The sequence below is a fragment of the Actinomadura verrucosospora genome, from assembly GCF_039540335.1.
GTDB lineage: Bacteria > Actinomycetota > Actinomycetes > Streptosporangiales > Streptosporangiaceae > Spirillospora > Spirillospora verrucosospora.
In genome coordinates this window covers 1-46445 of record NZ_BAABEV010000057.1, presented here as the reverse complement: position 1 = coordinate 46445, position 46445 = coordinate 1, and the positions used below count along the sequence as shown (strand labels likewise).

The window sequence follows — 46445 nt, the reverse complement described above, 5'->3', positions numbered from 1 at the left end:
GTGCCCCCCGAGCCGCCGCCCGGCCCCGCCCCGGGCCCCGCGCCGCGGCCGCCCGAGCCGATCCCGCCCGGCCCCGCGCCCGATCCCGTGCCGCCCGGCCCGCCGCCGGAGCCGTCCCCGCCCCCGCCGGGGCCCGAGCCGATCCCGCCCGGCCCCGCGCCCGATCCCGTCCCGCCGACGCCGGAGCCCAGCCCTCCCCCGCCCCCGGGCTGACGGCGGGCACGCCGGAGGCCCGGGGCCGGTGTCCAGGCCCCGGGCCTCCGGGCCCGAGTCACAGGCGGCGCGGCTCCAGTTCGGGGCGCGGCCCCAGGGGACGCTCCAGCGTGAGCGTCGCCGCCCGCACCGCGACCCCCGACGGACCCACCATGACGGGGCTCAGCTCCAGCCGCGCCACCTCCGGAAGGTCGTAGCCGAGGCGGGACGCGCGCAGCAGCAGCTCCTCCAGCGCCCCGAGGTTCACCGGATCGGCGCCGCGGTGCCCCAGCAGCAGCGGGGCCGTGCGGATCGCGCGGATCATCTCCGCCGCCTCCGCGTCCGCCAGCGGCGACAGGCGGTAGGCGCGGTCGTCCAGCAGCTCGGCGGTCTCGTCGGCGATCCCGAACGAGATCAGCGCGCCGAACGAGGGGTCCTCCCTGACGACGATGCGGGTCGCCACGCCGTCCGTCCCGCCCGCGAGCCGGATGCCGTAGCAGGCCAGCAGCTCCGCCGCCTGCTCCGGCGCGACCTCCACGGGGCCGCCGTCGCCCAGCCACCCGGCGACCAGCTCCCGCGCCTTGGCACGGTCCACGTCCTCGAACACCGGCATGCGGCCGGGCGGGCGCCGCCGCCACCGCGCGTACCGGATCACGTACGCCAGCGCCCGGACGGCGTCCTCGGGCGCCGTGTAGGACGGCACGGAGCCCTCCGCGGGCATCCCGTCCGGGCCGGTGACGCGCAGGTCGGCGGGCATTCCCTCGGTGCCGAGATAGGTCGCCACGATCGGTTTGCGGCCCTCGGCGGCCAGCCGCAGGATCCTCTCGGGGACGCGCACGTCGTAGCCGCCGATCGTCGGGGGCGTGAACAGCGCCACTACCGCGTCGACCGTGTCGTCGTCCAGCGCGCCGGCGAGGGCGGCCTCGTAGTCGTCGGCGTCGGCGCGGGGACCGAGGTCGATGCGGGGCCGGACCTCCAGCCCGAGCGCGACGGCCTCGTCCTGCGCCAGCAGGCCCAGCGAGTTGGAGTTGTCGATGATCGCGATGCGGTCGCCGGCCGGGAGCGGCTGGTAGGCCAGCACCTGCGCCACGTCGAACAGCTCCGCCAGGTCGTCCACCCGGATCACGCCGGCCTGCTCGAACAGCGCGCTGACCGCGTGGTCGGGCAGTGTGAGCGCCCGCGCCGCGTGCCCGATCGGGACGCCCTGCGTGCTGCGCCCGCTCTTCACCGCCACGATCGGCTTGCGGCGGCCGAGCCTGCGCGCCAGCCGCGCGAACTTGCGGGGGTTGCCCAGCGACTCCAGGTACAGCAGGACGGCCCTGGTCGCCGGGTCCTCCTCCCAGTACTGCATCAGGTCGTTGCCGGAGACGTCCGCCCGGTTCCCCGCCGAGACGAACGTGGACAGCCCGAGACCGCGCGCGGCCGTCCGCTGCAGGATGGCGATGCCCAGCGCGCCGGACTGGGAGAAGAACCCCACCGGGCCCCGTCCCGGCATGGTCGGCGCCAGGGTCGCGTTCAGCCGCACGTCGGTGTCGGTGTTGGCGATGCCGAGGCAGTTGGGGCCGACGACCCGCATCCCGTAGGCGCGCGCGAGCCGCACCAGTTGCTCCTGGGCGGCCCGTCCCTCCTCCCCGACCTCGCCGAAGCCGGACGACACGACGACCAGCCCCCGCACGCCCTTGCCCGCGCACTCCTCCACGACCTCGTGGACGGCGTCGGCCCGCACCGCCACGACCGCGAGGTCCACGTCGTCCGGGATCTCCAGGACGGACGCGTACGCGCGGACCCCGGCCACCGCGACCGCCGTCGGGTGCACCGGGTACACGGGCCCGCTGAAGTCCCCGGCGAGCAGGTTCCGCAGGACGGTCCGGCCGACGCTGTGCTCGGCCCGGCTCGCCCCGACCACCGCCACAGACCGCGGGAACAGCAGCCGCTGTATCGAGCGCGCCTCTGCCCGGTGCTCGCGCGCCGTCATGACCTCCAGCGAGGTGTCGGTCGGCTCCAGGTCGAGGACGAGCTCGATCACGCCCTCCTCGAAGCGCTGCTCCGCCCGGTACCCGGCCTCCCGGAACACCCGGGTCATCCGGCGGTTGTCGGGCAGGACGCTCGCCACGAACCGGCGCACCCCGCGCTCGCGGGCCGCCGCCGCGATGTGCTCCAGCAGCACCGCGCCGAGCCCGCGGCCCTGGTGCGCGTCCTCCACCAGGAACGCCACCTCCGCCGTCTCCGGCCGGTCGGCGAGCCGGTCGTAGCGGACGACCGCCACCATCTCCCCCGCGATCGTGGCGATCAGCGCGGCGCGCCGGTCGTGGTCGACGGTGGTGAAGTGCTCGATCTCGCGGTCCGACAGCCGGGGGCGCGGCGAGAAGAACCGGTAGTAGATCGACTCCGGGGACAGCCGCGCGTGGAACGCGCGCAGGAGATCGGCGTCCTCGGGGCAGATGGGGCGCAGATGGGCCGTCCCGCCGTCGCTGAGGACGACGTCGGCCTCCCACTGATCCGGATAACGCTCGGTCACGTACCCGAGGGTAAGGCACGGATGCGTCACGGTCCCGCGACGAAAAAACCGGCTTCCTCGGTTTCGCTGCGCGTTCGAGACCTAATCCGGGCTCCGAAGCTGTTACGGTCGAGCACACGTCCAAGAATTGCCGCTCGCGCGGGCCGTGTTGATCGAGGTGATGACTCCATGACGCGCGTGGTCGTGGTCGGCGATCTTATGACAGACACCGTGGCGCGTGCCGCGTATCCCCTGGCCAAGGGGAGCGACACGCCCGCCGCCGTGACGACGCACGGGGGTGGCTCCGGCGCCAACGTGGCCGCATGGCTCGCCGTGGAGGGGACCGACGCCGCCTTCGTCGGCCGCCGCGGCTCCGACATCGCCGGCCGGAACCGGGACATGGAGCTGATGGGCTACGGCGTCGACGCCCGCCTCGTCATGGACCAGGAACGTCCCACCGGCACCTGTGTGGTCATGGTCACCCACAAGGGCGACCGGACGATGCTGTCGGACCCCGGCGCCAACGCCGCCCTCCTCCCGGAGGACATCGAGCGCTGCAAGGACCTGTTCTCCGGCGGCACCCACCTGCACCTGTCGGGTTACGCCCTGATCAACGAGGGGTCCCGCAAGGCGGCCATCCACACCCTGGAGATCGCCCGCAAGACGCAGATGTCGGTCTCCGTGGACGGCGGCTCGTCCTCCCCGCTCAAGCGGATGGGCGCCGAGCCCTTCCTGGAGTGGACGCAGGGCGCCCGCCTCCTGGTCGTCAACGCCAAGGAGGCCGAGATCCTCACCGGCCGCGACACGCCCGAGCAGGCCGCCAAGGTGCTGACCGCCTGGTACCCGCAGGTCGTGATCACGAACGGCGCCGACGGGGCCCTGTGGTACACCAACGGCCGTCCCGAGCCGGTCACCGTCGCGGCGGAGCCCGTCGAGAAGATCATCGACGGCACGGGCGCCGGCGACGCGTTCATCGCCGGGTTCCTCCCGCCGTGGCTCGACGGCAAGCAGCCGGCCGACGCCCTCACCGCGGGCTGCCGCCTGGCCGCCCGCGCCATGCAGCACCTGGGCGCCCGCCCCACCCTCGACGTGGTCGACAACCAGATCAAGTAGGGCGGGGCCGCTCAGGCGAGCGGAGTGTAGGTGCGGACGTCCTCCCTGACCGCGTCCCAGAGGCGGTTCAGGGGGTGGCCCGCGTCGTAGCGTTCGAGGTCGGCGCGGCGGACGAACGCGCCCGTCATGAACTCGGCCCTGGGCTCCAGGTCGTCGTCCAGCCCGATCGCACGGAGCGGGACGGCGTCGGGGTCCTCCTGCGCGGCCATGCCCCGCCCGATCGAACCGGTGACGATCATGCAGCCGCGCACGAACCCGGATCGCAGCAGCGACAGCCCGTAGTGCACGTCGTCGATGTCGGCGACGACGTTGAGCCGCTCGCGGAAGTTCGTCCCGTACCAGGTGGCGAGCAGGTCGGCGACGAGCCCGGCGGGCGGCACCACCAGCGGGATGCGCCCGAGGCGGCTGGTCTGCACCGGCGTGCCGGGCAGCTCGCCCTCCGGCAGATTGGTGAGCAGCAGCGCCTGGCCCCGGGCGTACTCGACGACCTCGTACTCCTGGAGGCGCAGGTCGCCCTCCGGGGTGCTGACGATGCTGCCGCAGATGAGGTCGACCTGGCGGGTCTCCAGCCGCGACCACAGGTCCTTGGTGCGGACGTGGGCGACCTTGAACTCGACCTCGCGCTGCCGGAACTCCTCCGAGACCCGGTCCCAGGCCCGGGAGACGATCGGCAGCGTGAACTCGGTGGTGCCGACCGTCAGCATGCGGCCGAGGCGGCGCCGGCTCCAGTGAATGGACTCCAGCCATTTCTCGAACGTCGTGCGCGCCAGTTCGACCGTCGTCTCCCCGGTCGGCGTGAACAGGTAGTCCTTCCCGCGCCCCTGCCGGACGGTCAGGACCTCCCCGCACAGCACCTGGCTGTTGCGGTTCAGCGTGTCGAGCTGCTTCTGGACGCTCGACTGCTCGCGCCCCAGCACCCGGGCCGCCCGCAGCGCCGAACCGGTCTCGTGCACCACCAGCAGGGTCCGCAGCTGGTCGAACGTCATGTCGAGCAGGCCGGGCGGACAGTCCAGCAGCGAGTCGAGGGTCGGGGGCACGGGGAGGGACATTACTACCTCTTCCGGGGACCCACGGAAATGGCCGCGGGGCCAACTAAGCGGGAAATGATGACATTTCCGCCTGAACTTATCTCAAGATGTTCTCCTAAACAACTGGACAGAGTTTTCTAACCTCTAGAACACTTTCCCTCGAGCCGCTCCACCGCCGCCGTCACCCGTCCCACTCCCAGGACGGCGGCGCTCCCGGGCGTGCCCCGGCGGTGCCGGCCGCCGGGGCCGCCGCCCGGCGCCCTGGTCTCCCGTTCGCCGCGGCTCTTCTCCGCCGCGGCGCCGGGAACGGACGCCGGCCCGTGCGCGGGGCCGCGCGCACGGGCCGGCCCGAGAACGTCCCGCCCGCGCCCACGGGGGCGCGCGGGCGGCACACCCCCGCCGGGCCGGCATCGGGGCCCCGAGGGCCCCGATGCAGCCACCGCAAGACCCGCCTACGCGACCGGGCGGGCGTGGGGGTTCGGGTGCGGGTCAGGTGGGGGTGGCCAGGGTCAGGGGGAGGGTCGAGCGGGCGCCGGACTCCTTCAGCAGGCGGGTCGCCACGGTCATCGTCCAGCCGGTTTCCATGCGGTCGTCCACCAGGAGGATGTGGCCGGGGTTGTCGGCCAGGGCCTCCGCCAGGTCGGTGGGGATGGTCAGGCTGTGCCAGACGGAGCGGAGCCGCTGGGCGCTGTTGTGCCGGCGCGGCACGGGCTCGCCGACGGGGACCAGTTCGCCCAGGTAGGGCAGGCGGCCGATCTGGGCGATGCGCTGCCCGAACGTCGTGACCAGGCGGGGGCGGGAGCGGGAGCCGATGGTGACGACGCCGGTGGGGCGGGCCGCCCAGTCCCAGGCGGCGAGGACCTGGACGACGGCGTCCACCAGGTCGGCGGGGACCTCGGTGTCGCCGGCGGCGAACAGGTCGCGCAGGCGGTTGCCCCAGCCGATGTCGGTGAGGCGGCCGAGCGCCCGCCCCGTCTCGGCCTGGAGCTCGGGCTTGATGCGGCCGGAGACGCCCAGGTCGTCCTTGACGCCGGTCGGCCACATGCGGCGGGGGGCGATGTCGACGCCGGGACGGTGCAGGCGGTCGCGGGCCCGGTCCGCGCTCTCCCGGGTGACGTCGGTGGGCCGGTGGCGGCCGGTGCAGTTGTCGCAGCGGCCGCAGGGGCCCGCGTCGGGGTCGTCCAGCTGGCGGCGCAGGAACTCCTCGCGGCAGCCGGTGGCCGCGATGTAGTCGAGCATCGCCTGCTGCTCGCGGCGGCGTTCGGCGGTGACGCGCTCGTAGCGCTCGCGGTCGTAGGACCAGGGCTCGCCGGTGGACGTCCAGCCGCCCTTGACGCGGCGGGCGGCGCCGTCCACGTCGAGCACCTTGAGCATCATCTCCAGGCGGGCCCGGTTGAGGTCGACCAGCGGTTCCAGGGCCGTGGTGGAGAGCGGGCGGCCGGCGGAGTCCAGGACGTCCAGCGTGCTGCGGACGATGTGCTCCGGCGGGAAGGCGAGGCTCGCGAAGTAGGCCCAGATGTCGCGGTCCTCCCGGCCGGGCAGCAGGATCACCTCGGCGCGGTCGACGCCGCGGCCGGCGCGTCCGATCTGCTGGTAGTAGGCCACCGGGGACTGCGGGGCGCCCACGTGGACGATGAAGCCGAGGTCGGGCTTGTCGAAGCCCATGCCGAGGGCGCTGGTGGCGACGAGGGCCTTGAGCTTGTTGTCGTGGAGGTCGCGCTCGGCCTGGAGGCGCTCGGCCTGCTCGGTCTGGCCCGAGTAGGCGGCCACCTCGTAGCCGCGGTCGCGGAGCCACGCGGTGATCTCGTGGGCCGCGGCGACCGTGAGGGTGTAGATGATGCCGCTGCCCGGGAGGTCGCCGAGGTGCTCGCCCAGCCAGGCGATGCGCTGCTCCGCGGTGGGGAGGCTCACCACGGCGAGGTGCAGCGAGTCGCGTTCGAGGGGGCCGCGCAGGACCAGCGCGTCGTCGCCCGCGAGCTGCTCGGCGACGTCCTTGGTGACGCGGGCGTTGGCCGTCGCGGTGGTGGCGAGGACCGGGATGCCGGGCGGCAGCTCGGCCAGCAGGGTGCGCAGCCGCCGGTAGTCGGGGCGGAAGTCGTGGCCCCAGTCGGAGATGCAGTGCGCCTCGTCGACCACGACCAGCCCGGCGCCCGCGGCGAGCTTGGGGAGGACGAGGTCGCGGAAATCGGGATTGTTAAGCCGCTCGGGGCTCACCAGCAGGACGTCGACCGCGCCCTCCTCCACCTCGGCGAAGACTTGGTCCCAGTCGCCGGTGTTGGAGGAGTTGATCGTGCGGGCGCGGATGCCCGCCCGCTCGGCGGCGTCGATCTGGTTGCGCATCAGCGCCAGCAGCGGCGAGACGATCACGGTCGGGCCGGCGCCGCGCTCGCGCAGCAGCCGGGTCGCCACGAAGTAGACGGCGGACTTGCCCCAGCCCGTCCGCTGGACGACGAGGGCGCGCCGCCGCTCGACGACGAGCGCGCTGATCGCCGTCCACTGGTCGTCGCGCAGGCGCGCGTGGTCACCGGCGAGGGCGCGCAGGCACCGCTCGGCCTCGTCGCGCAGACCGTCCGAAGAACTCATGCGTCCTTGCTACCAGTGCTTCGGAGCACACCACACCAGAATCGAGTTCTGTGGAAAACAGCGGAGGCCCTCTTGGGGGGTCGGCGCCCGGCGCCCGCGCGGTGACGCCGACGAGTGCGGAACCGTGCGGGTCGTGCTCACCGATCGGGGAACCAACACCCTGGAGCGCCGGCCCACGTCCACGGACGGGCGCCGGACGGCGAACCAGCCGGTCACTCTTCTGGTTCAGCAGGTGGACGCGGCGGCACCCGGCGTCCCGGCCGCCGCCCGCGCGGGCGGTCGACCTCTGCGGAAGGGGTGGGACGCAGGCCACGGATTGGGGACACCGGGCTGGTGGGTAGCCTGCCAGTCAAGATCGGTTCATGGGCGGGAAGGGACACCGGCGGGGGTATGGGCGCGGCTGATCGCTTGCGGCGGACATGGCAGGTCCTCATGGACGGGTCGCCCCCGGAACCGCCCGAAGACGAGCCCGGCGAGGTCGTCGACCCGCGGGCCATCGACCTCGTCCTGCGGGTGGGCGAGCTCCTCCTGGCCAGCGGCGAGACCACCGAGCGCGTGAACGAGGCCATGCTCGGCCTGGGCGTGGCCTTCGAACTCCCCCGGTGCGAGGTGCAGGTCACCCTGACGAGCATCCTCGTCTCGGCGCATCCGGGAGGGGGCGCGGCGCCGATGACCAGCGCGCGTTCCATCCGGCGGCGGACCCCGGCCTACTGGCGGCTCACGGCGCTGCACCAGCTCGTCCAGGACGCCTCCATCGGCATGCTCGAACTGGAGGAGGCCCACAAGCGGCTCGCGGAGATCAAGAGGGGCGGCCCTCCGTACCCGACCTGGCTGCTGGTGGTGTCCCTCGGCCTCATCGCCGCCTCGGGCAGCGTGCTGTCCGGCGGCGGACCGCTGGTGGCGACCACCGCGTTCGTCGCCACGATGCTGGGCGACCGCACGGCCGCCGCGCTGGCGCGCCGCGGCATCGCGGAGTTCTTCCAGTTCGCGGTGGCCGCGGCGATCGGCGCGGCGGCGGCCGCGGGGGTGGTGGCGCTGGGCAACCCCGGCCAGGCCGCCACGATCGTCACCGGCTCGATCCTGGCGCTGCTTCCGGGGCGCCCGCTGGTGGCGAGCATCCAGGACGGCATCACCGGCGACCTGGTGAGCGCCGGCGCGCGGATGCTGGAGGTCTTCTTCATGATCGCGGCGATCGTCGCCGGGCTGGGCGCCGTGGTGTACGCCGCGGTCAGCATGGGCGTGCCGATCGACGTCCGGCACCTGCCCACCCCGTCGGCGAGCCTGGAGCCCGTCGCCGTCATCGCCGCCGCCGCCATCTCGCTGTCGTTCGCGGTGTCCCTGGCCGCCCCGCGGGACGTGCTGACCACCGTCGCCCTCGGCGGCGCGCTGATCTGGGTGCTCTTCGTGCTGGCCCGCGGATGGCACGTTCCACCGGTCCTGGCCGCCGCCGTGGCCGCCACCATCGTCGGCGTGATGGCGAGCTGGCTCGCCCGCAGGCACGGGGAGCCCGTCATGCCGTTCGTCGTCCCCGCCATCGGCCCGCTGCTGCCGGGGACCGCGCTCTACCGGGGCATGGTCGAGCTCAACACCGGTTCGCCGCAGGCGGGCGTGCTGAGCCTCATCGGAGCGGTGTCCGTGGCGCTCGCCCTCGGCGCCGGCGTGAACCTCGGCGGCGAACTCGTCCGCGCGTTCCAGCACGTCGGGCTGAGCGCGTCCGGCCGCTGGGCCCGCCCCGCCGCCCGCCGGACCCGCGGCTTCTGACCCCCGCCGCCCTCGTCGGGGGGCGGGTTCTGTCGGTGGCGGGCGTTACGTTCGCCGCATGTACCGACAGGGAGACGTCCTGATCCTGCCCGTGCCCGAGGAGACGGTTCCGCAGTCCGTCCGCGAGCTGCCGCCGTCCCCGCGCGACGGCCGGGGCCGCATGGTGCTCGCCCTCGGCGAGGCCACCGGGCACGCGCACGCGCTGGCCGCGCCCGGCACGCTGCTGCGCACCCCCGACCCGCTCGTGCCGGACCACCTGCACCTGCCGTCCGGCGGGCGCCTGGTGCACGAGGAGCACGCGGCGATCACCCTGCCCAAGGGCTGGTACCGGGTGATCCGCCAGCGCGAGTACGTGCCCGGTTCCGTCCGCGTCGTGGCCGACTGAGGAGGCGGGATGCTCACCGGAACGGTACGCGAGACCCACTTCGTCGTCGGCGACTGGCAGGCGGCCGGGTTCGCCACCGGCCCCGCCGACCGGGCCCGTGCCGAGGCGGGCGTGGCCGCGGCCTACGCCTCCGCCGGGCTGAAGCCCCCCGAGCGGTACCTGTGGGTGCCCTCCCCCGCGCGCGGCGCCGTCGCGGCGGCCGTGATCGCCGGGCACGGCGAGGCGCTGGAGGCGGCGGGGCTCGACGACCTCCTCGAACATGCCCGCGCCGACCTCGGTGACCTCGCGGCCGGGCCGAGCGTCCTGACGGACGTGCGCACCCGCCCCTGGGAGGCCGAACGTGCGGCGGCGTGTTCCGAGCAGGGGCCGGAGCAGTGGCCGCGCACGTGGGCCGACACCGGCGGGCTCCTGTGGGACCAGGTGCAGGCACTCGTCGCGCGCGTGCGCGGGGCGTGCGGCGAGCAGGCGACCGGCCGGTCCCTCGGTGCGCGGAGAAGGCGGTCGACCCAGGAGAAGCGCGAGGCAGAATCGCTGCTGCGCGCGGCCACGCTCGACGCCGTCCTGGGCCAGCACGACGCACCGTGGCTGGCGTTGTTCGAGTCGCTCGGACGGCTCGACGGCCGGCTGGCCGGCCTGGCGGAGGTGGCCCGGTCCGCCGGCTGGTGGTGGCCCTACGAGCGGCTGGTGATCCTGTCGGAGCGGCCGAGCGAGCTGTACCGCGACGAGCCCGGGCGGCTGCACCGCGGGGACGGCCCCGCCCTCGCCTACCCGGACGGGTTCGCGCTGCACGCCTGGCGCGGCATGCCGATCCCGGCGGGCTTCGTCGCGTCGCTGAAGAACCTGACGCCCGACCGCATCTCCTCCGAGCAGAACGCCGAGCTGCGCCGCGTGATGCTGGAGATCTTCGGCTACGACCGGTATCTGGCCGAGACCGGCGCGCGTCCCCTGCACCGGGACGAGACGGGCGTCCTGTGGTCGATCGAACTGCCGGGCGACGAGCCGGTGGTCATGGTGGAGGTGGTCAATTCGACCCCCGAACCGGACGGGACCCACCGCACCTACTACCTGCGCGTCCCGCCGGACACCCGCACGGCGCGCGCGGGCGTCGCGTGGACGTTCGGCGTCGACGAGGCCGACTACCACCCCGAGAAGCAGACCTGAATCCGGCAAGCGGTTCCGGCCGGACACCGGTCGAAACCGCCACGGTTCCGGCGATCGGTTTCAGCGGTCCTGCAACTCGGAGAGCGCCCTGTTCAGGCGGGTGGCGCGCCCGGCCGGGGTCCGGGCCTTGAGCAGCGGCAGGATCATCAGGTAGCGGGACGTCTTGTCGAGCGCCTCGAAGCGGGCGGCGGCCTGCGGGCAGGTCGCGAGCGCTGCCGCGAGGTCGGGCGGGACGGTGGCGTCGTGCTGGGCGGTGTAGGCGGCCGCCCACCGTCCGTCCGCCTGGGCGGCGGCGACTTCGGCCAGGCCGGGCGGGCGCATCCGCCCGGCGGCGGTCAGCGCCTCCACCCGCTCGACGTTCTTGCGCGACCAGGAGCCCCCCTTGCGGCGGCGCGAGTACCGCTGCAGGTAGAAGCGCTCGTCGTGGGTCCGGCGATGGCTGTCGATCCAGCCGTAGCACAGCGCGATCTCCAGCGCCTGCGTGATCGTGACGGAGGCGGCGTCCGACCCCTTCTTGGCGATCTTCAGCCAGGCGCCGTCCCCGCTCTCGTGGTGCTCGGCCAGCCACGCCTCCCACTCGGCGGCGTCCGCGAAATGCATCATCGGTGGTTCCCCTCTCGGTGGGCGACGCCTTCCATGCTTCCGGGTAAAGTGCTCATCCTCTGAGCACTTTCTGCGGAAATCCGGGTTCATGCGCGCTGACCGCCTCGTCGCCGTCCTGCTGCTGTTGCAGGTCCGCGGCCGTGTGACCGCCGCCGACCTGGCGGCCGAGCTCCAGGTGTCGGTGGCCACCGCCCGCCGCGACCTGGAGGCGCTCGCGTCGGCCGGCGTCCCGGTCTACCCGCAGCCGGGCCGCGGCGGCGGCTGGCAGCTGGTCGGCGGCGCCCGCACCGACCTCAGCGGTCTGACGGCGGCCGAGGCGCGGGCCCTGTTCCTGCTGGTCGGCCCCGCCGCCGCCGTCTCGCCCGAGGCCAGGGCCGCGCTGCGCAAGCTCATGGGAGCTCTGCCGCGGACCTTCCGCACCGATGCCGAGGCCGCCATGGACGCGACGTTCGTCGACCCCGTCCGGTGGGGTGAGCGGGACCGTCCCCGGCCCGCGATGGTCGACCTGCTGCAGACCGCCGTGATCCGCCGCCTCAGGGTCCGCCTGACCTACGCCGGCCGCACCGGGGAACCGTCGGAACGCCTGGTCGACCCGTGGGGCCTGATCGACAAGGACGACGTCTGGTACCTGCTGGCGGGCACCGAGCGGGGCCGGCGGACCTTCCGCGTCGACCGGATCACCCGGGCCGAGCCGACCGGCCTTCCCGCCGAACGCCCCGGCGACTTCACCCTCGCCACCGCCTGGCAGGAGGTCACCGACGAGATCGAGAGCCGACGCTCGCGGACGTGGGCGACCGTGCTCGTCGAGGAGCGGTTCGTGCCTGTCCTGCGCGACCAGTTCGGGCGGCATTGCCACACCGACGGCGAGGCGGGCGACGGGCGTGTCCGGGTGCGTCTCGCCGCCCCGACGCCACTGGACATCGCCCGCCACCTCGCCGGCTGGGGCACGCTGCTCGACGTCGTTGAGCCGTGCACCGTCCAGCGCGAACTCGCCCGGATCGGCGCCGAACTCGCCGGCCGCTACGCCGCCGATCCGGACGGGCGGAGCGGGCAAGACCAAGCTCCGGGTCAGGGCCGGGGGCGCTGAACGGCGGTCAGGGCTGGTCGAGCAGGGCGGGGATGCGTTCGAGGATGCCGCCGGCGAAGGTGTCGTAGAGGCCGAGGGGTTCGAGGTGCACGTAGCCGATGTGGCAGTCGCACGTGTCGAGGGGGCACGGGCGGGGCGCCAGGGCGGCACGGAACGAGCCGTCGTAGAGGTTGCCCAGGACGGACGGGACGAAGTGGCAGCGGCGCACCGTGCCGTCGCCGTCCACCGAGACGACCGTGTCGCCCGTCCGGCAGGAAAGGCCGCGGCTGGCGTGCGGGTGGCGGCTCACGGGGAACAGCGGGTCGATCTCGGTCCAGGAGGCGGCCTCGGCGTCGTCGTAGGTGCGCCCCTCGGCCGCGTTGACCCAGAGATAGGTGCCGGCGGGAAGGTCGGCCCGGAGGCGGCGGGCGGCGTCGAGGTGCTCCGGCTGGCCGACGATGCCGACGCTGAAGCGGACCCCGCGCTCCGCCAAGTCATGGCATTTGCCCAGGAACCGCTCGTAGGGGACCTGGCCGGGGTGGTAGGTCGCCCACAGCGCCAGCCGTGTGAGGTCGGCGTCGGCCGTCCAGGAGACGCGGTGGCTGAGGTTCGTCTGGATCGCGACCCGGTCCACCTGCGGAAGGCGGCTGAGGCCGGTCAGGGCGCGCCGGTACCAGGAGCGGACGAGCCCCTCGCCCCACGGCGTGAAGAGGACCGAGACGCGATGGTCGCAGCCCGACACCCACTCCGTGAACCGTTCGAGCGCGGCGCGGTCGGCGCGAAGCTGTTCCGGGGTGTCGCGACGCTTGGCGAACGGGCAGTACGGGCAGTCGTAGTCGCAGCTGGCGAGCGGCCCCCGGTAGAGGATCGTCAGATGGTCCATCACCGCGCCTCGTAGGACGCCATCAGCGCCTGCACGCTCGAGGAGAAGAGCGCCGGGCCGACGGCGTCGGAGTAGGCGAGCCCTTCGGGGGTCAACCGGAGGACGTCTTCGGAGGTCTCCAGCCATCCCCGCTCGGCGAACGGCTTCAGGTCGGCGGGGAAGTCGTCCATCGGGTCGCTCCCGAAGCGCGCACGGTAGGCGCGCAGGTCGACGCCGGCCGCTTGCAGAAGGGACTGGACGAGATGCCGCCTGCGGCGTTCGTCGTCGTCCAGGGTGAATCCGACGCGGGCGGTGGTGAAGTCGGTCTCGCGCACGTAGTCGTCGATGATCGAACGGACCTGCCCGGCTCCGACCGCGTACTCGAACGAGTAGTGGAGGCGGGAGGTGTAGGAGCGTGCACCGCAGCCGAGGCCGACCATGCCGTCGGTCTGGCAGCAGTACTCCGTGCCGCCCGCGCCCGATGACGGCAGCCGGAACATCCGCATCGACACCTGCTCGTAGCCTTCGCCGAGAAGGTGGTCGCGGCCGAGCCTGTAGAGGGTGAGGCGCTGGTCGTCCCAGTCCTGGGCGCGGCGTCCGAGGCCGGTCAGCGGGCGGACGTAGAGCGGGTACAGGTAGATCTCCTCCGGACGCCATGTGAGAGCGGCGTTCAGGGAGTGCAGCCACGTCGCGGGTGTCTGGCCGTCGATGCCGTAGATGAGGTCGATGTTGAGGATCGGGAACCCCACGGCGCGGATGCGGTCCAGCGCGGCCTCCACTTCGGCGCGCTTCTGCGGCCGGACGGCCGCGCGCGCCTCCTCGTCCAGGAAGCTCTGCACACCGATGGAGACGCGGGTGGTGCCGTGTTCGGCGAGGACGGTCAGCCGGTCGGTGGTGGCGGTCGCCGGGGACGTCTCCACGCCCAGCGGGATCGACCCGAATCCGGGGAAGCGTCCGGCGATGCCGCAGAGCCGTTCCAGCTCGGACGCGGTGAAGTAGGTCGGCGTCCCTCCGCCGAAGGCCGCGGTGGCGAAGGCGGCGCCGTCCAGGGCGTCCAGGACGGCGGTCGCCTGGCGGTCGAGCGCGTCGAGGTAGGCGCCGGTCAGCTCCTCGGGCGCGCCGGTGCGGGTGAAGAGGTTGCAGAAGCCGCACCGCATCTCGCAGAAGGGGACGTGCAGGTACAGGAAGAGTGCGTCGAGCGACTCCCCCGCCCATACGTCGCGCAGCCCGGGCGCCGGTCGCAGCGGACGGTAGGCGGTCTTGTGCGGGTAGGCGTACACGTACGCCTGGTATGGATTCACGACAGAACGAACTCCCCGTACGGAACGGTCCAGACGACTTCATGGCCGATGCGGTGGCCCGTGTGGCCGTCCTCGCCGTACGCCGTTCCGTGGTCGGAGCAGACGATGACGAAGCACGGCCGGCGCATCAGTGCGAACAACCTGCCCATGTGCGCGTCCACATGCCGGAGGGCGGCGGCGTGACTCGCACGGGTGTCTCCGTTCGAGCTTGTGGCGCCGTCCAGGTAGAACCAGTTGGGCTGGTGCAGGGACGCGACGTTGAGCAGCAGGAACAGGCGCCGTTCGGCAGGCAGCCGCGCCACGACCTCGGCGATCCGGTCGATCTGGTTGGGCAGCGACTCCGGGTCGGTCACGCCGAACCCGCGCTCCCAGTGGCTTTCGGCGAACAGGGACGGCAACGCCGACCCGAGCGGTGTCAGCTTGTTGAAGAACCCGACGCCGCCTACGCAGACCGTGTGGTAGCCAGCCGACGCAAGGCCCGTCGGCAGGTCGGCGGCGTCGAACGTCCACGTGCCGGGGGCGGTGGTCTCGCTGCCCGGGAAGGCTCCGGCGAACAGGCGCGGATGCGGGCCGGGCGACGCGGGCGTCGGCAGGAAGCCGGCCAGCATCGCCGCGTGCGCGGCGTAGGTGAAACTGCCGGGTGTGTGGCGGCGCTCCCAGCGGCCTTCTGGAAGCAGCCCGGCGAGCGTGGGGGTCTCCCCCGCCGCGGCCAGTTCGGCGGCCACGTCGTAGCGCAGAGTGTCGAGGGTCACCAGCAGCACGTCGTGGCTGCCGATGATGTCGTTCATGTCGTGCATGCCTGCACCAGCGACCTGACCTGGGCGCCATAGGTGTCCAAGCCCTCGGCGGAGCTTCCCGGCAGGCCGGTCAGCCCGGGCAGCAAATCGCCGAAGGCGTTCACCTCGCACACCGCGAACCGCTTCAACCCGAAGCCCACGAGCAGGTCGACGCCGACCATCGGGCTGCCCGGGAAACAGGCGGCGGCCCGCGCGCACACGTCCAGGACCCGTCTCCAGCCGTCCTCCCCGAGCGCGTGCCTCACCGCTTCCAGGTCCCCCCTGGAGCCGCCCAGGTGCAGGTTCGTCATCGGGGTCCGGCTGGTGCGGACGACCGCGTGCGTGGGCTCGCCGCCGATGACGACGACGCGCAGGTCGAACACGCGCCCGCCGAGCGCCGCCTTGGGCAGCCACCGCTCGACGTGCAGGCCGTCCGGCGCGAGCAGGTCGATCAGCGTCGCGACCTCGTCCTCGGTCTCGTACGAGCGGACGCGCAGCGAGTTGACCAGCCGGCCGCCGGTCAGCGACGCCGACGTCACGGCCCGCACGCGGCCCGGCGCGGTCTGGAGCGCGACCACCCCGGAGGCGGAGGACCCGTGCGCCGGCTTCACGAACACCCGCCGCTCGCCCGCCTCGTCCATCCGGGAGCGGAGTGCCGCGTACCCGTCGACCTCGGGCAGGGCGACCGGGACGGGGACACCCGCGGAGAGCAGCCGGGCATGGGTCAGCCGCTTGTCGAACATGACCGCGATCTCGTCGACGTCGCCGAGGACGCGGGCGCAGGCGGCGGAGGCCGCCGACGACAGCCGCCGCAGCGCCGCCGTGAACGTCCGGTGCCAGCGCGCCCCGCCGCCGACCCGCTCGGGCGCGCCGGGGCCGCGCAGCAGCGCGTCGGCCCCGGCGTCCTCACCGGGCGAGTCGACGCGGACCAGTTCGCCCGCCTCGAAGGAGAGCGGGAGGCCGCGCAGCACGTCCGTCCAGGGGACGAGCCGGGGTTCGGGCAGCCCGGCGGACCGGCACGCCGCGGCGAACAGCGCGGGACGCCGGTCGCCGGGCGCGCCGACCACGGCGAGCGTCATTCCGACACCGCGACGTAGGAGTCGCTGAAGAGCCATTCCTGGTCCCGCCACGCCGGCTCGCCCAGCGCGTCGGTGAGATCGAGGTCGACGCCCGGCAGCGCCGCACGGAGCCGCTCGGCCATCGGCTCGCTCAGGAAGGCGTGGTGCAGATCGAGGCTGCGCAGGTGGGTGAGGGGCTGCCCGGACAGCAGGGCCTCCGCTCCCTGGTCGGACAGCATCCCCATCGCCAGGCTGAGGGACTCCAGCCGGGCGACGACCGGCGCGCTCGCCAGGGCCTCCGCCAGCTCGTCCTGGAACGGGCCGTTCTCCAGGCCGAGGTGCTTCAGGGAGGGGAACCGCTCGCCGGTGAGGAAGGGCGCGAAGTCCTCGGCCGAGGACGACCCGCCGTGCTGCTCCGAACCGATCCACAGGTCCAGGTGCTCCAGTGCGGGCAGGTCGCCGCCCGCGACCGCCCGCACGACTTCGGCCGGCAGCCCGCCGGACTCGATCCGCAGGGCCTTCAGCCGCTCGTGGCGCAGGGGCTCGAACCGCAGGTCGGACGCGCCCCGGATCTCGAAGTGCTCCAGCCCTGGGAAGGCCGCGAACAGCGGCGAGATGTCGCCGTTCTGGATCCAGGAGATGTGGCATTCCCAGTCGAGGATGTCGCCGAGGAACAGCGCGCGCAGGCGGGGGAAGCGCCCGGCGTTGTCCACCAGCCACTGCACCGGGTCGAACTCCTCGCGGGAGAACCCCCAGAAGCCGATGACGAGGTGGGTGACCTTGGAGGTGTCGACCGTCTTCAGGAGGAGGTCGAGGTTCTCGGGGACCTCCGCGCCCCACGCGCCGTTGTCGTGGACGTGGTGGTAGACGCCCCAGGCCACCTCGCCCGGGTCCGGCAGCGGGCCGTCCGGCTCGCCGTCGAAGGTGTGGACGGGCAGCCCCGCGAACGTGGACAGGCGTTGCTGGATCATTCGGACACCGCGATGTAGTGCCAGTCGCCGTCCGGCTTCTCCTGGTCGTCCAGGTCGACCTCGACGCCGGGCAGCGCCGCCCGCACCCGCTCGATCATCGCGTCGGACAGGAAGTGGTGGTGCAGGTCCAGCTTGCGCAGGTGGGTGAGCGGCTGGCCGGCCAGCAGCGCCTCGGCGCCCCGGTCGGTCAGGACGCCCATCGCCAGGCTCAGCGACTCCAGCCGGGCGACGACCGGCGCGCCGGCGACCGCCGCCGCGACCTCGTCCTGGATCTCGCTGTCCTCCAGGCCGAGGTGGCGCAGCGCCGGCAGCCGCTCGCCGGACAGGAACGGCGCGAGGTCGGCGACGGTGGCGTCGCCGCCGTAGTTCGCCTCGCCGAGCCACAGGTCGAGGTGCTCCAGGTTGGGCAGCTCGCTCGCGCCGACGGCGCGGACGATCCGCGCCGGCAGCCCGCCCGACTCGAAGCGCAGCACCTTCAGCCTGTCGCTCTTGACCGGGTCGAGGACGAGCTCCTGCGCGCCGCGCACCTCCAGCCGCTCCAGGTCGGGGAACGCGGCGAACAGGGGCGTGATGTCACCGTGCTCGATCCAGGAGATCTCCGCCTCCTCGCCGGTGATGTCCCCGAGGAACAGCGACCGCAGCTTCGGGAACGACGCGGCCGCCCCGGTCAGCATCTGCACCGGGTCGGGGACGTTCTCCAGCTCGTAGGACGCGCCCCAGTAGCCGATGATGAGCGCCGTCACCTCGGTGGTGTCGACGGTCTCCATGAACCGCGCCCAGACGTCGCCGAACGGCTCCTCGTCGAAGGAGGTGCCGACGAACCAGGCGGCCTCGCCCGCGGGCGGGAAGTCCTCCCCGCTGACGGGATCGGTGCCCGCGCCGCGGCCGTCGTCGTCCTCGGTGCCGTCCTCCTCCTCGGTGCCGGTGTCCTCGTTGAACGTGGCCACCGGCAGGCCGACGTACTCCTCAAGGTGCTGATAAATGGCCATGAGTCCCCTTCGCCTGATCGTCGGCACTTGTCCTATCAGGACCGACGGACAGTCCGCGCCGCTTTCCGGGGTTCGGAGAACGGCCCGGGCCTGGGACGAAGCCGGATCAGGAGGCGATCAGCACCGACCCCTTGTACTTGTCCTCGACGAACTTCTTCACCTCGGGGCCCTGCAGCAGCTGGACGAGCTTCTTCACGCGCGGGTCGTCCTTGTCCTCCGGCAGCGTCACGATGCCGTTGGCGTAGGGGTTGCCCTCGGCCTTCTCGGCGGCGAGCGCGTCCCTGTTCGGGGCGAGCCCCGCCTCGATGGCGTAGTTCCCGTTGATGACCGACAGGTCGACGTCCTCCAGCGAGCGGGGAAGCTGCGCGGCCTTGAGCGGCTTGAACTTCAGGCCCTTGGGGTTGCTCGCGACGTCCCGCTCGGTCGCGCTGGTCGGCGCGTCCGGCTTCAGCGTGATCAGGCCGTTGTCGGCGAGCAGCTTCAGTGAGCGGCCCTCGTTCGCCGGGTCGTTCGGCACGGCGACGGTCGCGCCCTGCGGGACGGCCTGCAGGCTCTTCACCTTCTTCGAGTACACGCCGAGGGGCTCCAGGTGCACGGGCGCGACGAACGCCAGCTTCGTCCCGGACTTCTTCTCGAACTCCTCCATGAACGGCACGTGCTGGAAGTAGTTGGCGGTGACCTGCTTCTCCTTCAGCGCGGTGTTGGGCTGCTGGTAGTCGCTGAAGGTGACGATCTCCAGCTTGAGCCCGGCCTTGCCCGCCAGGTCGTCCTTGACGTACTTGAGGATGTCGCCGTGCGGGACGGGGTTGACCGCGACCTTCAGCGGGGCGTCCGGGTCGTCGGACGCCGACGAGGAGCCGCAGGCGGTGAGGCCCGCGAGGAGGACGGCGGAGGCCAGCGCGGCGGTGAGTCTGCGAAGCACGAGGGGTGCCTTTCTCTGTGGGGTCGGTGCTACTTGTGGGTCAGGCGGCGGGCGACGAGGTCCCCCGCCGCCTGGATGATCAGGACGATGACGACCAGCAGCGCCACGGTGGAGACCATGACCTTGGTCTCGAAGCGCTCGTAGCCGTAGACGACGGCGAGGTTGCCGAGCCCGCCGCCGCCGACCGTCCCGGCCATGGCCGTGTAGCCGATGAGCGCGATGACGGTGACGGTCAGGCCGGACACCAGGCCCGGCCGCGCCTCGCGCAGCAGGACCTTGCCGACGATCTCGCGCCGGGTGGCGCCCATCGCGTCCGCCGCGGCGAGGACGCCCGGGTCGACCTCGCGCAGCGCGATCTCGACGAGCCGCGCGTAGAACGGGATGGCGCCGACCGTCAGCGGGACGATCGCGGCGGCGTTGCCGATGCTGGTGCCGACGACCGCCCGGGTGAACGGGATGATCGCCACCATCAGGATCAGGAACGGCAGCGACCGGCCGATGTTGACCACGACGCCGAGCACGCCGTTGACCGGCGGCGCGGGCAGCAGCCCGCCCCGCTCGGTGATCACCAGCAGCACCCCGAGCAGCAGCCCGAGGACGGCGGTGAACAGCGTCGCGACGCCGGTCATGTAGAGGGTCTCGCGGGTGGCGGGCCACAGCAGCGGCATGACCTCGTCCCAGCTCATCGGGTGTCCTCCTGTACGGGGTTCGCGGCCTGCACCGGGTTCGCGGCCTGCACCGGGTTCGCCGCCCGCACCGGGTTCGCGACCTCCACGGCGAGGCCGGACTCGCGCAGGAACGCCAGCTGCGCGGCGTTGGCCTCCGGCTCGCCGGGCAGTTCGAGCTGTAGCCGGCCGAAGCGCTCGCCGCCGACCGTCTCCACCGCGCCGCCGAGGATGTTGACGTCCAGCGCGTACTTGCGGGCGAGCGCCGACACGAACGGCTCGTCGGTCGCGCCGCCGGTGAAGGTGACCTCGACCAGCGTCCTGCCCTCGCGGGGCTCGGCGGCGGGCAGCGGGAACAGGCCGCGCGCCAGCTCCGAGCCCGGACGGGCGAGCAGCGCGGGCACCGGCCCGGACTCGGTGAACCGGCCCTCCCGCATGACCGCGGCCGAGTCGCAGATGCGCTTCACCACCTCCATCTCGTGGGTGATGAGCAGGATCGTGAGGCCGAGCCGGCGGTTGAGGTCGCGCAGCAGCTCCAGGATCGAGGCGGTCGTCTCGGGGTCGAGCGCCGAGGTCGCCTCGTCCGACAGCAGCACCTTCGGCCGTCCCGCGAGCGCCCGGGCGATGCCGACGCGCTGCTTCTGCCCGCCGGAGATCTGGGCGGGGTGGGCCTTCGCGTGCTCGGTGAGCCCGACGAGGTCGAGCAGCTCGGCGACGCGCCCGGTCCGCTCGGCGCGCGGGACGCCCATGACCTCCAGCGGGAACGCGACGTTCCCGGCGACGGTCCTGCTGCCGAGCAGGCCGAAATGTTGGTGGATCATGCCGATGCCCTGGCGCGCCCGGCGCAGCTCCCCGCCGCGCAGCGCGAGCAGGTCCCGGCCGCCGACCACCACGCGGCCCTCGTCCGGGCGCTCCAGCAGGTTGACGCAGCGCAGCAGGGTGCTCTTTCCGGCGCCGCTGCGGCCGAGCACGCCGAAGACCTCGCCCTCGGCGACGGTCAGGTCGACGCCGTCGACGGCGGTCACCTCGCGGCCGCGGCCGCGGTAGACCTTTCGAAGTTTTTCGATCTGAATCACAGGGAATCACCCATGCGGACGGGGGCCGCCGGACGGGCGGCGGCGTTCGGGACGGGTCGGCGATCGGGACGCGCCGGGCGTCAGAGGACGCGCCGAGGAGGCGCCGCGCGGGTCAGGAGCGACCGGGCGGGTACGGCGCGTGGCTCAGCAGGTGGCGTTGGAAGAACATGCGCGACTCCAGGGGGTTCGGAGTTCGCTCGCTTCGGGGCGCGAGTCTCAGGCGGGGGCCCTCAGCGGTCACACATTCGCCGGCAACACGTACGCCGCATGGCCCGCCGCATCGGCGGGCGGTGCTCACGGCACGGGCGTACGGAAGGCATGCCAGCAGTTAACCGGCCGCACACCGATGACGCAAATCCGCCCGGTGTGATGCTCATCGCTCCGGATCGTCCCGTTCGCCCTAGTCATCGCGGTAGTCGACCCAGGTCTCGCCCGAACCGCTGCGGACGGAGATCAGGCGGGGCGAGCGGTCGTCGTAGACGGCCGGGTTGAGGTGGGCGTTGCCCGCGCCCGTCCACCCGGCGACCCGGTAGCGCGAGCCCGGCGGAACGATGATCTTCACGGTGCCCGAGCCCGCGGAGGCGTCGACCGAGCCCGGCGGCTCGGCGTAGCGGAGGTCGAGGGTGCCCGACGACACGTCGGCCTGCGTCTTCGTCGAGGCGAGCGCGCGGCCGTTGATCGTCCCGGACCTCGCCAGCAGCCGCAGCCGCCCGCGCGCCCCGGTCACGTCGATCTCCCCGGACCCGGTCCGCAGGTCGAGGTCGCCGGTCACCCCGCGCACGTCGATGCTCCCGGAGCCGGCGACCGCCGACACGCGCGCCCCGGCCGGGACCTGGACGTCGATGTCCGCCCCGCACCCGACGCCCAGCCGGTCGGGACCCGGGCAGCGGAAGGTGACGAACAGGATGTCGTCCACCAGCGACTCGGTGAGCTCGGGCTTGCTCAGCCCCCAGTGGAGGTCCTTGTAGACGCGCGTCCCGCCGTCCGATCCCGGACCGACCGAGATCTCCGCGTTGCCCACGTCCAGCCGCACCTCCCGGATCGGCTGCGGGTAGGGGGTCATGGACGTCGCCGTCCGCTTGACGGCGCGGCCGAACGCCGTGAGGCCGATCGGCGCGGCCACGACCAGCGCCGTCGCGATCGCCAGCGCGATCCAGACGCCGCGGCGGCGCGGCCGGTCCGGGGCGGCCGGGGCCGTCACCCCTCGCCGTCCAGGAAGCGCAGCACGGCGAGGACGCGGCGGTGGTCGCCCTCGGCATGCGGGAGGTCGAGCTTGGCGAAGATGCTGTTGATGTGCTTGGCGACCGCGCTCTCGCTCACCACCAGCGCCGCGGCGATGCCCGCGTTGGAGCGTCCCTCGGCCATGAGGGCGAGCACCTCCTTCTCGCGCGGGGTGAGCCGGTCGAGCGGGTCGCGGTGCCGGCGCAGCAGCAGCTGCGAGACGACCTCGGGGTCCAGGGCGGTGCCGCCGGAGGCGACCCTGCGCAGCGCGTCGAGGAACCCCGACACGTCCGCGACGCGGTCCTTGAGCAGGTAGCCGACCCCGCTGGTGCTGGTCGACAGCAGGTCCGCCGCGTACCGCTCCTCGACGTACTGCGACAGCAGCAGCACCGCGGTCTCGGGCGTCTCGCGCCGCATCACCAGCGCCGCGCGGACGCCCTCGTCGGTGAAGCCGGGCGGCATCCGGACGTCCACGATCGCCGCGTCGGGGCGGTGCTCGCGCACGGCGGCCAGCAGCCCCTCGGCCTCGCCGACGGCCGCGGCGACCTCGAACCCGGAGGTCTCCAGGACCTTGATCAGCCCGGCCCTCAGCAGGACCGAGTCCTCGGCGATCACAATGCGCACGGCAACTCCACGGTGACGGTCGTCGGGCCCCCCGCGGGGCTGGTGATCCGGAACGTACCGTCCACGGACCGGACGCGGCGCGCGAGCCCGGTCAGTCCGGTCCCGGCGGACGGGTCGGCGCCGCCCGCGCCGTCGTCGCGGACGGTCACCCGCAGCACGTCGCCGAGGCGGGCGACGCGGACGTCCACCTCTTTCGCGCGCGCGTGCTTGACCACGTTGGTGAGGGCCTCGGAGACGACGAAGTAGGCGACGGCCTCGACGGTGGAGGAGGCGCGCGGCTCGATGTCGACGCGGAGCCGGACGGGCAGCGGCACCCGCGCGGCGACGCCGGACAGGGCGGCGTCCAGGCCGCGGTCCTCCAGCACGGCCGGGTGCAGGCCGCGGATCAGGTCGCGCAGCTCGGTCAGCGCCGCCTTGGCCTCCTCGTGCGCCTCCACGATCACGCGCATGGCCTCGTCCGGGACGCCGCCGAGCGTCTCGCGCGCCAGCCCGAGGTTGAGCGCGAGGGAGACGAGCCGCTGCTGGGCGCCGTCGTGCAGGTCCCGCTCGATGCGGCGGCGCTCGATGTCGGCGGCGTCCACGACGCTGGCGCGCTTCTCGGCCAGGTCGTCGACGCGCCGCTGGAGCTCCTTCGCGCGGTCGGGGCCGAGCAGCGCGGCGGCGGCGCGGGCGTCCAGGCGCCGGACCCCCGCCGCCGCCCACGGCGCCGCGGCCAGGAGCAGCACGCCGGCCGCGGTGAGCACGGCGACGCGCTGCGGGTGGTCGGACAGCGGGTCGCCGGGGTGCACCGCCCACGCGTAGGTCCCGGACGTGGCGAGGGCGAGCCCGGCCGTCCACGCCACGGTGACGGCCAGCCCGCCGAGGGCGAGGAGCGGCCCGACCAGCAGGTGGTACTGGAGCACCCGCCACAGCTCCGGCGAGCGGAGGTCGCGCAGGACGTCCCAGGCGCGCCCGCCGTCGAAGTCGGGCATGCGCGGGATGTCGAGGCCGAGCATCGCCCAGCACCGCTCCCGCTGCCAGGACGTCAGCGGGCGCAGGGCGAGCAGCAGCAGGATCGCCGACACGCAGGTGAGCACGAGGATCGGCGTCACCCGCACCGGCGTCCAGAGCGTCCAGAGGGATCCGAGGATCAGCCAGCCGGCGAGCTGCAGCGGCACCCCGGAGACGACGAAGACCGTGTCGCGCCACGCCGCGGCCGACCACGGAGCGCGCACGCGGACACGCCGGGCCGCGGAGAGGGATGCCATGGGGAAACCGTATTGCCCCACTTCGGGCGCCGCCATGAACCAGAGTGCAGGGCCGGGGGTGAACCCAGTGCCACCCCCGGTCGGAAGGGTGCGCTACTGATCGTGCGGCCGATCCCGGCGAGGCTTTGATCAGGCATCCTGACCGCGGATGCGCACCGATCACCGTCCGCAGGAGCCCCCCATGGTCGCCGTCCTCGCCCGCCCCGGTCCCCCCTCGCCCCGTCCCGCGATCAGCGTCCGGCGCCGTCCGCGTCCCGGACGGTACGGGCCGCCGGGCGCCGGTGCGCGGCGCAGGGAGGGAGGACGGCGGCTCGGCTGGGCGTTCATCGGGGGCGCCGCCGCGCTGGTGCCCTGGATGTGGATGCTCGCCGCCACCATGCCGTCCACTGCCACGGTGTCGAACTGGTCCGCCGCCTGGGTGGGGCTGGACGCGATGGAGGCCGCCGCGCTGCTCGGCACCGGCGTGCTGCTCGTCCGCCGCGATCCGCGCCACGGCCTCGCCGCCGCCGCGGCCGGGGCGCTGCTTGCCGTGGACGCGTGGTTCGACGTGACGACCTCCGCGCCCGGTGCGGAGCGGACGGTGGCGATCGCCCTGGCGGCGGGGGTGGAACTGCCGCTGGCCGCCCTGTGCGCCGTCCTCGCCTCGCGGGCGCTCAGGCCGCGCGGGCCGGCGATCGACCATGAGATGAAGGACGGATGGCAAAGGCTTGTCGGGAGTACGCCAGACGGGTGAAACCAGACGAGCCGGACCTCTAGAGTGAACCTCACGTGGGGCCCTCTCGCGGGAGGGCCCTTTGCCCTGCCTGCACGATCAAAGGTCCCCCATCATGAACGACCACGAGGTGCACGAGGAGTGCCTGCGGCTCCTCCGGGACGGCCTTCCCGTCCCCGCTCCCGCCGCCTTCGCCGAAGGCCGGGACTACCTTCCGCTCGGGCTCGACAAGGACGGCGACATCGCCGTTGTCACGTTCCTGTACCAGTGGGGGGACTCCGCATCCTCGTTCATCGAGGGCTGGACGTTCCACCGCCGCGACGGCGAGTGGATGGAGCTGGGCGGCGCGGGCGGATCGGCCCCCGAGGAACCGCTGGCGCGCCGCTCGTCCGGGGAGATGGGGCGCCACCTGCTCAAGTACGGGTCGGGCCGCACGGTCCGCAACGCCAACCGGCTGCTGCCGTGGGGCGCCAAGTGGGTGAACGAGGCGCGGCTGCGGGCCTCGGCCGAGGTCGCGCGGGTGCGGGTCGGCAAGCGGATCCTGGACGTCCCCGAGCACGGGCACGTCGTCGTGGTCTGGGGCGCCCGCCGGGGACCGGTCGTGGAGGCGCTCGCCGCCGACGGCGCGGTGCTGGACGTCATGGACCTGGACCGCCCGTCCCTCCCGATGCCGTCGCGGGCCTGATATTTGACCGCTCGTTCTTGAACGCTCTATCGTCGTCGGCATGGCACGGGCGAAGGAGTTCGATCCGGACGCCGCGCTGCGGCGCGCGCTGGAGCTGTTCTGGGAGCGCGGCTACGAGGCGACCTCCATGGCCGACCTGGTGGCCCATCTCGGCATCGCCCGGGCCAGCCTCTACGCCACGTTCGGCGGCAAGCGCGAGCTGTACCTGAAGGCCCTCGAACGCTACGTCCGCGACACCGACCCGAAGATCGCCGAGGCGCTGTCGCAGCCCGGGCCCGTGCTGCCCGCGGTCCGCGCGCTGATCGAGCGCTACGCCGCGGAGTCGGCGCGCGACCGGCCCCGGCTCGGCTGCCTCGTGGTGAACACCGCGGTCGAGCTGGCCGGGCGCGACCCCGAGGCCGCGCGCCTGGTCGAGGCGAGCTGGAACTTCCTGGAGGCCTCGCTCACCACGGCGCTGACCCGGGCGCGGGCCCAGGGCGAGCTGCCCCCGGACAAGGACCCCCGCGCGCTGGCCCGCCTCCTGCTCGTCCTGTTCCAGGGCATGCGCGTCCTCGGCCGCGCCCCCGCCGACGACCACCGCCTCCGCGACGCGACCCGCCAGGCCGCCGCCCTCTTCGCCTGACCCCGCCCTCTCTCCCCGAAGGCGGGCTTCTCTCGGCCCTATTCAAGACCGTTCGTTCTAATATTCTGGGAGCTCGGCATGCGATTCGACAACAAGATCGTTCTCATCACCGGCGGCGCGGGCGGCATCGGCCGCGCCGCCGCGCACGCGTTCGCCCGCGAGGGCGCGACCGTCGTGCTGGCCGGACGCGACGAGGCCGCGCTGACCGAGGCGGTGAAGGAGATCGGCTCCGGCCGTGCCGACCACGTCGTCGCGGACGTGACCGACCCCGCTTCGGCCGCCGGGATGGTCGAGGCGGTCGCGCGCCGCCACGGCGGCCTCCACGCCGCCGTCAACAACGCCGGGATCTTCGGCGCCGCGGGCCCCGTCGCCGACATCGACGACGCCGCCTGGAACGAGGTCCTGGCGGTGAACCTGACCGGCGTGTTCCTGTCGATGAAGCACGAGATCGCCCACATGCGCGCCCACGGCGGCGGGACCGTCGTGAACGTCTCGTCCAACATCGGCGTGCACGGGCGCCGTCCCGGCCTCGCGGCCTACGCGGCCTCCAAGGCGGCGGTCAGCGTCCTCACCCGCACCGCCGCCCTCGACCACGTCGCCGACGGCGTCCGCGTCAACGCCGTCAGCCCGGGCGCCACCGACACGCCGATGTCGCTGCTCCCGGGCGAGACGCCCGCCGGGCGCGCCGAGCGGATGCGCGCCTCCGCGCCGTCCGGCCGGGTGTCCGAAACCGCGGAAGTGGCCGAGACCATCCTCTGGCTGGCCTCCGACGCCTCGTCCCACGTCATCGGGCACGACCTGGTCATCGACGGAGGCGTCACCGCCTGACGACGCTTTCGGGGCGCCACACCGGGCAGACTCTCTGCATGGCCCTCACGCCCGACCACGACACCGAGCGCTTCCGCCTGGCCGCCAGGGTCATCAGGAAGTACCTGATCGGGGCGCGGAGCCTGCACGACCACATCGCCACCAAGCTGCTGGGCTCGGGCGCGTCCCGCGTCCTGGACATCGGCTGCGGGGAGGGCGCCCTCAGCGACGCCCTCCCCCACCCGCCGCCGTTCCGGCTCGTCGGGCTGGACGCCTCCGCCGACCTCGTGTCCGCCCACCCGGCGCCCCGCCTGCGGGCCGACGCGCTGCGCCTGCCGTTCCGGGACGGGACGTTCGACGCCGCCGTGGCCGTGAACCTCCTCCCCCAGCTGGACGACCCCGACCGGGCGCTGCGCGAGGCCCGCCGCGTCCTCGCCCCGGGCGGCCTCCTGCTGGTCACCGCGATCTGCCGGACCGACAGCCCCGAGCTGTCGCCGGTGTGGCGCCCCGAGCCGACCACGTTCGACGCCGAGGAGGCCCCGGCCCGCGTCGGCGAGGTCTTCGGCGAGGTCGAGGTGGAGCGCTGGGACGCCCCGCTGATCACCCTCCCCGACGAGGCCGCCGTCCGCGAGTACCTGATCGCCCGCCAGGTCCCCCGCCCCCAGGCCACCGAGGCGGCCACCCACCTGAACACCCCGCTCCCGGTGACAAAACGAGGCTCCCTGGTCCTGGCCCGCCGCTGACCCCCCCGCCACCACCGCAACCAAGCGACAGCCTCCACCCATGCGATCGCACCCAAAGGCAGATTCGAGCAAAGCAAGAAGCTGACCGCGCACCGACCCGCCAGGCGAGCCGCCAGGCGAGCCGAAGCGAACCCAGCGATCACCAACCTTCATCCACGACCCCAGCCACCACCGCAACCACACAACAACCTCCACCAATGCGATCGCGTCCGAAGGCAGGTTCGAGCTTGCGAGAACCTGATCGCGCAGCGAGCCGCCAGGCGAGACGAAGCGATGCCAGCGATCGCCCGCGTTTATCGACGATGGAGGGCCGCCAGGCCCGAAGAAGGAGAAAAACGCAATAAAACTAGAGCCAGCCGAGGTCTTTGGCGGTGCGGGCGGCGGTGTGGCGGTTGTCGGTGCCGAGTTTGGTGACGGCGGCGGAGAGGTAGTTGCGGACGGTGCCCTCGGAGAGGCCCAGGGTGCGCGCGATGCGGGAGACGGGGGCGCCGTCGGCGGCGGCGCGGAGGGTGTCGAGTTCGCGGGGGGTGAGGGGGCACTCCTCGGCGGCGAGGGCGTCGGCCGCGAGCTGGGGGTCGATGTAGCGGGCGCCGCCGGCGACCTGCCGGACGACCTCGGCGAGACGGCGGCCGGGGGCGTCCTTGCCGAGGAAGCCGCGGACGCCGGCGGCCATGGCGCGGCGCAGGTTGCCGGGGCGGCCGTGCGCGGTCACGATCACCAGGCGGCAGTCGGGCAGCTCGCGGGCCAGGCGCTCGGCCGCGGCGAGGCCGTCCAGGCCGGGCATGTCGATGTCGAGGACGGCGACGTCGGGCCTGAGGGCGAGGGCGCGTTCGACGGCCTCGTCGCCGCGCCCGACGTCGGCGGCGACCTCGATGCCGTCCTCGGTCTCCAGAAGCAGGACGAGCGCCTCCCTGATCAGGAGGTGGTCGTCGGCCAGCAGCACGCGGATCATGCGTCTCCCTTCGCGGGGACGGCGGCCGTCACCCGGAACGTCCCGTCGCCCTCGGGGCCCGCCCGGAAGCGGCCGCCGGCGGCCGCGATCCGTTCGGCGAGCCCGGCCAGGCCGCTGCCGGCGTCCGCGGCGGCGCGGCGCGCGGCGCCGTCGTTGACGATCTCCAGCTGGACGCGGTCGCGGCCGGCCCGGACGGTGATCCGGCACCAGGTGGCGCTGGAGTGCCGCAGGACGTTCGTGGCGGCCTCGCGGGCGACCCAGCCGAGCGGCTCGTGGACGTGGGCGGGCAGTTCCGGCGACACCTCGGGGCGCTCGCAGCGGATCCCGGCGGCGCGCAGGACGGCGGACATGCCGTCCAGCTCGGTGCGCAGGGAGGTGGCGCGGTAGCCGCGGACGACCTCGCGCACGTCCCGCACCGCGTCCCGCGCCATCGTCTGGATCTCGGTCAGCTCCTTGCGGACGCGGCCGTCGTCGCGTTCGACGAACCGTTCGGCCACCTCGGCGCGCAGCGCGACGGCCTGGAGGCTGTGGCCGAGGACGTCGTGCAGGTCGCGGGCGAACCGGAGGCGCTCCTCCCCCACCGCGGACCGGGCCAGTTCGGCGCGCGCCTCCCGGAGCTCCTGCACGACGTGGAACAGCCAGACCGTGACGTATCCGGAGAAGGCGGCGAGCGGCACGGCCGCCGTCTCGTACAGGACGGTCAGCGCGGGGAGCCCGAGGAGCACGCCGTAGGCGGGGGTCAGGACGGTCGCCGCCGCGATCACGGCGACCGCCTCGCGCACCGGGAGCACGACGGCGAGCAGCCCGGCGGGGACCAGGAGGGCGTTGCCCCAGCCCTGACCGGTGCCGAGCAGCGGGGGCAGCGCCCAGCAGACCGCCGCGACCGCGGCGAGCCCCAGCCTGTGCGCCGGGGCGGTGCGGCGCATCAGGTTCTGCCACAGGAGGCGGGCGTAGAGGGCGAAGGCGCCGCCGGTGCCGGCGAGGACCAGGAGCAGGCGTCCGGCGTCCCGCCGGTCGACCGCCTCGTACCAGAGCGCCTGCAGCAGGGACCCGGCCAGCGTCAGCACGGTCATCCCCACGATGATCGCGGCGATGACGGTGGGACGGGGGATCCGGGGCTGCACGCGCCCAGCGTATGCGGCCGTCAAGGGGGGCGCGGGGGCTCAGGCGGCGCGGAGGCGGGCGGCGTCCCGTCCGGTGACCAGGCGGCCCTCGTCGAGGATCCCGACCCGGTCGGCGCGGCACGCCTCGCCCGGGTCGCGGGTCGCGACCACCACGGCGGCCCCGTCCGCGGCCACCCTCGCCAGGACGGACCACACCTCGCGCGCGGCGGCGTCGTCGAGCCCCGCGGTGGGCTCGTCGAGGACGAGCACGTCCGACCGTCCGACCAGGGCCAGCGCCAGGTCGAGCATGCGGCGCCGCCCCGCGGTCAGCCGCTCGAACGGCACGTCGGCGAGGCGGCTGAGGCCGACCAGCCGCAGCGCCTCGTCCCGGGTGAGCGGATCGAGGGTCCAGCGCCGCCAGGCGTCGACCACCTCGGCGACGGTCAGTCCAGGGAAGAGGCCCCCGTCGCGCCAGACGGCGGCGGCGCGCGCGGTGTCCCGGTCGGTGTAGGGGTCGGCGCCGCGGAGCCGGACGGTTCCGCCGGTGGGCCGCCGCAGCCCCGCGAGGATCTCCAGCAGGGCCGTCTTGCCGGAGCCGTAGCGGCCCAGCAGCGCGTAGACCTCTCCCCGCGCCACGGTGAACGAGACGTTGCGCACGGCCTCGTTCAGGTCCAGGTCGCGTACCTCGATCACAGGTGCCCTCATGGCCTCCATGCTGTCCGGCGGCGGCGCGGGCGTGCAGTCACGGACGTCAGGAAACGATCATGAAGTTCTCAGGGGCGGCCCATGACGGATGTCATGGTTCGGCGATCGCCCAGCCGGCGGGCGGGACGACGGCGCCGTCCCCGGTGAAGGCCGCGTCACCCGCCACGCACGTCCAGCCGGCGGCGGGCAGGGACACCTTCGCGGGCTCGCCGCCCGTGTTCAGCACGACGCCCAGCCGCTCCGGACCGTCCTCCACGGTGTAGGAGAAGGCCGTGTTGGTCAAGGTGGCGGCCGTGGTCCGCGCCCGGACGAGCCAGGGGTGGCGCCGTCTCACGCCGATGAGGTCCTGGTGGAGGCGGTGGTGGGCGCCGCCGTGGCCGGGGACGTCGCCGGGCCGGGCGGGGAACGGCGGCCGTATGGCGTCGTCCCCGCCCTCGCGCTCCTCCTTGACGCCTTCGAAGGCGAACTCGTCACCGGCGTAGATGGACGGGACACCGCCGACGGTCATCAGGATCACCAGCGCGTGGGCCAGATCGCGCCGTTCGGTCAGCCGGGTGGCGATGCGGGTCACGTCGTGGTTGCCGAGGAAGGTCTGCGGGGCGAAGGTCGCCAGCATCCCGTTGTGGCGGTCCAGCGCATGGGCGAGCTCGAAGAAGTTCCGGTCGTTCAGTGAGCTCCAGATGGCCTTCCACAACTCGTACTGGGTGACGGAGTCGAATCCGGTCCGTTCCACAAGGCCCGCGTAGTCGCCGTGGATGACCTCGCCGACGAGCCAGGCATCGGGGAAGCGCGCGCGGACGCGGTCTGTGACCGTCCGCCAGAAGTCCGCCGGGACGGCGTAGGCGGCGTCGAGGCGCCATCCGTCCACGCCGCGCTCCAGCCAGTGGGTCATGACGTCGGTGACGTAGTCGGCGACCTCGGGTTCGGCGTGGTTCAGGGTCACGAGCCGATCGTGGCCCTCGAACGTGCGCAGGTCGTCGTGAAACCACTTCCTGTACGCCGAGCCCTCGCCCTTGGCGGCGACATCGGCGAACGGAGGGAACCCGCGCCCGACGTGGTTGAAGACACCGTCGAGCAGCACACGGACGCCCTTACCGGACGCCTCATCGATCAGCCGCCGCAGGTCGCCCTCGCCGCCGAGCCGGGGATCGACCCGGTAGTGGTCGACGGTGTCGTAACCGTGCGTCTCGGACGCGAACACCGGCCCGAGCGCGAGGCCGTTGCAGCCGAGGCCGACGAGATGGTCGAGCCATCCGGCGATCCGGCCGAGCCGCGGTTCCGGGGCGGAGGCGTCGCGTTCGGCAGCCTCGCGTTCGGCGCCGACGAAGCCGAGGGGATAGACGTGCCACCAGATGGCGTGATCGGGCCAGCGCATGCGCGTCTCCCTACCCGCAATCGCCTGTGAAAGTCCGGCGGGCGGACCTCATCCTTCGCGCGGGCTAAGCGCGAACGAGAACCTCCGGGTGCAGTTCGTCCGGACGCTTGACGCCGGAAAGCGCCATCGTGAGCTCCAGTTCCGCCTGGAGGCAGCGCAGGACGTGTTGGACGCCCGCCTGGCCGCCCAGGGCCAGCCCGTAGGCGTACGGCCGCGCGACCAGGACGGCTTCGGCGCCCAGGGCGAGCGCCTTGACGATGTCGGCCCCGGTCCGGATCCCGCTGTCGAACAGGACCGTCGCCTGGTCGCGGACGGCCTCGACCACGCCGGGGAGCGCGTCCAGCGACGCGACCGCGCCGTCCACCTGGCGCCCGCCGTGGTTGGAGACGACGACGGCGTCCATCCCCTCGTCCACGGCCTGGCGGGCGTCGTCGGGATGCTGGATGCCCTTGAGCGCGATGGGCCCGTCCCAGTGCTCGCGCAGGAAGATCAGGTCGTCCCAGGTCAGGCTCGGGTTGCCGAAGTTGGCCACCCAGTGCAGGAGCGCCATGTCGCGGTTGGCCTCCGTCACCGGCCCGCCGACGGCCTTCTGGAAGACCGGGTCGCTGAAGTAGTTCGCGACGCCGATCCCCCGCAGGAACGGCAGGTAGGCCTGGTCCAGATCGCGCGGGCGCCACGCCAGCGTGAACGTGTCGAGCGTGACGACCAGGGCGGTGTACCCGGCCGACTTCGCCCGCTCCAGGAAGCTGACGGCGAGTTCCCGGTCCTTCGGCCAGTACAGCTGGTACCAGCGCGGCCCGTCCCCGTTCGCCTCCGCGACCTCCTCGATGCCGAACGAGGACGCGGTGCTCAGCACCATCGTCAGCCCCTCGGCCGCGGCCGCCCGCGCGACCGCCAGCTCGCCGTCCGGATGGAGGATCGACTGCACGCCGATGGGGCCGAGCAGGACCGGCGACGGCATCGGGGTGCCCAGCACGGTCACCGACAGGTCGCGCTCGGCGACGTCCCGCAGCATGCGCGGGACGATCCGCCACCGGTCGAACGCGGCGCGGTTCGCCCGCGCGGTCGCCTCGCTGCCCGCCGACCCGGCCACGTAGCCGAACGCCCGCGCCGACAGCGACCGCTCGGCGAGGCCCTCCAGTCTCGTCAGGTCCGTGGGCAGCGCCGGCAGGACGTCGCCGAGCCCCTGCAGATAGATCGAGTTCTGGAAGTCGGCCAGCCCGCTCAACGAAACCTCCACCTGCTCGACGAACTTCCCCCGGAGAAACCGGCAGGGTTCCCACCCAATCTGCCAGGTCCGCGGAGGTGACGAAACGGGATCGATCCGCCGACTCGACCGGATCACCCGGTGAGGCGGGCGAAAGATGTCCCCGGGACCGGCCACAATGTGGGGCATGGCACGACGCGGATCCCAAGCCCCTCCACCTCCGCCGGACTTCGAGGAGAACATCGTCGACGTCGACGTCTCCGACGAGATGCGCGGCAGCTTCCTCGAATACGCCTACTCGGTCATCTACCAGCGGGCCCTTCCCGACGCGCGCGACGGCATGAAGCCCGTCCAGCGGCGGATCCTGTACTCGATGAACGAGATGGGGCTGCGCCCCGACCGCGGGCACGTCAAGTGCGCCCGCGTCGTCGGCGAGGTCATGGGCAAGCTGCACCCGCACGGCGACAGCGCCATCTACGACGCGATGGTGCGGATGGCGCAGCCCTGGGCCATGCGGATGCCGCTCGTGGACGGGCACGGCAACTTCGGGTCGCTCGGCGGCGACGACATGCCCGCCGCCATGCGGTACACCGAGGCGCGGCTGTCCCGCGAGGCGATGCTGATGGTCTCCTCCATCGACGAGGACACCGTCGAGTTCCGGCCCAACTACGACGGGCAGGAGCAGGAGCCGGAGGTGCTGCCCGCCGCGTTCCCGAACCTGCTGGTCAACGGCGCGTCCGGCATCGCGGTCGGGATGGCCACGAACATGGCGCCGCACAACCTCGGCGAGGTCGTCGCCGCGGCCCGGCACCTGATCGACCATCCGGACGCCACGCTGGAAGAGCTGATGCGCTTCGTGCCCGGCCCCGACCTGCCCACCGGGGGCAAGATCGTCGGGCTGGACGGCATCCGCGACGCCTACGAGCGCGGCCGGGGGACGTTCCGCACCCGCGCCACGGTCTCCATCGAGAGCGTCACGCCCCGCCGCAAGGGCATCATCGTCAGCGAGCTGCCCTACGCCGTCGGTCCCGAGCGGGTGAAGGCCAAGATCAAGGAACTGGTCAACGCCAAGAAGATCCAGGGCATCGCCGACCTGAAGGACCTCACCGACCGCACCGTCGGCCTCCGCCTGGTCATCGAGATCAAGAACGGCTTCAACCCCGAGGCCGTCCTCGCCGACCTCTACCGGCTGACGCCGATGGAGGAGACGTTCGGCATCAACAACGTCGCCCTGGTCGACGGCCAGCCCCGCACGCTCGGGCTGCGCGACCTGCTCCAGGTCTACATCGACCACCGCATCGACGTCGTCCGCCGGCGCTCCCTGTTCCGGCGCAGGAAGCGCGAGGACCGCCTGCACCTGGTGGAGGGCCTGCTCGTCGCCCTGCTGAACATCGACGAGGTCATCCAGGTCATCCGGCAGAGCGACGACGCCGCCCAGGCCAAGCAGCGCCTCATGCAGATCTTCGAGCTGTCGGAGATCCAGGCGCAGTACATCCTCGACACCCCGCTGCGCCGCCTCACCCGCTTCGACCGGCTGGAGCTGGAGAAGGAGAAGGAGCAGCTCGCCAAGGAGATCGCCAAGCTGACCGCGATCCTCGACTCGGAGCGCAAGCTGCGCGGCGTCGTCTCCAAGGAGATGGGCGAGGTCGTCAAGGAGTTCGCCACCCCGCGCCGCACCATCCTCCTGGAGTCCTCGGGCCAGACCGCCGCGAACGCCGTGCCGCTGGAGGTCGCCGACGACCCGTGCACGGTGCTGCTGTCCGCCACCGGCCTCATGGCCCGCACGCACGACGCCTCGCCCCTGCCCGACAGCGGCCCCCGCGCCGCGCACGACGTGCTGGCCTCGGTCGTGCCCGCCACCGCCCGCGGGCAGGTCGGCGCGGTGACGTCCCTGGGCCGGATGATCCGCGTCGACGTCCTCGACCTGCCGACGCTGCCGCCGTCCGCGACGCCCCCGTCCCTGGCGGGCGGGGCGCCGGTCACCGAGTACGTCGATCTGGAGCCCGACGAGACGGTCGTGGGCATCGCCTCCGTCGGCGAGGAAGGCGGCGGCCTGGCGCTGGGCACCGCCCAGGGCGTGGTCAAACGGGTGGTCCCCGACTTCCCCGCCAACCGCGACGAGTTCGAGGTCATCGGCCTCAAGGACGGCGACCGCGTGGTCGGCGCCGTCCAGCTGACGTCCGAAGAGCAGCACCTGGTCTTCATCAGCACCGACGCCCAGCTCCTGCACTTCCCCGCGTCCGTCGTCCGTCCGCAGGGACGGGCCGCCGGCGGCATGGCGGGCATCAAGCTCGGCTCCGGCGCGAGCGTCCTGTGGTTCGGCGCCCTCGACCCGTCCCGCGAGGCCCGCGTCATCACGGTCTCCGGCTCGTCCTCGGCGCTGCCGGGCACCCAGACCGGCGGGATCAAACTCGCCGACTTCGCCGACTTCCCGTCCAAGGGCCGCGCCACCGGCGGCGTCCGCGCCCACCGCTTCCTCAAGGGCGAGGACGTGCTGCTCCAGGCCTGGGCGGCCCTGACGCCCCTGCGGGCGGCGGGCGCCGGCGGCAGGCCCGCGACGCTCAACGTCACCCTGGGCCGCAGGGACGGCTCCGGCGAGCCGCTGGACACGCCGCTGACCGCCGTCAGCGGTCCGATCGGCCCGGCCCCCGAAGAAGCGCCCCCCGAAGAGGAATGACGCGAAAGGCCCCGGGCGGTCGCCCGGGGCCTCCGCCCCTCACTCACCGTCCGGCGGCTCGGAGGCGGCCGGGACCGGCGGAAGGGGTCGACGTCAGTCGGCGCAGATCGCGTAGACGCTGATGCCGACGTCGTTGTAGCCGATCTGGCGGCCGAGCGCGATCCAGCCGCGACCGTCGTCGGTGGGGAACGAGCCCACCAGGATGGCGCCGTTGCCGCGCGCCTCCCCGCCGCCGCCGAGGACGTGCTTGGTGCCTGGGCAGACGACGACCCGCCGCTGGAAGTTGGGGACGTTGGCGTTCGGCAGGGCCACGATCTGATAGCCCGGCGGAACGGCGGCGGCCCGGGCCGCGGCGGGCTTGGCGGGGGTCTGGGCGCTGGCGACTCCGGCGGTGACCAGGCCGGTCACCGCGGCGGTCGCGGCCAGGGCCAGAGCCGTGGTCTTGATCGACGACATATGTTCTCCTTCGACGGTGGCTCCCCACCGCCGGTGCCCACGCGCACCCCGAGACGCGGGGTGTGTCTGAGGCGTGAGCGGCGGCAGGTGAGCCAGGGGGACCGAACACAAGGAGTGTTCATCACGTCACGCTCGGCTGCCAGATGTCTCGGCGACTCACTTGATTACGGAGCGTGCACGTACCGGGATTGAGAGCGGACCCTACCCGCCCTTTCCGGCTCTCACCTGCAGTGAGCGATGAGTTACAGAAAGCGCGCGGCCGGATGCGGCCACTCGCAGTCCATGCCTTCGAGGTCACCAGGCCGCCGGACACGGCGACATAAGGCTCGGCACGGACACGGTTCCCGCACCTTCGTCGGCGGGCGCGCCGATGGCGACAAGGTCGCTCCACCCCCGGCAGAGACGCGGCGACGCCTTCCCCAGGCCGTCAGGTCTCGATGTCGTCGGGGCCCCAGTGGGCCTCCATCCGGACGATCTTGCCTTCGGCGTTGAAGGTCATGACGTCGATGGCGTGGACGCGCAGGCCCGGGACGTCGACGGTGAAGGCCATGGCGGCGCGGTCGCCGTGGGAGCCGCGGATGGGGGCGTCCAGGGTGAGCTTGGCGCCGCCGGCGATGGCGTTGGCGTAGAACTCCTCGATGGCGGCCCGGCCGCTGATCGGGGGGTGGCCGACCGGGTCCTCGATGACGGCGTCGTCGGCGTAGAGGCCGGAAACGGTCACCGCGTCGGCGGCGTTGAAGGCGTCGACGTAGGTCTGGAGCGCCTGCTTCATGTGGTCCTGGGAGGGCATGCCCGAAGCCTAGCAAGCGATCGCTTGGTCACCGGTGGGCCATGATGGGGGCATGGCCATCGCATCGTTCATGGTTCCGCTCGGCTCCCCCGTCCCCGCGTTCCGGCTCCCCTCCGTCGAGGGCGGGTTCGTCTCGGACGGCGACTTCCCGGACGCGGCGGCCCTCCTCGTGGTGTTCCTGTCCAACCACTGCCCCTACGTGCGGCGGATCGAGGACGGGATCGGCGCTCTCACCGCCGAGTACGCGACCAGGGGGCTGGCCACGGTCGCCGTGTGCAGCAACGACGTCTCCAACTATCCCGACGACGGCGCCGACCACCTCCGGGAGCAGGCGAAGAGGGCCGGGTTCGGCTTCCCCTACCTGGTGGACGAGTCGCAGGAGACGGCCAAGGCGTTCAAGGCCGCCTGCACGCCCGACTTCTTCCTCTACGGACGAGAGCGCACGCTCGCCTACCGGGGCGAGTTCGACGGGGCGAGGCCGAGCAACGACGTCGTGGCGGACGGCGCCGCGCTCAGAGCCGCGCTCGACCTGGTCCTGGCCGGAGAGGACGTCCCCGAGCCCCACACGCCCAGCCTGGGGTGCGGCATCAAGTGGAGGCCCGGCAACGAGCCGGGCTGATCACACAGGGGCGGTCTGGCCCTCACGGGGATGCGGCACCGTCGTCCGCAGGCCGCGCTCGGCGCAGTCCGCCAGGATCTCCAGGAGGTCGGCCGGGCCGCCGGAGGCGTCGTCGTAGTGCCAGAACCGGATGACCTTCTCCCCCTCCGCGCCCGGGTTGAAGCGGCCCAGGGTGAAGCAGCCGGCGATGGCCATGCGCACGATGACGCGTTCGCTGTCGTCCAGCTCGTTCACGTAGGCGGCCGCGTCGATGAGGCCGATCGCGGCGCGGGCGTTCCGGCCGTCGTCGCAGGGGTCGGGGCGGTTGATCCGCCATTGCGCGTAGGGGCGCAGGTAGTCCGCGATCATGCAGGTTCTCAGCACGGTCCCATGCTGGGGCCGCGCGGGCGCGCGCGACGGGGGCTTGACCCGGCCCTTGCCGGACCCTGACCGAAGATCATCCGCCGAGTCCGTGCCGGAAGGCGTAGGTGACGGCCTGGGCCCGGTCGCGGAGGTTCGCCTTGGCGAACAGGTTGTTGATGTGCGTCTTGACGGTCGCCTCGGAGATGAACAGGTCGCCCGCGATCTCGGCGTTGGAGCGCCCCCGGGCGATGAGGGCCAGCACCTCCGCCTCGCGCCTGGTCAGGCCGTCCGGCAGCCCGGAGCCCGAAGCCCGGCGGGGGGCCTCGCCGGCCGCCACGGCCTCGACCAGCCGGCGCTGGACGGCCGGGTCCAGCCGCGACGCGCCCCCGCGGACGGCGGCGACGGCGCGGGCGATCTCGTCGGCGTCGGCGTCCTTGGTGAGGTAGCCGCGGGCCCCGGCGCGCAGCGCGGCGAAGATCGACTCGTCGTCGGCGTAGGTGGTGAGGACGACGATCCCGACGTCCGGGTGCGCCTCCCTGATCCGGCGCGTCGCCTCCACCCCGTCCATCCGCGGCATGCGCAGGTCCATCAGGACGACGTCGGGACGCAGCTCGGCGACCATCGCCACGGCCCGCTCACCGTCGCCGCACGCCCCCGCGACCTCGATGCCCGGCAGCAGTTCCAGCAGGAGGACCAGGCCCTCCCGCACCACGGTCTGGTCGTCGACGACCAGGATCCTCGCCGTGTCGCTCACCGCTCGCCCTCCCGTCAGGCCGGCACGCTGAGGGACACGCGGAATCCCTTGCCGTCCGGTCCGGTCACCAGCGTCCCATCGATCAGCTCCGCGCGCTCCCGCATGCCCACGAGGCCGTAGCCGCCGCCGTCCGGCTCCTCGACGGGCTCGGTGCCGCCCGTATCGGTCACTTCGAGCTCCACCCTGCCGGCGAGGTACCGCAAGGCGACGTGGGCGCGCGCGCCGGGAGCGTGCTTGCGGACGTTGGTGAGCGCCTCCTGCGCGGTCCGGACGACCGCGAGCCCGGCCTGCGGCGGCAGCTCGCGCGGCGCGCCGGTCACGTGCACGTCGCAGGGGCGCCCGGTGCTGGCGTGGAACTCCTCCGCGAGCTCCTGGATGACCTCTTTGGGCTGCGGGATCTCCCCGCGCAGCGTGGCCAGGGCCCGCCTCGTCTCCTCCAGGCCGGACCGGGCGAGGTTCCGCGCGCGCTCCACCCGGTCCAGGGCCTGGGCGCGGTCGCCGTCCCGCGCCAGCAGCAGCCGCGCCCCCTCCAGGTGGACGATCTGCGCCGACAGCGAGTGGGCCAGGATGTCGTGGATCTCCCGCGCGAGGTGCGACCGCTCCGCGAGAACCGCGTTGGCCGCCTCCGCGCGGCGGGTCGCCTCCTGCGCGGCCTTGCCCCGGCGGCTCGCGAGCGCGCCCAGCGTGATGCCCGCGACCGCCGCCATCTGACCGACGTCGGCGCCGCCGGAGCCGAACGCCTCCCCCAGACCGCCGATCGCGGCGACCGTCAGCGCGCTCACCGCGATGCCCCCCGGCATCGGCAGCCACATCAGCAGCATCCAGAGCCCGGCCATGGAGAAGAAGAACCCGGTGCCGGAGTCGGGGGCGAGCGCGTACAGCGCCAGCGCCGAACCGATGGCCGCCAGGAGAAGGGCCACGCCCGCACGCCGGTGCCGCGTCTCGCTCTTGCGCCCGACCCAGATGCCGCTCCCCAGCAAGGCGAACATGACCACGTTGAGCACGACGAGTGCCAGGCCGGCGCCGTGCAGCGCCGGAGCGGGATCGGCCCTGAGCATCCCGCGTATGTAGGCGGTGAGGACCCAGGTCACCAGGGCCCCGGCGATCACGACACGGGTCATCCTCATGGCGCCACGCCGACCGGCACGGCGACAAGGGGCATGGCGACGAGGGGCACGGCGTGCGCGCGGCGCGCGTCGGCGAGACCCGCCCGCCACCGCCGGCACGGGACCGAGGGGGCGGCGACGGCGGCGGGGAGGACGTCGTCCAGCGTGTTCATGCCCCGAGGGTAGGACGGGACGGCCCTCGCGCGGATCGCCGCACGGCTGGACTTCCCGCACTCCACCCCAGGGTGGAGAGACCCGGTCAGGTGTCGATGCGCTCCACGTCCAGCTCGGTGGCCCCGGCGGTGATGAACGCGCGGCGCGGGGCGACCTCGCTGCCCATGAGCAGGTCGAACACCTTGCCCGCCTCCTCGGCGTCCTCGATGCGCACGCGGCGCAGCACCCGGTGCCGGGGGTCGAGCGTCGTCTCGGCCAGCTGGTCGGCGTCCATCTCACCGAGGCCCTTGTAGCGCTGGATCGGCTCCTTCCAGCGCTGGCCTTTGCGCTCCAGCTCGACGAGCCGCTGCCGCAGCTCGGCGTCGGAGTAGGTGTAGATGTACTTGTCCTGCCCCTTGCGCGGCTTGACCAGCTCGATGCGGTGCAGTGGCGGGACGGCGGAGTAGATCCGCCCGGCCTCCAGCATCGGCCGCATGTAGCGGTGGAAGAGCGTGAGCAGCAGCGTGCGGATGTGCGCGCCGTCGACGTCGGCGTCGGCGAGGATCACCACGCGCCCGTAGCGGGCGGCCTCGACGTCGAACGTCCGCCCCGACCCGGCGCCGAGCACCTGGATGATCGCGGCGCACTCGGCGTTCTTCAGCATGTCGGCGACGGACGCCTTCTGCACGTTCAGGATCTTGCCGCGGATGGGCAGCAGTGCCTGGAACTCGGAGTTGCGGGCCAGCTTGGCGGTGCCGAGGGCCGAGTCGCCCTCGACGATGAACAGCTCGCTGCGGTCGTCGGCGGAGCGGCAGTCGACGAGCTTGGCCGGGAGGGCGGAGTTCTCCAGGGCGTTCTTGCGGCGCTGGTTGTCGCGCTGGGTGCGGGCGGCGATGCGCGTCTTGGCCGCGCCGACCACCTTCTCCAGGACGGCGCGCAGCGGCTGCTTCTGCCCGCGCGACGGGTTCTCGAAGATCGCGCGCAGCTCGCGCTGCACGACCTGGGAGACGATGCGCGTCGCCGCGGAGGTGCCGAGGATCTCCTTGGTCTGGCCCTCGAACTGCGGCTCGGGGAGGCGGACCGTCACCACGGCGGTGAGGCCCTCCAGGACGTCCTCCTTGATGACGTCCTCGTCGCCGTTCTTGAGCAGCTTCACCGCGCGGAGCTGCTCGTTGAGGACCTTGAGCACGGCGCGGTCGAAGCCGCGCACGTGCGTGCCGCCCTTCGGGGTGGCGATCACGTTGACGAACGACTTGGTGATCGTGTCGTAGCCGTTGCCCCAGCGCAGCGCGACGTCGACCTCGAGATCGCGCTCGACGTCGGTGGGCGTCAGGTGGCCCTGCTCGTCGAGGACGGGGACGGTCTCGGTGAAGTGGCCGCGCCCCTGGAGCCGCAGCACGTCGACGATCGGGGCGTCCTTGGCGAGATAGGAGCAGTACTCGCTGATGCCGCCGTCGAACCGGAACGTCTCGTCGACGACCTCCTCGCCGCGCTCGTCGCGGACGTCGATGGTCAGGCCCGGGATGAGGAACGCGGTCTGCCGCATCCGGTCGAGGACGAGGGACTGCTCGACCGTGGCGTCCTTCAGGAAGATCTGCATGTCGGGCCAGAACCGGGTGCGGTTGCCGGTGGTCTTCTTGGCGACCTTGCGGATCTGCCGCAGGCCCGACTTCTTCTTGAACCGGGCGTTCGGGCGGCCGTCCTCGGCGAACTCGCCGGGCAGGCCGCGCCGGAAACTGATGGCGTGGGTGTGGCCGTCGCGGTCGACCTCCACGTCCAGCCGCGCGGACAGGGCGTTGACGACGGAGGCGCCGACGCCGTGCAGGCCGCCGGAGGCGGTGTAGGACACGCCGCCGAACTTCCCTCCCGCGTGCAGCCGCGTCATGACCAGCTCGACGCCGGGCAGGCCCGTCTTGGGCTCCAGGTCGACCGGGATGCCGCGGCCGTTGTCGCCCACCTCGAAGGAGCCGTCGGCGTGCATCGTCACGCTGATGTGCGTGCAGTAGCCCGCGAGGGCCTCGTCGACGGAGTTGTCGACGATCTCCCACAGGCAGTGCGCGAGGCCACGGCTGTCGGTGGACCCGATGTACATGCCGGGTCGCTTGCGCACGGCCTCCAGCCCCTCCAGCACCGAGAGGTGCCGGGCGGAGTAGCCGTGCGGGTCTTCGGTTGTCGCTTCGGCGGTCGCGGCGGTCAACGTGCGTGTGCTCCTCGGGGGTAGGACGGTCGGCAGCAGGGTACCCCCGGCCGCCGACAATCCACCGAAAGGCTCGCCGCCGCCGACGTTCCGCACGCCGGCGCGGGAGGGCCCGTACGGTTCGCCAGGCTACCCGCACTCCGACTTCTGGACCCGGACCTCCACCCGAGGGTGGGTGCGCGAAAGCCCGATTAATCCCTACTGTCCTCGCATGGCGCAAACGATCGAGGTCTCGGGCCTCCGCAAGCGATACGGGGACGTCCGAGCCGTGGACGGGGTGACGTTCTCCGTCGAGGAGGGCGAGTTCTTCGGCATCCTCGGGCCGAACGGCGCGGGCAAGACCACCACCCTGGAAATCATCGAGGGCCTGCGGGAGCCGGACGAGGGCGACCTCACCGTGCTCGGCATGTCCCCCTGGCCGCGCAACTCCAAGCTGCTCCCCCGGATCGGCGTCCAGTTGCAGGCGTCCTCCTTCTTCGAGCGGCTGACCGCGCGCGAGCAGCTGCGGACGTTCGGCTCCCTCTACGGCGTCCCCGCGAAGAAGGCCGACTCGATGCTCGAACTTGTCGGCCTGGACGACAAGGCCGACACCCGCGTCGAGAAGCTGTCGGGCGGCCAGGCGCAGCGCCTGTCCATCGCGTGCGCGCTCGTGCACGACCCCGAGCTCGTGTTCCTGGACGAGCCCACCGCCGCGCTGGACCCGCAGGCGCGCCGCAACCTGTGGGACGTGCTCCGGTCGATCAACACCGAGGGCCGCACCATCGTCCTGACCACGCACTACATGGACGAGGCGGAGAGCCTGTGCGACCGCGTCGCCATCATGGACGCGGGCAGGGTCCTGCGGCTCGGCCCGCCCGCGGTCCTGGTGCGCGGGCTGGACGCCCCGGCCAGGATCAGCGTGGCCAGCGGCGTCCTGGACGTGGCCGACGCGCGGCTCCTGCCGGGCGCGGACGAGGCCGAGGACGACGGCGTCTCGCTCACCATCTCCACCCGCGACCCCTCCGCGGTGGTCGCCGCCATGGCCGCGAAGAACGCGCTGGACGGCGTCCAGATCCGCGGCGCCACCCTTGAGGACGTCTTTCTGGAGCTCACCGGACGGGAGTACAGGGCGTGAGCACGTTCGAGAGTTTCAAGAGCCTGTCCAGAGCGATGTTCCTGGGCTTCCGGCGCGACCGCACGGCGCTGTTCTTCACGGTGCTGTTCCCCCTGATGTTCCTGGTCGTCTTCGGCGGGATCTTCGGCCACCAGTCCACGTCCAAGGTGAAGATCCTGGAGGTGGGCAAGGCGCCGGTCCTCGACCAGGCGGTGGCGCAGGCAGGGGGCGAGCTCGGCAAGGTCATGAAGGTCGAGAAGGCCGCCGACCGCGCCGCCGCCCTGCGCACGGTGGAGAAGGGCGACGCGGACGCCGTCGTGGAGCAGCGCGGGGGCGAGCTGGTCGTCCACTACTCGGCGGCCGACCAGGTCAAGTCCGGGACCGTGCGGGGGCTGATGAACTCGGTCGTCCAGTCGGCGAACCTCTCGGCCTCCGGCAAGCCGCCTGCCTACCGGCTGACCGACCAGCGGGTGGAGGACGACTCGCTCAAGGCCATCCAGTTCTTCACGCCGAGCCTGCTGGGCTGGGCGCTGGCGTCGGCGGGCGTCTTCGGGGCGTCCCAGACGCTCGTCACGTGGCGGACCAAGGGCATCCTGCGCCGCCTCCAGCTCTCCCCGGCCCCCATCCCCACCGTGTTCGCCGCGCGCGTGGCGGTCAGCCTCGCCGTGGCGCTCGTCCAGTTCGCGCTCTTCGTGCTCGTCGCGCAGCTCCCGATGTTCGGCCTGAAGCTCAGCGGCGCCTGGTGGATGGCGATCCCGATGGTCATCGCGGGCGTGCTGGCCTTCCTGTCGATCGGGATGCTGATCGGCGCGTGGGCCAAGACGCAGGAGACCGCGCAGGCCGTGACCCAGCTGATCGTGCTGCCGATGGCGTTCCTCGGCGGCTCGTTCTTCCCGCTGGACGCCTCGCCGACCTGGATGAGGACGCTGTCGTACATCTTCCCCCTGCGCTATCTCAACGAGGGCATGCTCAATGTGATGGGCAGAGGACTCGGGCCGACCTCGGCGTTGCCCCAGATCGCCGTTCTGCTGGGGGTCGCGGTCGTCGGAGCCTTGATCGCCGTGCGCCTGTTCCGGTGGGACGCGGCCTAATGTGACCTCGGTCACTTATTGGGCCATTCTGCTGTGGGCGTACGAAGAACCAGGTTGGGAACGCCCACGTCGGGTTAGATGTTGTCCTAAGTACCGACCCCGAGCATGAGGAAGGTGCCGTGACTGGAGCCCTTGCCCCAACCAAGCCGCTGACCGTCGCCGACCGATGCGACCGCTGCGGCGCTCAGGCCTACGTCCGTGCGGTCCTTGTAGGCGGCGGCGACCTTCTGTTCTGCGCCCACCACGGTCGCAAGTACGCAGAGGCGCTCCGCTCCAACGGGGCCGACATACAGGACGAGACCGACCGGCTTACCGAAACCCCGACTGTCGCTCCGGACGAGGAGCGGTAGACCTCCAAATAGAGCGAGCCAAGGACGGCGGCCACCGGAGACGGCGGTCGCCGTTCCCTTTTCCTCCATAGCCTCTCCCCGCAGCGCGATGCGGCGATAACTGCGGAGAGTATATGAGTGACTGCATATCGTAACCATATTGGGACAGTGCCCTGATGCGCTCGCCCCCGCGGTTCTCACCTCGCGGTGACATTCCTTACGCGGTAGTGATATGCGGCCGCCGGCACGAACCCCTCCGATTCGTACAGCGCCCTGGCGGCGGCGTTCCGCTCGACGACGACCAGGTACGCCCGCTCGCATCCCCGCTCGCTCCCCCAGCCGAGAAGAGCCCGCAGGACGCGCCGCCCCAGGCCCCGCCGTCGCGCGTCCGGCGCGACGGCCATGGCGTAGACGCCGAGCCACTTCCCCTGGATGACGCCGCGCCCCACGGCGAGACCGTCCACGCTGGCGTAGCCCGCGCCCACCCCCGTGAGGATCTTCTCCGCCATCGGCAGCTGATGGTCGTGGCGACCGTCCACCGACCACCACAGATCGAGCCACTCCCGCGACGGGGCGTCCATGACGTCCACGCCGCCGCGCTCGCGGGGACCGCTCAGGTCCGTCGTCATCGCGATCGTCGGTTCGACCAGCTCGTAGCCTCGCCGCTCAAGGACTCCGTCGAGCCCCTCGGGCCGCGCCTGGGCGTCCATCAGGAACACGGTCGGCAGCCCGAGCTCGGTGTAGAAGCGCTCGGCCCGCCCGATGGCCAGGTCCACGTCCCCTGGGTCGTGCACGGGCAGGACGGAGTTGGCCCGCTTGGTCACACCGTCGGCGTGGCGCAGCAGCCAGCCGCCCATATCCTGGGCGAACGGCGCGGGCCACGCCTCGGCGACCAGTTCGCCCAAACGCCTGTCCAATGACCGCGCCATCCGTCACCGCTTTCGGGGGGATCGTGCACATCCTGCTGCCGCCGTCGGAGAAGAAGGCTACCGAGGGGGACGGTCCGCCCCTCGACCTGGCCTCACTGAGCTTCCCCGGCCTGACGCCGACGAGGCGGCGCGTCCTGGCGGCCCTGGCGAAGGCGTCCCGGGGCGCCGACGCGGCGGAGGTTCTCGGGCTTCCCCCCGGACAGGCCGACGAGGCCCTCGCTCGCAACAAGGCTCTCCGCAAGGCCCCGACACTGCCCGTGGCGCAGCTCTACACCGGCGTCCTCTACGACAACCTCGACCTGGCCGATCTGGACACCGAGGCCGCCGCCCGGCAGATCATCGTGTTCTCGGGGCTGTGGGGCGCGCTGAGGCTCACCGACCGCGTCCCGCCCTACCGGCTGTCCATGGGCGTGTCACTGCCGCCTGGAAGCGGCCTGGGGGCGTCGTGGCGCCCGGCGATGCGCAGGACCCTCCGCCTGGACGACGACCTGGTCGTGGACATGCGGTCCGGACCGTACGCATCGGTGTGGAAGGCGCCCGGCCCGGCGGTCTCCGTCCGGGTGTTCCGGGAGCGCCTCGTCGGCGGCGTCCCCAAGCGCACCGTCGTCAGCCACATGGCCAAGGCCACCCGCGGACGCGTCGCCCACGACCTGATCAAGTCGGGCGCCGCGCCGCGCACCCCGGAGGAGCTACTGAAGGCCGTCGCCGGCCTCGGCCACACCGCCGAACTGAACGGCGCGAACCTCGACGTCATCCTCCACGACTGACGCCCCGCGGCCACACCTGGCCACCCCAACGCCCCAAGCATCCCAGCGTGGGGCGGCAGAGCGCGCAGGCGATGCGCTCGATCTCGGCCGGGTCGCCGCCGCCGGCGATGAGGTCGAGGATCTGCCCGTG

Annotated in this window: 46 protein-coding genes; 17 read left to right on the top strand and 29 right to left on the bottom strand. The window is 72.9% G+C overall.

Going from position 1 to position 46445, the window contains the following annotated elements; all coding sequences use genetic code 11:
- Positions 1–213, top strand: a 213-nt coding sequence (locus ABD944_RS37875; RefSeq protein ID WP_345185685.1) for a hypothetical protein, incomplete at its 5' end; no start/stop codon positions are given.
- Between the two features lie 58 nt (positions 214–271).
- Here the strand turns inward: ABD944_RS37875 and ABD944_RS37870 are convergent.
- On the bottom strand, positions 272–2710 hold the full coding sequence (locus tag ABD944_RS37870; protein ID WP_345185683.1) for a bifunctional acetate--CoA ligase family protein/GNAT family N-acetyltransferase: 2439 nt from the start codon (positions 2708–2710) through the stop codon (positions 272–274).
- Positions 2711–2878: 168 nt separating this feature from the next.
- On the opposite strand from ABD944_RS37870, the gene ABD944_RS37865 reads away from it, so the two are divergent.
- A complete protein-coding gene (locus ABD944_RS37865; protein WP_345185680.1) occupies positions 2879–3802 on the top strand; it encodes a carbohydrate kinase family protein in 924 nt (307 codons plus the stop codon).
- An 11-nt stretch (positions 3803–3813) separates the two neighbouring features.
- Here the strand turns inward: ABD944_RS37865 and ABD944_RS37860 are convergent, their stop codons facing one another.
- Both ABD944_RS37860 and ABD944_RS37855 read right to left on the bottom strand, forming a co-directional pair.
- Positions 3814–4851 (bottom strand): LysR family transcriptional regulator, encoded by a 1038-nt coding sequence (locus ABD944_RS37860; protein WP_345185677.1) that lies wholly within the window; start codon positions 4849–4851, stop codon positions 3814–3816.
- Between the two features lie 468 nt (positions 4852–5319).
- The gene (locus tag ABD944_RS37855) at positions 5320–7413 is read right to left on the bottom strand and encodes a RecQ family ATP-dependent DNA helicase (RefSeq protein ID WP_345185673.1); all 2094 of its coding nucleotides are present in this window, start codon (positions 7411–7413) and stop codon (positions 5320–5322) included.
- Positions 7414–7845: 432 nt separating this feature from the next.
- On the opposite strand from ABD944_RS37855, the gene ABD944_RS37850 reads away from it, so the two are divergent.
- Genes ABD944_RS37850 through ABD944_RS37840 form a run of 3 tightly spaced genes read left to right on the top strand, consistent with a single transcriptional unit; the run spans position 7846 to position 10720 of the window.
- Positions 7846–9174 carry a threonine/serine exporter family protein gene (locus ABD944_RS37850; protein ID WP_345185670.1) on the top strand — a complete coding sequence of 443 codons (1329 nt, stop codon included), beginning with the start codon at positions 7846–7848 and terminating at the stop codon, positions 9172–9174.
- Positions 9175–9232: 58 nt separating this feature from the next.
- Positions 9233–9559, top strand: coding sequence for a hypothetical protein (locus ABD944_RS37845; RefSeq protein WP_345185666.1), 327 nt, complete (start codon positions 9233–9235; stop codon positions 9557–9559).
- A gap of 9 nt (positions 9560–9568) precedes the next feature.
- The gene (locus ABD944_RS37840; protein WP_345185660.1) at positions 9569–10720 is read left to right on the top strand and encodes a DUF6745 domain-containing protein; all 1152 of its coding nucleotides are present in this window, start codon (positions 9569–9571) and stop codon (positions 10718–10720) included.
- A gap of 60 nt (positions 10721–10780) precedes the next feature.
- Here ABD944_RS37840 and ABD944_RS37835 read toward each other — a convergent pair whose 3' ends face one another.
- Positions 10781–11323, bottom strand: coding sequence for a YdeI/OmpD-associated family protein (locus tag ABD944_RS37835; protein WP_345185657.1), 543 nt, complete (start codon positions 11321–11323; stop codon positions 10781–10783).
- Between the two features lie 88 nt (positions 11324–11411).
- Here ABD944_RS37835 and ABD944_RS37830 point away from each other — a divergent pair, with 88 nt between their 5' ends.
- Complete coding sequence (locus ABD944_RS37830; RefSeq protein WP_345185654.1) at positions 11412–12410, top strand: helix-turn-helix transcriptional regulator; 999 nt, start codon at positions 11412–11414, stop codon at positions 12408–12410.
- Positions 12411–12417: 7 nt separating this feature from the next.
- Here ABD944_RS37830 and ABD944_RS37825 read toward each other — a convergent pair whose 3' ends face one another.
- From ABD944_RS37825 to ABD944_RS37770, 12 genes are all read right to left on the bottom strand, one after another.
- Positions 12418–13272: an STM4011 family radical SAM protein gene (locus ABD944_RS37825; protein WP_345185652.1), complete on the bottom strand. Its 855-nt coding sequence runs from the start codon at positions 13270–13272 to the stop codon at positions 12418–12420.
- A complete protein-coding gene (locus ABD944_RS37820) occupies positions 13272–14552 on the bottom strand; it encodes an STM4012 family radical SAM protein (RefSeq protein ID WP_345185650.1) in 1281 nt (426 codons plus the stop codon). Before ABD944_RS37820 ends, ABD944_RS37825 begins: the two co-directional genes overlap by 1 nt.
- Entirely contained in the window at positions 14549–15349 is an 801-nt protein-coding gene (locus ABD944_RS37815; RefSeq protein ID WP_345185647.1) for an STM4013/SEN3800 family hydrolase, read from the bottom strand. Before ABD944_RS37815 ends, ABD944_RS37820 begins: the two co-directional genes overlap by 4 nt.
- Positions 15337–16407, bottom strand: a complete 1071-nt coding sequence (locus tag ABD944_RS37810; RefSeq protein ID WP_345185645.1) for an STM4014 family protein — start codon at positions 16405–16407, stop codon at positions 15337–15339. Before ABD944_RS37810 ends, ABD944_RS37815 begins: the two co-directional genes overlap by 13 nt.
- The gene (locus ABD944_RS37805) at positions 16404–17357 is read right to left on the bottom strand and encodes an STM4015 family protein (protein ID WP_345185643.1); all 954 of its coding nucleotides are present in this window, start codon (positions 17355–17357) and stop codon (positions 16404–16406) included. The genes ABD944_RS37810 and ABD944_RS37805 overlap by 4 nt, the downstream gene beginning before the upstream one ends.
- Positions 17354–18346 (bottom strand): STM4015 family protein, encoded by a 993-nt coding sequence (locus ABD944_RS37800; protein WP_345185641.1) that lies wholly within the window; start codon positions 18344–18346, stop codon positions 17354–17356. Before ABD944_RS37800 ends, ABD944_RS37805 begins: the two co-directional genes overlap by 4 nt.
- 106 nt (positions 18347–18452) lie before the next feature.
- Positions 18453–19268 carry a MetQ/NlpA family ABC transporter substrate-binding protein gene (locus ABD944_RS37795; RefSeq protein ID WP_345185638.1) on the bottom strand — a complete coding sequence of 272 codons (816 nt, stop codon included), beginning with the start codon at positions 19266–19268 and terminating at the stop codon, positions 18453–18455.
- A 29-nt stretch (positions 19269–19297) separates the two neighbouring features.
- The gene (locus ABD944_RS37790) at positions 19298–19954 is read right to left on the bottom strand and encodes a methionine ABC transporter permease (RefSeq protein WP_345185634.1); all 657 of its coding nucleotides are present in this window, start codon (positions 19952–19954) and stop codon (positions 19298–19300) included.
- Positions 19951–21009: a methionine ABC transporter ATP-binding protein gene (locus tag ABD944_RS37785; RefSeq protein ID WP_345185631.1), complete on the bottom strand. Its 1059-nt coding sequence runs from the start codon at positions 21007–21009 to the stop codon at positions 19951–19953. Before ABD944_RS37785 ends, ABD944_RS37790 begins: the two co-directional genes overlap by 4 nt.
- Before the next feature lie 400 nt (positions 21010–21409).
- Entirely contained in the window at positions 21410–22210 is an 801-nt protein-coding gene (locus ABD944_RS37780) for a DUF4097 family beta strand repeat-containing protein (RefSeq protein ID WP_345185628.1), read from the bottom strand.
- Entirely contained in the window at positions 22207–22854 is a 648-nt protein-coding gene (locus ABD944_RS37775) for a response regulator transcription factor (protein WP_345185625.1), read from the bottom strand. The genes ABD944_RS37780 and ABD944_RS37775 overlap by 4 nt, the downstream gene beginning before the upstream one ends.
- Positions 22842–24101, bottom strand: coding sequence for a sensor histidine kinase (locus ABD944_RS37770; RefSeq protein ID WP_345185621.1), 1260 nt, complete (start codon positions 24099–24101; stop codon positions 22842–22844). The genes ABD944_RS37775 and ABD944_RS37770 overlap by 13 nt, the downstream gene beginning before the upstream one ends.
- 148 nt (positions 24102–24249) lie before the next feature.
- On the opposite strand from ABD944_RS37770, the gene ABD944_RS37765 reads away from it, so the two are divergent.
- The 5 genes from ABD944_RS37765 to ABD944_RS37745 all read left to right on the top strand — a co-directional run bounded on the left by ABD944_RS37765 (position 24250) and on the right by ABD944_RS37745 (position 27670).
- Positions 24250–24834: a hypothetical protein gene (locus ABD944_RS37765; RefSeq protein ID WP_345185618.1), complete on the top strand. Its 585-nt coding sequence runs from the start codon at positions 24250–24252 to the stop codon at positions 24832–24834.
- A gap of 94 nt (positions 24835–24928) precedes the next feature.
- Positions 24929–25498 carry a hypothetical protein gene (locus ABD944_RS37760; protein WP_345185615.1) on the top strand — a complete coding sequence of 190 codons (570 nt, stop codon included), beginning with the start codon at positions 24929–24931 and terminating at the stop codon, positions 25496–25498.
- Between the two features lie 40 nt (positions 25499–25538).
- Positions 25539–26120, top strand: coding sequence for a TetR/AcrR family transcriptional regulator (locus ABD944_RS37755; RefSeq protein WP_345185609.1), 582 nt, complete (start codon positions 25539–25541; stop codon positions 26118–26120).
- Between the two features lie 78 nt (positions 26121–26198).
- Positions 26199–26948 carry an SDR family NAD(P)-dependent oxidoreductase gene (locus tag ABD944_RS37750; protein ID WP_345185605.1) on the top strand — a complete coding sequence of 250 codons (750 nt, stop codon included), beginning with the start codon at positions 26199–26201 and terminating at the stop codon, positions 26946–26948.
- 38 nt (positions 26949–26986) lie between these two features.
- On the top strand, positions 26987–27670 hold the full coding sequence (locus tag ABD944_RS37745) for a class I SAM-dependent methyltransferase (protein WP_345185603.1): 684 nt from the start codon (positions 26987–26989) through the stop codon (positions 27668–27670).
- Positions 27671–28016: 346 nt separating this feature from the next.
- Here the strand turns inward: ABD944_RS37745 and ABD944_RS37740 are convergent, their stop codons facing one another.
- From ABD944_RS37740 to ABD944_RS37720, 5 genes are all read right to left on the bottom strand, one after another.
- Positions 28017–28622 (bottom strand): response regulator transcription factor, encoded by a 606-nt coding sequence (locus tag ABD944_RS37740; protein WP_345185599.1) that lies wholly within the window; start codon positions 28620–28622, stop codon positions 28017–28019.
- Positions 28619–29746, bottom strand: coding sequence for a sensor histidine kinase (locus ABD944_RS37735; protein ID WP_345185596.1), 1128 nt, complete (start codon positions 29744–29746; stop codon positions 28619–28621). Before ABD944_RS37735 ends, ABD944_RS37740 begins: the two co-directional genes overlap by 4 nt.
- A 39-nt stretch (positions 29747–29785) precedes the next feature.
- Positions 29786–30430, bottom strand: coding sequence for an ATP-binding cassette domain-containing protein (locus tag ABD944_RS37730; protein WP_345185592.1), 645 nt, complete (start codon positions 30428–30430; stop codon positions 29786–29788).
- A 91-nt stretch (positions 30431–30521) separates the two neighbouring features.
- Positions 30522–31805, bottom strand: coding sequence for an alpha-amylase family protein (locus ABD944_RS37725; RefSeq protein WP_345185589.1), 1284 nt, complete (start codon positions 31803–31805; stop codon positions 30522–30524).
- A gap of 64 nt (positions 31806–31869) precedes the next feature.
- The gene (locus tag ABD944_RS37720; RefSeq protein ID WP_345185586.1) at positions 31870–33033 is read right to left on the bottom strand and encodes a lactate 2-monooxygenase; all 1164 of its coding nucleotides are present in this window, start codon (positions 33031–33033) and stop codon (positions 31870–31872) included.
- Positions 33034–33199: 166 nt separating this feature from the next.
- Here ABD944_RS37720 and ABD944_RS37715 point away from each other — a divergent pair, with 166 nt between their 5' ends.
- Positions 33200–35689, top strand: a complete 2490-nt coding sequence (locus tag ABD944_RS37715) for a DNA gyrase/topoisomerase IV subunit A (protein ID WP_345185583.1) — start codon at positions 33200–33202, stop codon at positions 35687–35689.
- A 93-nt stretch (positions 35690–35782) separates the two neighbouring features.
- On the opposite strand, the gene ABD944_RS37710 is transcribed toward ABD944_RS37715, so the two are convergent.
- Together ABD944_RS37710 and ABD944_RS37705 are read right to left on the bottom strand one after the other, a co-directional pair.
- On the bottom strand, positions 35783–36145 hold the full coding sequence (locus tag ABD944_RS37710; RefSeq protein WP_345185579.1) for a hypothetical protein: 363 nt from the start codon (positions 36143–36145) through the stop codon (positions 35783–35785).
- Between the two features lie 427 nt (positions 36146–36572).
- Positions 36573–36935: a nuclear transport factor 2 family protein gene (locus tag ABD944_RS37705; protein WP_345185575.1), complete on the bottom strand. Its 363-nt coding sequence runs from the start codon at positions 36933–36935 to the stop codon at positions 36573–36575.
- A gap of 52 nt (positions 36936–36987) precedes the next feature.
- On the opposite strand from ABD944_RS37705, the gene ABD944_RS37700 reads away from it, so the two are divergent.
- Positions 36988–37554: a thioredoxin family protein gene (locus ABD944_RS37700; RefSeq protein ID WP_345185572.1), complete on the top strand. Its 567-nt coding sequence runs from the start codon at positions 36988–36990 to the stop codon at positions 37552–37554.
- Here ABD944_RS37700 and ABD944_RS37695 read toward each other — a convergent pair whose 3' ends face one another.
- The 5 genes from ABD944_RS37695 to ABD944_RS37675 form a co-directional block, all read right to left on the bottom strand.
- Positions 37555–37917 (bottom strand): hypothetical protein, encoded by a 363-nt coding sequence (locus tag ABD944_RS37695; protein ID WP_345185568.1) that lies wholly within the window; start codon positions 37915–37917, stop codon positions 37555–37557. It lies immediately after the preceding gene.
- Between the two features lie 73 nt (positions 37918–37990).
- The gene (locus tag ABD944_RS37690) at positions 37991–38650 is read right to left on the bottom strand and encodes a response regulator (protein WP_345185566.1); all 660 of its coding nucleotides are present in this window, start codon (positions 38648–38650) and stop codon (positions 37991–37993) included.
- Positions 38651–38664: 14 nt separating this feature from the next.
- On the bottom strand, positions 38665–39777 hold the full coding sequence (locus tag ABD944_RS37685; protein WP_345185563.1) for a sensor histidine kinase: 1113 nt from the start codon (positions 39775–39777) through the stop codon (positions 38665–38667).
- A complete protein-coding gene (locus ABD944_RS37680) occupies positions 39774–39929 on the bottom strand; it encodes a hypothetical protein (RefSeq protein WP_345185559.1) in 156 nt (51 codons plus the stop codon). Before ABD944_RS37680 ends, ABD944_RS37685 begins: the two co-directional genes overlap by 4 nt.
- Before the next feature lie 86 nt (positions 39930–40015).
- On the bottom strand, positions 40016–42106 hold the full coding sequence (locus ABD944_RS37675; RefSeq protein WP_345185556.1) for a DNA gyrase/topoisomerase IV subunit B: 2091 nt from the start codon (positions 42104–42106) through the stop codon (positions 40016–40018).
- Between the two features lie 211 nt (positions 42107–42317).
- On the opposite strand from ABD944_RS37675, the gene ABD944_RS37670 reads away from it, so the two are divergent.
- The 3 genes from ABD944_RS37670 to ABD944_RS37660 all read left to right on the top strand — a co-directional run bounded on the left by ABD944_RS37670 (position 42318) and on the right by ABD944_RS37660 (position 44640).
- Complete coding sequence (locus ABD944_RS37670) at positions 42318–43220, top strand: ABC transporter ATP-binding protein (RefSeq protein ID WP_345185553.1); 903 nt, start codon at positions 42318–42320, stop codon at positions 43218–43220.
- Positions 43217–44290, top strand: a complete 1074-nt coding sequence (locus tag ABD944_RS37665; RefSeq protein ID WP_345185550.1) for an ABC transporter permease — start codon at positions 43217–43219, stop codon at positions 44288–44290. The genes ABD944_RS37670 and ABD944_RS37665 overlap by 4 nt, the downstream gene beginning before the upstream one ends.
- Before the next feature lie 119 nt (positions 44291–44409).
- The gene (locus ABD944_RS37660; RefSeq protein ID WP_345185546.1) at positions 44410–44640 is read left to right on the top strand and encodes a DUF7455 domain-containing protein; all 231 of its coding nucleotides are present in this window, start codon (positions 44410–44412) and stop codon (positions 44638–44640) included.
- Between the two features lie 176 nt (positions 44641–44816).
- Here ABD944_RS37660 and ABD944_RS37655 read toward each other — a convergent pair whose 3' ends face one another.
- Entirely contained in the window at positions 44817–45536 is a 720-nt protein-coding gene (locus ABD944_RS37655; protein ID WP_345185543.1) for a GNAT family N-acetyltransferase, read from the bottom strand.
- Positions 45537–45571: 35 nt separating this feature from the next.
- Here ABD944_RS37655 and ABD944_RS37650 point away from each other — a divergent pair, with 35 nt between their 5' ends.
- Positions 45572–46315: a YaaA family protein gene (locus ABD944_RS37650; protein WP_345185689.1), complete on the top strand. Its 744-nt coding sequence runs from the start codon at positions 45572–45574 to the stop codon at positions 46313–46315.
- The last annotated feature ends 130 nt before the right edge of the window (positions 46316–46445 follow it).

Coding starts and splice junctions, on each gene's coding strand:
- ABD944_RS37865 (WP_345185680.1), top strand. CDS start 2,879: ATGACGCGCGTGGTCGTGGTCGGCGATCTTATGACAGACACCGTGGCG.
- ABD944_RS37860 (WP_345185677.1), bottom strand. CDS start 4,851: ATGTCCCTCCCCGTGCCCCCGACCCTCGACTCGCTGCTGGACTGTCCG.
- ABD944_RS37855 (WP_345185673.1), bottom strand. CDS start 7,413: ATGAGTTCTTCGGACGGTCTGCGCGACGAGGCCGAGCGGTGCCTGCGC.
- ABD944_RS37850 (WP_345185670.1), top strand. CDS start 7,846: ATGGACGGGTCGCCCCCGGAACCGCCCGAAGACGAGCCCGGCGAGGTC.
- ABD944_RS37845 (WP_345185666.1), top strand. CDS start 9,233: ATGTACCGACAGGGAGACGTCCTGATCCTGCCCGTGCCCGAGGAGACG.
- ABD944_RS37840 (WP_345185660.1), top strand. CDS start 9,569: ATGCTCACCGGAACGGTACGCGAGACCCACTTCGTCGTCGGCGACTGG.
- ABD944_RS37835 (WP_345185657.1), bottom strand. CDS start 11,323: ATGATGCATTTCGCGGACGCCGCCGAGTGGGAGGCGTGGCTGGCCGAG.
- ABD944_RS37830 (WP_345185654.1), top strand. CDS start 11,412: ATGCGCGCTGACCGCCTCGTCGCCGTCCTGCTGCTGTTGCAGGTCCGC.
- ABD944_RS37825 (WP_345185652.1), bottom strand. CDS start 13,272: ATGGACCATCTGACGATCCTCTACCGGGGGCCGCTCGCCAGCTGCGAC.
- ABD944_RS37815 (WP_345185647.1), bottom strand. CDS start 15,349: ATGCACGACATGAACGACATCATCGGCAGCCACGACGTGCTGCTGGTG.
- ABD944_RS37810 (WP_345185645.1), bottom strand. CDS start 16,407: ATGACGCTCGCCGTGGTCGGCGCGCCCGGCGACCGGCGTCCCGCGCTG.
- ABD944_RS37805 (WP_345185643.1), bottom strand. CDS start 17,357: ATGATCCAGCAACGCCTGTCCACGTTCGCGGGGCTGCCCGTCCACACC.
- ABD944_RS37800 (WP_345185641.1), bottom strand. CDS start 18,346: ATGGCCATTTATCAGCACCTTGAGGAGTACGTCGGCCTGCCGGTGGCC.
- ABD944_RS37790 (WP_345185634.1), bottom strand. CDS start 19,954: ATGAGCTGGGACGAGGTCATGCCGCTGCTGTGGCCCGCCACCCGCGAG.
- ABD944_RS37770 (WP_345185621.1), bottom strand. CDS start 24,101: ATGGCATCCCTCTCCGCGGCCCGGCGTGTCCGCGTGCGCGCTCCGTGG.
- ABD944_RS37765 (WP_345185618.1), top strand. CDS start 24,250: ATGCGCACCGATCACCGTCCGCAGGAGCCCCCCATGGTCGCCGTCCTC.
- ABD944_RS37760 (WP_345185615.1), top strand. CDS start 24,929: ATGAACGACCACGAGGTGCACGAGGAGTGCCTGCGGCTCCTCCGGGAC.
- ABD944_RS37755 (WP_345185609.1), top strand. CDS start 25,539: ATGGCACGGGCGAAGGAGTTCGATCCGGACGCCGCGCTGCGGCGCGCG.
- ABD944_RS37750 (WP_345185605.1), top strand. CDS start 26,199: ATGCGATTCGACAACAAGATCGTTCTCATCACCGGCGGCGCGGGCGGC.
- ABD944_RS37745 (WP_345185603.1), top strand. CDS start 26,987: ATGGCCCTCACGCCCGACCACGACACCGAGCGCTTCCGCCTGGCCGCC.
- ABD944_RS37740 (WP_345185599.1), bottom strand. CDS start 28,622: ATGATCCGCGTGCTGCTGGCCGACGACCACCTCCTGATCAGGGAGGCG.
- ABD944_RS37730 (WP_345185592.1), bottom strand. CDS start 30,430: ATGAGGGCACCTGTGATCGAGGTACGCGACCTGGACCTGAACGAGGCC.
- ABD944_RS37725 (WP_345185589.1), bottom strand. CDS start 31,805: ATGCGCTGGCCCGATCACGCCATCTGGTGGCACGTCTATCCCCTCGGC.
- ABD944_RS37715 (WP_345185583.1), top strand. CDS start 33,200: ATGGCACGACGCGGATCCCAAGCCCCTCCACCTCCGCCGGACTTCGAG.
- ABD944_RS37710 (WP_345185579.1), bottom strand. CDS start 36,145: ATGTCGTCGATCAAGACCACGGCTCTGGCCCTGGCCGCGACCGCCGCG.
- ABD944_RS37705 (WP_345185575.1), bottom strand. CDS start 36,935: ATGCCCTCCCAGGACCACATGAAGCAGGCGCTCCAGACCTACGTCGAC.
- ABD944_RS37700 (WP_345185572.1), top strand. CDS start 36,988: ATGGCCATCGCATCGTTCATGGTTCCGCTCGGCTCCCCCGTCCCCGCG.
- ABD944_RS37685 (WP_345185563.1), bottom strand. CDS start 39,777: ATGAGGATGACCCGTGTCGTGATCGCCGGGGCCCTGGTGACCTGGGTC.
- ABD944_RS37680 (WP_345185559.1), bottom strand. CDS start 39,929: ATGAACACGCTGGACGACGTCCTCCCCGCCGCCGTCGCCGCCCCCTCG.
- ABD944_RS37670 (WP_345185553.1), top strand. CDS start 42,318: ATGGCGCAAACGATCGAGGTCTCGGGCCTCCGCAAGCGATACGGGGAC.